The following is a 49810-nucleotide window of genomic DNA, read 5'->3' on the forward strand; positions in this document are numbered from 1 at the left end:
GTTCTTGCGTTTCCGACTCTATCAGACCGTTTTCCGATCCGATTTCCTCGGCGCTTTCCAGGTTCCCGCTCTCGCGTTTCCCTTTCCGGCGGTTCCGACTCTATCAGATGCTTTCGGCGTCTGATTCCCGGTCAGCGGGTGTTGCCTTCCCGGCTGTTGGGCCGTTCCGACGTCTCAAACCTTAGCGGATCCGCTCCGCGATGCCCAATCGGGCCTTAGTGGCTCGACCGGACAGCACAGAGACCCGAAATCGAATTGAATTCGGGCACGCCGAAATCAACCCGGTCGGGAGATCGTACTGATGGTTTGGGTGCCGCTAATGCGGCGGAGGTGCTGCCGCAGAACCGTTACGGCCCCGTGGCAACCCGAAGAACTCTACGGAGCGGGCAGGGGGGTGTCAAGTACCCCTGTCAAGATTTTTTTCCCGCCTCCGTGACCTGCGTCAGTCCAGGTCGGTGAGGCGACCGCCGGCGTCGGGCTGGGCGTGCTCCACCCGACGCAGCAGCCTGGTGAGGACCTCGCCGAGCACACCACGCTCCGCCGGGGAGAGGTCCTGGAGCAGTTCCTCCTCGAAGACGGAGGCGAGGCGCATGGCCTCCAGCCACTTCTCGCGGCCCTCGGGTGTCAGCTCGACGATCACCCGGACGCGGTTGGACTCGTCCCGCTCCCGGGTGACCAGACCCTCGGCGACCATCCGGTCGATGCGGTGGGTCATCGCGGCCGGGGTGAGACCGAGCCGCTTGGCCAGCTCGCTGGGGCCCATGCGGTAGGGGGCGCCGGAGAGGACGAGGGCTTTGAGGACCTCCCACTCGGCGTTGCTGATGCCGAGGGCCGAGGTCTGGCGGCCGTAGGCGACGTGCATCCGGCGGTTGAGCCGGGACAGCGCCGAGACGACCTTCTCGACCTGGGGGTCGAGGTCCTGGAACTCGCGCTGGTAGGCGGCGATCTGTTCGTCGAGTGTCGGCTCGCCGGCGCCGGTGGTGTCGGCCATGCCCGCAGTATGGCACGAGCGAGCTTGGCATTGAAGTCCTTCGCCATGTAGTCTTTAGCTTCGAACTTTAGCTTCAAAGTCTTCAGACTTCAGCAGTCTGCTGACTTGACGACCTGAGAGAGGTGAACGTGACCAGGGCGATGGGCGCAGCGATGCGCCGGATCCACGTGGGCAACGCACTCAGCGCGTTCGGGCTGGGCTTCACCGTCCCCTACCTGTACGTCTATGTGGCGCAGGTGCGGGGGCTGGGTGCCATGACGGCGGGGTTCGTGCTCGCCGTCTTCGCCGTGGCCGCGATGATCGTGCTGCCGTTCGCCGGCCGGGCGATCGTGCGGCGCGGCCCACTGCCGGTCCTTCTCACCGCCTTGGTCATGGCCGCGATAGGGGCGCTGAGCCTGGGCCTGGCGGGACAGGCGGCGACCGTGCTGGCCGCGGCCGCACTGCTCGGGGCCGGGCAGGCCGTGATGCAGCCGGCGCTGGCGACGATGATCGTGGACTCCTCGACGGCGGAGACCCGGTCCCGTGCGTTCGCGACGCAGTTCTTCCTGCAGAACCTGGGGCTGGGTGTCGGCGGCCTCATCGGCGGCCACCTCGTCGATACGGCCCGGGTCTCCTCCTTCACCCTGCTGTTCGCGATCGAGGCGGCGATGTTCCTGCTGCTGGTCGTGGTGATGTCGACGGTGCGGATACCGCACGCACCGCGGATCGCGGGCGTTCCGGCCTCGGGCGCCAGGGGCGCCTGGCAGCAGCTGCTCAGGAACCGCGCGATGGTGCAGCTGTGCGTGCTGGGCTTTGTGCTGTTCTTCGCGTGCTACGGACAGTTCGAGTCCGGGCTGAGCGCGTACGGCGTCGAGGCGGCGGGGATATCGACGTCCGCGCTGGGCACCGCGCTGGCCGCGAACACCCTGATGATCGTGGTCGCCCAGTTCGCCGTGCTCAAGTTCGTGGAGCGCCGGCGGCGGTCCCGGGTGATCGCGGGGGTCGGGCTGATCTGGGCCGTGGCGTGGGTCGCGGCGGGGTACGCGGGGCTGGGACACGGCAGCCAGGAGATGGCGACGGCCGCGTTCGTGTCGACGTACGCGCTGTTCGGGCTGGGTGAGGCGATGCTGTCGCCGACGGTCGCTCCGCTGGTCGCCGACCTTGCGCCGACGGGGCTGGCCGGACAGTACAACTCGGCGTTCGCGCTGGTGAAACAGTTGGCGTTGGCCGTGGGTCCGGCGGTGGGGGGCCCGATGGGAGCCTCGCTGCAGGCGCCGTATGTCGTGACGTTCCTGCTGTTCTCGCTGGGGATCAGTGTGCTGGCGGTGCGGCTCGGCAGGCGGCTGACTCTCGCCCAGGACCAGCCGTGGATCGCCTCGAAGACCGTGGTCGTGGCACGGGGCGGAGCTACGGCGGAGTCCGTGTCCGCCTAGGGTGCCGCCGCGCCCACCCGTGCCGCCTTGGGCACCTGCCAGGCCCCAAGGCACTGAGGGGGACGCGACTGCCCGCAGCTGTGCAGGCCACGGCTGGGGAAGCGCCCCTTCGGGGGCGCGGGGAACTGCGCGCCCGGCCCGCACCTGGCGACAGCCAGAACTGGGCCTCCCCCTATCCCTTATCCCCTATCCCTTATCCCCTCTCCCTTATCCCTTCGGCAGTACGAACTCGCACCACACCGCCTTTCCACCCCCCGGTGTCCTTCTCGACCCCCACCCCGAAGCGATCGTCGCCACGATCGCGATCCCCCGGCCCGACTCGTCGCCCGGTTCCGCGCGGCGTCTCCTCGGCAGGTGGTCGTCGCCGTCCGTCACCTCGATGATCAGGCGGCGGTCGGTGCGGCGGAGCCGCAGCCGCATGGGTGGGGTGCCGTGCTGGAGGGAGTTGGCGACCAGCTCGCTCGTGGCGAGGACGCCCAGGTCGTGGAGTTCGACCGGGAAGCGCCAGCTGGTCAGCACGCCGGAGGCGAACGCACGCGCGCGTGGTGCCGCTTCGACGCCGCCGAGGAGTTCCAGCGCAGCGTTGCGGAACAGCTCGCCGTCGGGACCCGTACGGGCCGGGTGCTGGAGGACCAGGACGGCGACATCGTCGTCGTGGTCGGCCGTGACGCCGGCCGAGCGGACCAGGCGGTCGCAGATGACCTGCGGGGTGCCGGTGGCTCCCGCCAGCGCGCGTTCGAGCGCGGCGATGCCCTCGTCCAGGTCCTCGTTACGGCGTTCCACCAGGCCGTCCGTGTAGAGGACGGCCGTGGAGCCGGGGCCCAGCGGTACCGAACCCGACGTGTGGATCCAGCCGCCCGTGCCCAGTGGCGGGCCGTTCGGCTCGTCGGTGCGGAGCACGCTTCCGTTCTCGTCGCGAACCAGGATCGGCAGGTGGCCGGCCGAGGCGTACACCAGCCGGCCCTCGTTCGGGTCGTGGACGGCGTAGGCGCAGGTGGCGATCTGATTGGCGTCGATCTCGGTGGCGAGGCCGTCGAGGAGCTGGAGGACCTCGTGCGGGGGGAGGTCCAGGCGGGCGTAGGCGCGGACCGCCGTACGGAGCTGGCCCATGACGGCCGCCGCGCGGACGCCCCGGCCCATCACGTCGCCGATGACGAGTGCGGTGCGGCCGCCGCCGAGGGTGATGACGTCGTACCAGTCGCCGCCGACCGCGGCCTCGGTGCCGCCGGGCTGGTAGGTCGCGGCGATGCGCAGGTCGTCCGGTTGTTCGAGTTCCTGCGGGAGGAGGCTGCGCTGGAGGGTCACGGCCGTCTCGCGCTGGCGGCGCTCGCTGGCGCGCAGCCGCTCGGCCGCCTCCGCGTGGTCGGTGACGTCGGTAGCGAAGAGGAGGACGCCGCCGTCCTGGTCGCCGTTCTCGGCGACGGGTGTGCAGGTGAACGTGTAGGTGCGGCCGTCGAGCGCCTTGCGTGACTTCAGGGTGCGGGGCTTGCCGCTGCGCAGGACCTGGTCGAGGAGGGGGAGCAGACCGAGTTCGGCGAGTTCGGGCAGGGCCTCGCGGGCGGGGGCGCCCGGGGGCCGTACGCCGAAGGCCGTCGTATAGGCGTCGTTGACGTACGCGATGTGGTGGTCGGGGCCTTGGACGAGGGCGACCAGGGCCGGCACGCGGTCCAGGACGTCTCGGGCGGGCAGCTCGTCGACGGCGGGCAGACACGGCGAGTCGTCGGTCAGCTGTTCGACGCGGGCAGCGGGCACGGAGCCTTCCCCCCGTCGGTCCGGGGGGACCGCGTGCTCGGTCCGCGCTGCGGCGCGGCGCTGCGTTCCGGGGAGCCGGGCGCTCCAGCGCGTGAAGTTCACGAATCCTTGCCTCGTGTCGTCGTCTCCGGCCGGCTAACGGGAGCGGCCGGGAGCCGGGGGAAGTCCCCCGGTGCAGTTCTGGGGAGAAGCCTTGTGCTCGGTCGGGGGGCATTCTGGCAGGGTGGCCGTCGGCGGCGACATCCGTCAGACGCCGGGGCGGGCCGTGGAGTTCCTGAGTTCCGTCAGGACGACCCGTTCGAGTCGTCGGAAGGACTGTGAGGAGGCTTTCCACCGGCCGCGAGTTCGAACTCCGCTCGGGGATGTTCGAGTGATCCGAGCGAGACGATCTCCCGTTTGAAGAGCCCGGAGAGGATCCATTCGGCGAGCACACGGGCCTTGCGGTTGAAGGTGGGCACCCTGCTCAGGTGGTAGACGCGGTGCATGAACCAGGCAGGGTAGCCCTTCAGCTTGCGCCCGTAGACCTGGGCGACGCCTTTGTGCAGTCCCAGAGAGGCGACCGAGCCGACGTAGGCGTGGGCGTAGGTGTCGAGGGGTTCACCGCGCAGCGCGTGGACGATGTTGTCGCCGAGGACCCTGGCCTGGCGGACCGCGTGCTGTGCGTTGGGGGCGGTCTCGGTGCCGGGTTCGGCGGCGGTGACGTCGGGAACGGCGGCGGCGTCGCCCGCGGCCCACGCGTGGTCGACGCCGTCGATCGTCAGCTCGGCGGTGCACTTCAGCCGCCCGCGCGCGGTGAGCGGAAGATCGGTGGCCGCGAGCACGGGGTGCGGTTTGACGCCGGCCGTCCACACGAGCGTGCGGGCCGGGAAGCGCTGGCCGTCACTGAGGACGGCGATGCGGTCGACGCAGGATTCCAGGCGGGTGCTCAGCAGCACCTGGATGTTGCGGCGGCGCAGCTCGGTGACGGTGTAGCGGCCCATCTCGGGGCCGACCTCCGGCAGGATCCGGTCGGTGGCCTCGACGAGGATCCACTTCATGTCCTCGGGCTGCACGTTGTGGTAGTACCGCGTGGCGTAGCGGGCCATGTCCTCCAGTTCGCCGAGGGCTTCCACGCCCGCGTAGCCGCCGCCGACGAAGACGAAGGTGAGGGCCGCGTCGCGGATCGCGGGGTCGCGGGTGGAGGAGGCGATGTCCATCTGCTCGATGACGTGGTTGCGCAGGCCGATGGCCTCCTCGACGGTCTTGAAGCCGATGCCGTGCTCGGCGAGACCGGGGATGGGCAGCGTGCGCGCGATCGAGCCGGGCGCGAGGACCAGTTCGTCGTATTCGAGGAACGTGGCGCCTTTTCGCTCCTCGGCGGTGGCGAGGGTGGTGACTTCGGCGGTGCGCTTGGCGTGCTCGACGGACGTCACCTCGCCGATGACGACATGGCACCGGTCCAGAACGCGCCGCAGGGGTACGACGACATGACGAGGGGAAATCGAACCCGCGGCCGCTTCGGGAAGGAACGGCTGATACGTCATGTAGGGATCGGGGGTGACGACAGTGATGTCGACCTCGTCCCGCCTGAGCTCCGCCTTCAGCTTCCGCTGGAGCCGCAGGGCCGTGTACATCCCGACGTAGCCGCCGCCGACAACGAGAATGCGCGCACGTTCCTTCACCATCCCATGACGCACCCGTGACTGTTGTTTGTCCACAGCCCCGGCAATTTGTGTGACCGGCGGGCTGCTGTGCGGGGTGCTGGGCGCGCGGCCGGAGCCGGACGAAAGGGGCCAGGTCAGCGGGGGCGGACGAGGGGGCGCGAAGGCAGCGAATCGGGATGTAAGCGACCCGTACTCCGATCGGGGGGCGCTCCGTGCGGAACGTCCCCCTTCTGAATTGACAGCCTCTCAACTATGTTCGTGTGTCGACGGGGTGTAGAGGGTGTGGCCGAACGGTCCGCGACGGGCGGGTTCGCCCGGCCGGCGGTCCATGGATCGGCGACAGTTCCACTCGCTCCGGCTTTCACAGTGCGGGGAGAGTCTCCGGGGGGAGACGTCATTAACCGGGGGAACACAGATGCATATTCAGGACACACATTGGTCATCGGCTTCCGCCCTCGCGACGGGCGGCACAACGGTGAGCGCGGCGACGGGCAACGGACGTGGCGACGGGCCGCGTACGACGCCGCTGCGGGTGGACGCACAGCGCAATCTGGAGCACGTGCTGCGTGCGGCACGTGAGGTCTTCGGCGAGCTGGGTTACGGCGCGCCGATGGAGGACGTGGCGCGGCGGGCGCGGGTCGGGGTCGGCACGGTGTACCGGCGCTTCCCCAGCAAGGACGTGCTGGTCCGGCGGATAGCCGAGGAGGAGACCTCCCGGCTGACCGACCAGGCGCGGACCGCGCTCGGGCAGGAGGACGAGCCGTGGTCGGCGCTGTCGCGCTTCCTGCGGACCTCGGTGGCGTCGGGGGCGGGGCGGTTGCTGCCGCCGCAGGTGCTGCGCGTCGGGGTGCCGGAGGAGGTCGGCGGTTCCGGGGCCGGGGCCGACGAGGCCCGGGTGCCGCAGCAGCGGACGCAGTCGGGCGCCGCCGAGTTGCGGCTGGTGCCGGAGGAACGGGAGCCGACGGCCGGCGCCGACGACGACTCGGGAGCGGCCGCGCTGCTCGAAGTCGTCGGGCGGCTGGTGGAACGGGCTCGCGCGGCGGGTGAGTTGCGGGCGGATGTCTCGGTGTCCGACGTGCTCCTGGTGATCGCCACGGCGGCACCCTCGCTGCCGGATCCGGCACAGCAGGCGGCGGCTTCGTCGCGGCTGCTGGACATCCTGCTGGAGGGGCTGCGGTCCCGGCCTTGACGGTGCCGTGACGGTGCCCTGTGCTTGGCCGGGCGGCGCAGCAGCATGTGCCCTCGATGGCCGTGGGCTGATGCGGATGGACTGTGGCCGGTCTCGCCCACGCGGCGGAGCCGGACATTGGCAGGGCCTCGCGCCCCTTGCAGGGGCGCGACTCCCGCCGGTCGGTGCTTCCCCTTCAGGGTGATCGTCAGTACACCGCGCTGGCAAGTGCGCTCGGACGAGTGGTAGGTCCGTCGCGCGGGGGCTGAACAAAAGCCAATGTGGCAGTCTGACCCGGTGATTCGGTCGGGTTGGGCAGGCATCGGGGGCGTTCCGCGATGAGCGTTGACGGGTGGGACGAGTCCGCCGGTGAGGAACTGACCTCGCCGCAGGTGCCCAGCCAGGGCGGGCGGCCCGGTGTTCCGCCCGTCGGCGAACCGCCGGAAGGGAACGTTCCGGCACAGCGGAGCGGGAGTCTGCTGCCGCCGCCCCGGGAGCTGCCGCCCGCCGACAGCCAGTTGATCGAGCGGATGCGGGGTGGCGACGACTCGGCGTACGAGGAGTTGTACCGGCGGCACGCGGACGCGGTACGGCGGTACGCGCGGACCTGCTGCCGGGACGGGCACACCGCGGACGACCTGACCGCCGAGGTGTTCGCCCGGATGCTGCAGGCGGTGCGCGGCGGGGCCGGGCCCGAGTACGCGGTGCGCGCCTATCTGCTCACCTCCGTACGGCGGGTCGCCGCGCAGTGGATCAAGTCGGCCCGGCGTGAGCAACTCGTCGACGACTTCGCGCTGTTCGCGGCGCAGTCCTCGCGCGGCTCCGAAGTCACCGACACCACTGGGTCCATTGGCTCCTCCGGAGCGGGGCTCGACCTCGGCGCCGATGTGCGGGCGATGCACGAGGCCGAGCAGTCGATGGCGATGCAGGCCTTCCGTTCGCTGCCCGAGCGCTGGCAGGCGGTGCTGTGGCACACCGAGGTCGAGGACGAGTCGCCGAGCGAGGTGGCCCCCCTGTTCGGGCTGGATGCCAACGGCACCCGCGTCCTCGCCAGCCGGGCCCGTGAGGGGCTGAAGCAGGCCTACCTCCAGGCCCATGTGAGCGCCTCTCTCATCGACGACGAGGAGTGCGCCCGCTACGCCGACCAGCTCGGCGGCTACGCCCGCCGCAAGCTGCGCATCCGCGCGGAGCGGGGGCTGCGCAAGCATCTGGAGGAGTGCGCCAAGTGCCGGCTGGCCGCCGCCCAGATCGAGGAGGTCGCCGCCGGTATCCCGGCCGTCGTACCGGTCGCGGTCATCGGCTGGTTCGGGGCCGCCGGGTACGCCAAGGCGCTCGGGATCATCGCGGGCGGGGCCGGAGTGGGGGCCGCGGGCGCGGCCGCCGCGGCGGGCGGTTCGTCCGGCGGGGCGGGCGGCGGGGCCGGTGGTGCCGCGGCCTCGGAGGGACTGGGGGCGCCGGTGAAGGCCGGTATCGCGGCCGGGGTGGTCGCGGTGGCCGCCGCCGCGCTGGCCCTCGCCCTGGTGAACGACAGCCACCCGACCAAGGCGGTGGCCCGCCCCACCCCCTCCGCGCCGGTCGTCGAGCCCGGGACACCGACCCCGAGCCCCGCCCCGCCGAAGCGGGCGCCACGACCCCAGCCGGTCGTCCTCGCCCCGGAGCCGACCCCCACACCCACCCCGAGCCCGACCCCGACTCCGAAGCCCACCCCGAGCCCCAGGCCGACCCCCACGCCCACGCCGACCCCGAAGCCGACCCCCACTCCCACCCCGACGCCCACGCCGCCGCCCGCCCCGGTCGTCTACCAGTGGAGCGAGCTGCGCTTCGACGTCACCGGCGACGGCACCCAGCCCGAGATGCGGCTCGGCGAGAGCAGCTGGGTGTGGCAGCGGTACGGGGTGACGGTCGCCGACGAGCGGTATGCGAACGGCGTCACCGTGCACGGCCGGTCCTCCGTCACCATCGACCTCAACCGCGAGTGCACCGCCTACGACGCGATGGCCGGCGTCGACGACATGACGCTCGGCCTCGGCAAGGTCGCCTTCGCCGTATACGCGGACGGGGAGCGGCTGTGGCAGTCCGGGACGGTCGAGGGCGGGCAGGCCGCCGTGCCCGTCCATGTGAACCTCGCCGGGCACCGGACCGTGCGTCTGGTGGTCGAACCGGGGACCGGCTTCGACTCGGTGGCGCTCGCCGACTGGGCCGACTCGAAGTTCACCTGCCGGTAGCGGTGCCCGTGGGCGTCCTGCTCAGCTCGCGCAGGACGTCCTCCTCGGTGAGGGACGCACCGCGCAAGCACTCGGCCGCGTAGCGCTCCGGGGTCAGCACCGCGCGGGCGGCCGCGTCGATCTCCACGGCACGGGTCGCCTCCGGCTCCGGTCGGACGCTGCCGACCCGCCAGTGGTCGGTGGCGGCGAACAGCCGTACCGCACCCGCCAGATCGCCGAGCCGGGCCAGCAGGTCGGCGCCGACGTCCACCAGCGCCGCCGTGATCGCCTCGGCGCACCGGGCCTCCATCGCCTCGCGCAGTCCCCCGGTCAGGATCGGCAGCCCCTGCCGTGGGCCGTGCTCCATCGCCGTGATCAGGGCATCGACCGCGTGGAACCCCGCCATGAACTGCGGTGGCGGGTTGCCGCCCAGCGTCGCGGCGCGGGCGGCCTCGCAGAACGCGCGCGCCTGGGCCAGATCCCCCTCATGCTGGGCCATGTGCGCCCGCAGCAGCGCCACGAACGCCTGCGACTCCGCCACCCCGTACCGGTCGGAGGCCTCGCTCGCCCGGTCCAGGGTGGCGCGGGCGGTCGCCCGGTCGCCGGAGCGGTAGGCGATCTCGGCTAGCCGAGCGATCAGGAACGGCGTCTCGGCGTACGCGCCGACCTCGTGGGCCAGCCGCAGCGCCTCCTCGTACTCGGTCTCGGCCTCCGTGAACAGGCCGCGCGCCATGGCCGCCTCACCGGCCGCGCTGCACACCTGTGCCCGCATCCAGCGGTCCCCGACGCGCCGGCTGAGGATCCGCAGCTCCGCCAGGTCCTCGTCGACGCCCCGCAGATTGCCCGGCGAGTCGACCATGACATGGGCGCGGTACATCAGGGTGACGCCGATCTCCCAGTCGCCGCCGTACACCCGGCAGTTGGCGACGACGGCGGCCATGTCGGGGCCGACGTCCACCGAGCTGCCCAGGAACCAGGCGGTCAGCGGCCAGATGATGCCCGGCAGCCGGGCGGCCCGAGGACCGCCCGCCTCGAAAGAGCCCCGGACCAGCGCGACATACTTCGGGGCCCGCTCGTCCGTCACCAGGCCGGCCGAGGGGGACTCGGACGCCAGGAGCAGGCCGAACAGCCGCAGGTCCATGCGCAGCTCGTACAGCGGGTGCCCGGTGCCGGCGTCCGGAGCGGCCAGCAGCGCGCCCACCGGGTCCGCCGCTTCGGCAAGCGCGCGCAGTTCCTCCGGGCCGGCGCCGTCCGGCAGGGCGTCCCGGGCGACGCCCAGGCGCAGCACCGCGCCCATCCAGTCCATGGCCTCCAGGCGGTAGTTCCGCAGCCACCAGAACCAGCTGACGGCGAGGACGATCCGGCCCGCCAGCGCCTCGTCGCCCGCGTACACCGCGCGGTCGAGGGCGGCGCGGATGTTGTCGAGGTCGGTCTCCAGGCGGCGGATCCACGGGAGCTGCTCCCCGGACCGGAGCTTCGGCGCCGCCTCCTCCACCAGCGCCCGCACCCAGGCGCCGTGCCGGCGCTCGGCCGCCGCGCGCAGCCCCGGGACCTCGGCGGCACGCTCGACGGCGTACTCGTGGATGGTCTCCAGCATGCGGTAGCGCATACCGCCGGTGCCGTCCGGGCCGTCCGGGGTGGCGACGACCAGGGACTTGTCGACGAGCGCACCGACGAGGTCGGCGACGGGGCCGGTGCACACGGCCTCCGCGGCCGCGAGGTCCCAGCCGCCGGCGAAGACGGACACCTCGCGCAGGACCGTACGCTCCCCCTCGTCGAGCAGGTCCCAGGACCAGTCGACGACCGCGCGCAGGGTCTGCTGGCGGGGCAGGAGCGTGCGGCTGCCGGAGGTGAGCAGGCGGAAGCGGTCGTCGAGCCGGTCGGCGATCTGCCGGGGCGTCAGCAGCCGCAGCCGGGCCGCCGCGAGCTCGATGGCGAGCGGCAGTCCGTCCAGGCGGCGGCAGATCTCGTCGACCGCCGGCCGGTCGCCCGGCGCGCCACGGGCGTCAGGACGGACGGTGGCGGCGCGCTCCTCGAAGAGCCGGTGCGCCTGCTCGAGGGCGAGCGGCTCGACCGGGCGGACCGACTCACCGGGGACACCGAGGGGTTCACGGCTGGTGGCGAGGATCGTGAGCCCCGGGCAGCGGGTGAGCAGGGTTTCCGCGAGGGCGGCCGCCGCTTCGATGACATGTTCGCAGTTGTCAAGGATCAGGAGTTGGCTGCGCCGCGCGCAGTACTCGACGAGCAGGGCAGTGGGGTCGGCCTGCGGGGCCGCCAGCTCGTTGGTCATGAGCACGGTCTCGCGCAGACCGAGCGCACTGACCACCGCGCCTGGCACCGCCTCCGGCCGCTCGAGCGGGGCGAGCTCGACGAGCCATGCCTGCGGGAGTCCGGCGGCGGCCTCCTCGGCGAGACGGGTCTTTCCGGAGCCGCCCGGTCCGGTGAGGGTGACGAGGCGGGCCCTGTGCAATTCGGAACGAACCGAGTCGAGTTCGGGTTCCCGGCCCACGAAAGAGGTAAGCCGTGGACGCCGGTTGCCGACGCGGGGCGGGTGTGCGCCCGGCGGGGTCGGCTCCTGTCTCAGCAACGACACGTGCAGGGACTTCAGTTCCGGGCCGGGGTCGGCGCCGAGGCCGTCGGCGAGGGTGCGGCGGGCGGTCTCGTACGCGGCGAGGGCGTCCGCCGGCCGGCCGGTGTCGCGCAGGGCGCGGATGAGGAGGGCGTGCAGCGGTTCGTCGTACGGGTGCGCCGTGGTCAGCTCGGTCAGCTCCGGTACGGCGTCGGAGGCGCGGCCGAGGCGGAGGGCGGCGTCGGCGCGGGCACGGACGGCCTCCAGCCGGAGCGCCTCGGGGCGGGCGGCGGCCGGCCCGCGGTCGGGGAGGTCGGCGAGGGCGGGACCGCGCCACAGGGCGAGGGCCTCGGTGAGGACGCGGTGGGCTGTCGCCGGGTCGCCGATGGTCAGAGCCTGGGTGCCTGTGCGTACCTGCCGCTCGAAGACGTGCAGATCGATGTCGTCCTCGGTCGCCGCCAGGCGGTAGCCGCCGGGGCCGGACGTGATGGTGTCCTTGCCGAGAGCACGGCGGAGCCGGCCGACAAGGGCCTGGAGGGCGGCCGGGGCGTCCTGTGGCGGGGCGTCGTCCGCCGCCCAGACCTCCTGGATGAGGGTCTCGGGGGTGAGGGTGCGGCGGGGGTGAAGGGCGAGGACGGTGAGCAGCGCGCGGAGGCGGGAGCCGCCGACGGGTATGGGGGTGCCCCGGTCGTCAGTCGCCTGGGTCACACCCAGAATTCGGTACCGCACCGGGTCATTGTCGCGGGGGCGAGATGGTGAGGCACGGGGTTTCCCGAGCGTGGCCCGGGGTGGAGGTGGGGAGTGCGCTCGCCGGCACCGGCAGGGTGCCCCGCCAGGGGGGCGGGGAACTGCGCGACCGGCCCCCACCGGCCCGCTGCCCGTCGAGACCGCGCTCGATGAGCAAGCCGAACCACAAAGGACGCCAGGGGATCCCAGGGGACCCCGACTCGTCACGCCCCCGACGCCAGCGCCCCCCGCATCGGCCGTATCCCCGCAGGGACCGCACGGGCGCGTGCCGGTGTCCCCGTCCAGCACGTGCCCCGGCGGGACAGCAGGCGGCGGAGCCACAGCTCCAGGGAGACCAGGTCGGCCAGGCCGTCCAGCGGCAACGGCTCGCCCGCGGCCGCCGCGCGGAGCGCCTTGCGGACCACCCTCGCCTCCACCAGGCCCGCCTGCGCCAGCAACGGCGTCGAGAAGAGGGCGATCAGATCGTCGGCCGCCACGCGCAGCCCCGTGCGGGTGGCGGCCGCGGAGGAGGCGTGGGAGGGGGCGCCCCAGCCCGGCGGGAGGTCGGCGACGCCGGCGCCCTCCAGGACCGTGCGGAGGATGGCGGCGCGGGCCCCCGGCTGCACGCGCAGCGCCTCGGGGAGGTCGCGGCAGGCGCGGACCACCTGGTTGTCGAGGAAGGGGGCGTGCAGGCGCTGGGAGCGGATCTCGGCGGCCTGCTCCAGGATGCGGATGTCGGCCGCGTGGCGGGCGAGGACGGCACGCGCGCGGTAGTCGCCGGGGCGCTGTCCGGGGCCGACGCCGGAGCGGTTCGCCGCCCCCTGGAGCAGAACCGATACTTCAGCCAGCGCCTCCCCCGTCAGCCAGCGCGCCGCCGGGCCGGGTCTCGCCCAGGTGAGTGCCGCGAGGGACGCGCCCACCGCGCCTCCCGGGTCGTCGAAGCGGCGCCGCAGCAGGCGCTCGGCGAGCGACTCGACGCCCGCGCGGTACGGCGTACGCGCCAGTCGGCGCGCCGCGCTGTACACGCGCGCGGGGACCATCACCGAGCCGTCGGCCTTGGCGAGCGCGGCGACCGGGCGGACCAGGTGCCGGCGCTTGCGGTCCATCAGCAGGTCGGCGAGGCGCGCGGGGTGCGCGTCCAGGACCTGGCGGGCGCCGTAGCCGGTGAAGTGGTCGGCGCTGCCGGCGGCGAGGCGGGCGCGGTGTCTGGCGGCGTACACGAGGGACGGGCCCGGTTCGTCGGTCAGAGGGCCCTCCAGGTCGGCGTACGGGAGCATGTCCTCGCCGCCGGTCACCACCACGTGGTGCAGCCGCGGGTTGGCCGCCAGGTTTCCCGCGCGTTCGAGCTCCGCCTCGCGGCCGCCGACGGCGAGGTCGTTGAAGGTGACCGCGAGGAGGCGCTCGCCGGCGCCCGTGCCGTGGCCCAGGACCGTGCCGGGCATGCCGGGCAGACCGGCGGCCAGCAGGGCGAGGGTGCCGGAGGCCGGGCCGCCGGACAGGTCGGCGCCGATGCCCGGCACCGGCATCCCGCGCGCCGCGCGCCGCTCGGCGGGGCCCATGCCCGGTACCGGGCCGGGGTCGATGTCCGGGACGTGCCGGGGCGCCGACAGCCGCGCGCGTACGGCTTCTACGAGCGCGTCCCGTACGGCGTCCACCGCACGGTCGGGATCGGCGGAGGGGGCCGCGACCGCGAGCGAGGCGACCTGCTCGTACCCGGCGACCTCGCGCGCCCCGGTGCGCAGGATCAGCGCATGCCCCGGCGGAATGCGCCGTACGCCCTCGTACGGGGTCGAGTCGTGCACCGCGGCCGGTACGTCGGGGGCGGCCAGGAGTGCGGCGAGGTGGCCGTAGTCGAGGTTGGCCTCGATCAGGTCGGCGAGCGGCAGCGCGGCCGTGGCGTAGGCCGTACCGCCTGACCAAGGCGTGTGGAAGACCGGGCGGGCGCCCGCGAGGTCGCCGCAGACGGTGATCCGGCGGCCGACCTGGACGACGGCGGTGTAGCTGCCGGGCCAGGCGGTCAGATGCCGGAGTGCGCCCCCACGCGCCGTGAAGAGGCCGAGGCGCAGCTCCTCGTCGGTGGCGCCGCAGGTGCCGAGGACGGCGATGCGGTTCTGGGCGTCCGCCTGGATGACGCGCACCTCGTCGGGGCGCCAGTCACCGACCGCCCAGAGCGGATCCGGGTCGCCCCACAGCAGTTGGGAGCCGACGGGGTGGACGGTCTCGCCGTCGTATCCCAGGGCGCCGGCGGAGCCGAGCGTGGCGGCACCGGAGGCGGTGCTGCTCCATCCCACCAACCACCGCATCGACGCCTCCACAGGCTGTGGACAACCATGCACGGTACGAACTGGATCCCCATGCTGCCATGAAGGACGCGCTCCGGAGGGGCGGTGGGGCCGCCTTTGATCCTCGGAAGATTTCCCGGAGTTGCCGCAGGACCGGCCACGCGCGCGTGCCGGGGAAGAGCCGCGGAGGAGTCGCGGAGGAGTCGCGGAAGAAGCGAACCGCCGTACGGCACAAGGCGACTGCGACGCGAATGCGCCCCCTGTACGCTCCCCCAGAACGCCCTTCGCGCCCTCAATTCCCGTGGTAGGAGCGTTGATCGCCCGCAGAAGGTGGGGTCGATTTTCGGCCAATTCGGCGAGGTCGACGCGGCGGTGCGCACGCTCCGTACATGCTTTGCGCACCGCACGCGCGCGTACTCGAACGCGCACAGTCCGGGAGGCGGGCATCGCCTCCCGGACCGGTCCGCCACCCGCGGGGATTGAGGTGGCGGTGTCCCCCAGCCCACTGGATCCAGTACAGCGGGCCGACCCACGCAGGGACCATGGAACCGCTCCCCCGATGGCCGGAGAAGAGCGCACGGACAGGCGCACGGCCACACGGCGGGGGCACGACGCGACATGCCGTGCACGGTGCGTATATGGGCCGCACTCGCGTACGGACCACAATCCCGCCATCCGGAACAATGCCCCTTAACGCTTGGGATGCGGCGAACTACGCTGGGTTTACGAATGCCGCGTGGTTATGCCAGCGCGGCAGCCGTCTGTGTCGAGGGGTGGCGCATGTCCAGGGAGCAACGCGGGCCGAACGAAAAACTCGGCACCGTTCTCGCCCTCGCGGGAATCAGCAACGCAGGACTCGCGCGTCGCGTCAACGATCTTGGCGCTCAACGCGGGTTGACTCTTCGCTACGACAAGACGTCGGTGGCGCGCTGGGTGTCGAAGGGCATGGTGCCGCAGGGCGCCGCGCCGCATCTCATCGCCGCCGCGATCGGCCAGAAGCTCGGCCGCCCGGTGCCGCTCCACGAGATCGGCCTGGCGGACGCGGATCCCGCGCCCGAAGTGGGCCTCGCCTTTCCCAGGGACGTAGGACAGGCGGTGCGCTCGGCCACCGAGCTGTACCGGCTCGACCTCGCCGGCCGCCGGGCCGGTTCCGGCGGCATCTGGCAGTCGCTGGCCGGATCGTTCGCAGTAAGCGCGTACGCAACGCCCGCCTCGCGCTGGCTGATAACCCCCGCCGACAGTTCGGTCGCGCGCGAGGCGAACACCGCCGAGGCCTCCGGCGCACCGCTCAAAGTCGGCCACAGCGATGTGCAGAAGCTGCGGGAGGCCGCCGAGGACGCCAGGCGCTGGGACTCCAAGTACGGGGGCGGCGACTGGCGTTCGTCGATGGTGCCGGAGTGTTTACGGGTGGAGGCGGCACCGCTGCTGCTCGGCGCGTACTCCGACGGGGTCGGGCGGGCGCTGTTCGGGGCGAGCGCCGAACTGACCCGGCTCGCCGGGTGGATGGCCTTCGACACGGGACAGCAGGAGGCCGCGCAGCGGTACTACATCCAGGCGCTGCGGCTCGCCCGGGCGGCGGCCGATGTCCCGCTCGGCGGGTATGTCCTGGCATCGATGTCGTTGCAGGCGACGTACCGCGGGTTCGGCGACGAGGGCGTCGACCTCGCGCAGGCGGCCGTCGAACGCAACCGGGGGCTGGCCACCGCGCGGACCATGAGCTTCTTCCGGCTGGTCGAGGCACGGGCACACGCGCGTGCGGGTGACGCGCAGGCGGCGGGGGCGGCGCTGAAGGCCGCGGAGGGGTGGCTGGAGCGGGCGCGGGAGGGGGACAACGATCCCTCCTGGCTCGGTTTCTACGGATACGACCGGTTCGCCGCCGATGCCGCCGAGTGCTACCGGGACCTGAAGGCGCCGCGGCAGGTGCGGCGGTTCACGGAGCAGGCGCTGTCGAAGCCGACCGAGGAGTTCGTGCGGTCGCACGGGCTGCGGCTGGTCGTCTCCGCTGTCGCCGAACTGGAGTCCGGAAACCTCGACGCGGCGTGCGAGCAGGGGGTGCGGGCCGTGGAGGTGGCGGGGCGGATCTCGTCGGCGCGGACGACCGAGTACGTGAAGGACCTGCTGCACCGGCTGGAGCCGTACGGGGACGAGCCGAGGGTGGTGGAGCTGCGGGAGCGGGCACGGCCGCTGCTGATGGCGCCGGCGTGAGGGTGGCCCAGGCGTCTGCCGGGTCGCCCGGGTTTTGCGAGTGCGGGTGCGTGGGGGCTGTTCGCGCAGTTCCCCGCGCCCCTGACGGGGCACCTGCCGGCCGTCGGCCGCGAGCAGTACGCGGTTGATCGCGCACGTGCGGCGACAGCCGCACACCGAACACAGCCCCGCGCCCCTGACGGGGTGCGTGTTCGTAGCCGCGTGTCGAAGGCGGTCCCGTGCCCTGCCGGAGCGCGCCGTGGCCTCGCGCGTTTGAAGTGGCTGTCAGTGGCGCAGTGCACTATCGAGCGTGGGAGGTGGTGCAGGTGTCTGCCGGGGTTGCTCATGACTGTGATGTGCTCGTCGTCGGGGGCGGGATCGTCGGGCTGTCCACGGCGTATGCGATCAGCCGGGCCGCGCCCGGTACCCGGGTCACCGTGCTGGAGAAGGAAGCCGGGGCCGCACGGCATCAGACCGGGCGGAACAGCGGGGTCATCCACAGCGGGATCTACTACCGGCCCGGGTCGCTGAAGGCGCGGTACGCCGTCAAGGGTGCCGCGGAGATGGTCAAGTTCTGTGCGGAGTACGGCGTCGCGCACGCCGTCACCGGCAAGCTGATCGTCGCCACCGAGCGGGCCGAGCTGCCCCGGCTGCACGCGCTCGTGCAGCGCGGCCGGGAGAACGGGATACCCGTGCGGGAGCTGGGCGCCGCCCAGATCGCGGAGTACGAGCCCGAGGTGCGGGGGCTCGCGGCCATACACGTCGGGACGACCGGCGTGTGCGACTTCGTGGGAGTCGCCCGGCAGCTCGGAGAGGCCTCGGGGGCGGAGATCCGCTACGGGGCCCGGGTCGAGCGCATCGACCGGCGGCCGGAGCGGGGCGTGGCCGTGCTCACCGCCCGCGGAGACGTCGTACGCGGGCGGGTGCTGGTGAACTGCGCCGGGCTGTACTGCGACGAGATCGCCCGGCTGGCCGGGGACGAGCCGGGGATGCGGATCGTGCCGTTCCGCGGGGAGTACTACGAGCTGGCGCGGCGGGAGCTGGTGCGGGGGCTGGTGTATCCGGTGCCGGATCCGGCGTTCCCGTTCCTCGGGGTGCACCTCACCCGCGGCATCGACGGAGGCGTGCACATCGGCCCCAACGCGGTGCCGGCGCTGGCCCGGGAGGGGTACGGGTGGGGGGTCGTACGGCCCCGGGAGGTCGCGGGGACGCTGGCCTGGCCGGGGGCGTGGGCGCTGGCGCGGCGGCACTGGCGGTACGGGGGCGGGGAATTGCGGCGGTCGGTGTCGAAGCGGGCGTTCACGGCGGCCGTACGGCGGCTGCTGCCTGCCGTGACGGAAGCGGACCTGGTGCCGGCGGCGGCCGGGGTGCGGGCGCAGGCCGTGCTGCGGGACGGCTCGCTGGTCGACGACTTCCTGATCAAGGAGGGCGCCAGGACCGTGCACGTGCTGAACGCGCCCTCGCCGGCGGCGACGGCCTCGCTGCCGATCGGGCGGGAGGTGGCACGCCGGGCACTGGACATGCTGGGCTCGGTGTGACCCGGGCGCGACCCACCCCGCCGCCCCGTCCCGCACGGGCCAAGCACGACCCCGCCGCCCCGTCCCGCACGGGCCGTAAAATCGACTCCACTGTGTCTGACTCGCTCAATGCCCCAGAGACCCCCAGGCCCGCCGAGACCGTCCCTGGCGTGGGCTCCCCGCATGCTCCCGGTGTGTCCGTGCGGCACAGCCGGGCCAAGGGAGAGCCACGGTTCCCGGACGGGCCCAGCGCCGATCCGGCCGGATCGCACTTCGAGCGGCGGATCCGCAGCTTCCAGCCACGGCGGAGCCGGGTCACCGCCGGGCAGGCCGACGCCCTGCAGCGGCTGTGGCCCAAGTGGGGGCTGGACATCGACGGGCAGCACGTCATCGATCTCGGTGAGCTGTTCGGCAACGGCAACCCCGTCGTCCTGGAGATCGGGTTCGGGATGGGGGAGGCGACCGCGCAGATGGCCGCCGGGGACCCGGACACCAACATCCTCGCCGTCGACGTGCACACGCCGGGACAGGGGAACCTGCTCAACCTCGCCGACCAGAACGGGCTGTCCCACATCCGGGTCGGCAACGGGGACGCGATCATCCTGCTCCGGGAGATGCTCACGCCCGACTCGCTGGACGGGCTGCGGGTGTACTTCCCGGACCCCTGGCCCAAGAAGCGGCACCACAAGCGGCGGCTGATCCAGCCCGAGTTCCTCGACCTCGCCGCGACCCGGCTCAAGCCGGGGGCGATCGTGCACTGTGCGACGGACTGGGAGCCGTACGCCGAGCAGATGCTCGAAGTGCTCGACGCGCACCCGACGTTCGAGAACACCCAGGCCGAGGGCGGTTTCGCGGCACGTCCCGGATACCGGCCGCTGACCCGTTTCGAGGGGCAGGGGCTGGACAAGGGACATGTGGTGAACGATCTGCTCTTCCGTCGCGTACAGCATCCGGTGCAGCAGGGCGATCAGCACCGACTGGAGTCACCTCGTTAGGGTCGATGCCGTGGCCACCTCCCCGCCGCAGTACCCGCCGTACCCGCCGTATCCCCCGGACCCCACCGGGGTCGGGCTGCGGCATCCCCGCTGGTGGCAGCGGCGCTGGGTGCGGTACGGGGCGCTGAGCACCCTGCTCGCCCTCTCCGGCCTGGTCATCCTCGCGCTGGTGCGGGAGCAGACGGGCACGGAGGGCTTTCTCGTCGGGCTAGGGCTCGCCGTGCTGCCCGTGCCCCTGCTCGTAGCCGCGTTCCGCTGGCTCGACCGGGTCCAGCCCGGGCCCTGGCGGAACCTGCTGTTCGCGTTCGCCTGGGGGGCGTGCGCGGCCGCGCTGATAGCGATCGTCGCCAACAGCTTCGCGACGCGGTGGATAGCGACGGCGACGGCGGATCCGAGCAGCGCGGACACGCTCGGGGCGACCGTGATAGCGCCGATCGTCGAGGAGTCCGCCAAGGCCGCGGCCGTGCTCCTGGTCTTCCTGTTCCGCAGACGGGACTTCACCGGGATCGTCGACGGGGTGGTGATAGCCGGGGTCACCGCCACCGGGTTCGCGTTCACCGAGAACATCCTCTACCTCGGTACGGCCTTCGGGACCGACCAGCTGACCGGCGGCAGCGGCATCGCCTCCGTCACCGCCGCCACGTTCTTCGTGCGCATCGTCATGTCCCCCTTCGCGCATCCCCTGTTCACCGTCCTCACCGGCATCGGGTTCGGCGTCGCCGCGTTCTCCGGGGAACGGCAGCGGGTGCGGCGCGTGCTCGTACCGCTCGCCGGACTGCTGCTCGCGATGAGCATGCACGCGTTCTGGAACGGGTCGTCGACGTTCGGGCAGTACGGGTTCTTCGCCGTGTACGGCATGTTCATGGTGCCGGTGTTCGGGCTGCTGACCTGGCTGGCGATCTGGACGCGGCAGCGGGAGCTGCGGACCGTGCGGGAGGAGTTGCCGGCGTATGTGTACGCCGGGTGGCTGGGGGCGGCCGAGCCGTTCGTCCTGGGGTCGATGCGGGCGCGGCAGATGGCCAGGGAGTACGCCGCGTACCACTTCGGCAAGCCGGCCGGGCGGGCGGTCGCCGAGTACGAGGCGTACGCGACGACGCTCGCCCTGCTGCGGCGCCGGGGGCAGCGTGGGCGGGCGGGCGCCGACTTCGTGGCGCGGGAACGGCACCTGCTGACGGAGCTGCGGAGCCGACGCGAGCTGGTCCGCCCCGCTCTCGACTACGCGGCCCGCACAGCCGCCCCGAACGGCTGGCCCGGCTACCCGCCGCCGGCCTACGGGGCACCGGGGTGGTACGGGGCGGCCGTGCCGTATCCGTCCTACAACCCGTACAGGGGTTAGTTTCCTACGACCCGTACAGGGGTTGGGGGGACAGCGAGCGTCAGGCGGAAGCCGCCGTGAGCCGTGTCAGTTCCTGCTCCGTCAGCTCCAGGTCCGCCACGCCCAGCAGGGCGGGGAGTTGGTCCAGGGTGCGGGCCGAGGCGATGGGGGCCGTGATGGTGGGCTGGGCGGCCAGCCAGGCCAGGGCGACCGTGGGGATCGGGGCGGAGTGGGCCTCGGCGATCTCGTCCAGGGCGGTCAGAACCTTCTGGCCCCGCTCGGTCTCCAGGTACTGGGCGGCGCGGCCCGCGCGGGGGCTGTCGACCGTCGTGCCGGGGCGGTACTTGCCGGTGAGGAAGCCGGCGGCCAGGGAGAAGTACGGAACCGCCGCGAGGCCGGTGCGGGAGGCCAGGTCCTGGAGGGGGCCCTCGTAGGTGTCGCGGGAGACCAGGTTGTAGTGGGGCTGGAGGGCGACGTACCGGGCGAGTCCCTCGCGGTCGGAGAGGTCCAGGGACTCCTGGAGCCGCTCGGCGGTGATGTTGGACGCGGCGATGTGCCGGACCTTGCCCGCCCGCACCAGTTCGTCCAGGGCGCCGATGATCTCCTCGACCGGGATCTCGGGCTTGTCGAAGTGGGTGTAGTACAGGTCGATGTAGTCGGTGTCCAGGCGGCGCAGGGACGCGTCGGCGGCGGCCTTGATGTTGGCGGCCGACAGCCCCAGGTACTCGGGGTGCTGGCTGACCTTCGTCGCGATCACGACGTCCTCGCGGTTGCCGCGCGCCTTGACCCACTTGCCGATGACGGTCTCGGACTCGCCGCCCTTGTGGCCCTCGATCCAGGCCGTGTACGAGTCGGCGGTGTCCACGAAGTTGCCGCCGGCGGCCGTGTACGCGTCGAGGACGGCGAAGGAGGCGGTCTCGTCGGCGGTCCAGCCGAAGACGTTGCCGCCCAGGCAGAGCGGAAAGACCTCCAGGTCGGAGGCGCCGAGCTTGCGGAGCGAGCGGGAAGCGGAAGAAGCAGTCATGCCTCAGTTCAACACCGGCTGCCGGTGCACCGATGCCGACGCAACGCGAAGTTCTCGTAAAAGCGGAATGCACCGGGGTGCCCTGGGTACACCGAACCGGCAGCCCTGACGTCGGGGGGTTGTCGTCAGGGCCGCCGGGGATCAGTGGGGTCCGTCAGGGGTTGAGGCCCTTGCCGCGCAGCCAGGTCATCGGGTCGATGCCGGTGGCCTGACCGCCGGGGTGGACCTCGAGGTGGAGGTGCGGGCCGGTGACGTTGCCGGTGGCGCCGATGCGGCCGATGACGTCACCGGTGGCGACCTTCTGGCCGACCTTGACGCCGATCGAGGACTGGTGGCAGAACCACAGCTCGGTGCCGTCGTCGAGGGTGAGGATGGTGCGGTAGCCGTACGAGCCGGCCCAGCCGGCCTCCGTGACGGTGCCGCTGTGGACGGCCTTGATCAGCGTGCCGGTGGGGGCGGCGAAGTCGAGGCCGGTGTGGTAGCCGGAGGCCCACATCGAGCCAGCCTGCCCGAAGGTGCCGGTGATCGTGTAGGAGACGACCGGCCGCGTGTACTGCTTGGCCAGCGCGGCGAGCCGCTTCTGCTCGGCCTGCCGCTTCTCGGCGGCCTGCGCCTGCTCCTTGGCGTCGGCGGCCTTGGCGGCCGCCGTCTGCTCCGCCTTGGTCTCCGCGTCGGAGACCGCCTTGTCGGCGGCGGCCACGGCCTTGGCGGTGGCCTTGACGTCGAGCTGGGTCTGCTGCTGCTCGGCCTGGGCGATGATCCGGCTGCGCAGCGCCTCCCCGGCGTCGGAGGAGGAGTCGTCCGCGTCCGTGGCGGTCGTCGTGGTGACGCTGCTGAGGGCGGTCTGGACGGCCTGGTGGCCGCCGTCCTCGCCGAGCAGGGAGTCGACGGAGGACGGCAGGTCGGGCAGCGAGATGGAGACCGGCGGCTTGCCGGTGTTGGCGCTGGCCATGCCGCCCGCGCCGACGGCGGCGATGACGCCGACGCCGAGGACCGTGGAGCTGCGGGCGAGTCCGCCGCCGCGCTGCTTGGCGACGCGGTGCCGGCCGCGTACCGGGGCGAGGGACTCCTCGGTGGGGTTCCACTCCTCCCAGGGGCCCTCGTCGGTGCGGTAGCCGCCGTAGCCGAAGGTCTCGGGTTGACGCTGGCTGGGCACGAACGGGGCTGTCGGAGCAGGCCGGTTGGACGCCACGCGGGCGCACTCCTTTCCTTCCGCTGCCTACCGGGTTAGCTGACGGGTTCGGAGCGGGAAGGTCTCCTACGCGCGTATACCGGCCGTTTCGTACCCGGCGGTAGCCTTGCGATTCACCCCAAGGTGGTGGTTCCCCGGTTCCCTTGCGGGATTCGGCGCGTGCGCACGGAGCCGTCGCGGGTGACGGCTGGGACGACCGCGCTGCGTTATCGAACGTTAATAGACCCGGCTGTCAGATTCCAAGCTGTTCGCCTTGATCATTAAGCTTTCAAAGCATGGACTTACCTGTCAAGAACGGTCAAAAACGGTCTACTTGACCCTGCGTTCTGTTCAGCTCAGGAGTCACACACGTTTTGATGGTGACTCAGGCGTTATGCGGAGGGCGGTCGTCCGCGCACCGAGGGTGACAGACCCCAGGGCGGCCGGGTGATCGCGCTCAGGGCCGTCGTACGGCGAGCAGCGCCATGTCGTCCGTCATGCCGCCGCCGGTGTGCCGGCGCACCTCGGCCGCGAGCCGGGCCAGCAGCGCGCCGGGGGCGGTGACGACACGGCCGGTCAGCCGCCGCTCCGGGTCGTAGAACCGGCCGTGCGCGTCCCGCGCCTCGGAGAGGCCGTCGGTGTGCAGCAGCAGCGTGGCCCCGCTCGGGAACGTGTGCTCGGCGGCCCGGTCCGGCCAGGCCCCCAACTCGGCCATCCCGAGCGGCAGCGCGGCCTCGGGCACCCAGACCGGGCACACCTTGCCGTCGCCGTGCAGCAGCAGGGGCGGCGGATGGCCGCGGTTGACGACCCGGACCGTGCCGTCGCCGTGCGGGAGTTCGACGAGTACGGCGGTGGTGAACCCCTCGAACGCGTCCAGGCCGCCGCGCCGGACGCCCTCGCGGGCCAGCGCCCGCTCCAGCCGCCCCGCCACCGCCTCCAGCGTGGCCTCCTGCTCGGCGGCCTCCCGGAACGCGCCGATGACCACGGCGACGGCGGCGACCGCGCCCATGCCCTTGCCGCGGACGTCGCCGACGACCAGTCGGACGCCGTACGGGGTGTCCTGGACGGCGTACAGGTCGCCGCCGATGAAGGTGCCCTCCTGGGCCGCCTCGTAGCGGGCCGCGATCTCGAAGCCGCCGATCCGCTCGGCGGGCTCGGGCAGGACCGCCCGCTGGGCGGCCTCGGCGATCTCGCGGGCTGAGGCCAGGCGCTGGTCACCGAGGCGCACGACCCGGTTGATGCCGGCGGCGAGGGCGGCGACGGTGACCACGGTGAGGACCTCGGTGACCGTGTCGACGTCCGGGCCGAAGCCGAAGCGGGCGTGCACGGCGTAGGCGGCGAGGAAGGACGCGAGGCCGGTCAGGACGGTGGTGCGCAGCGAGGAGAGGGGCGCGGCGATCAGCGGGGCGGCCGTGAAGAACGGGACGGCCGTTAAGGCACTCGGGGTGAGGACGTCGTAGCAGACGCCGACGACGATCAGCAGGGCGGGCAGGAAGCGGGCCAGGGTGCGGACGGCTGCGGACCCGTCCTCCTGCGCCTCTCCAGGGCCCACGGTACGACTCCCCATATGTCCCAGGTGTCCAATGCGTGTCCGTCCAGGTTTGCGGCTGCGAGCGGGCGGGGGCGAGTGGTGTGGGCCGGGCGGATGAGTGCGGACGGCTGTGACGCGGAACACGTGCCGGTATACGACTCAGGGCCGGAATCCTCGTTCTTGGATTCCGGCCCTGAGTCTTCAGTAGCGGGGACAGGATTTGAACCTGCGACCTCTGGGTTATGAGCCCAGCGAGCTACCGAGCTGCTCCACCCCGCGTCGTTGACACCAGCATACGCCATCCGAAGAGTGCGAGTCACACGGGTTAGGAGAGGTCAGCCCAGCAGGTGCGCGTTCGGGATCTTCGCCAGGTCCTCGTACCCGCCCAGCACCAGCACCGCCACCCCCGCCTCCCGCAGCATCCCCGTCCCGTCGGCCGCCTCGACGAAGGTGTCCGGCTCGCGCCACGCCGTCACCACCCGCCGCACCCCGGCCCGGAGGATCAGCTCGGCGCAGGGGTGCGGCCGGGAGGCGCGGTGGGTGCAGGGTTCGAGGCTGGTGTAGACGGTGGCCGTGGCCAGCCGGGGGTCGGCCGGGGAGATCTTGGCCAGGGCCGCCTCCTCCGCGTGGACGACGGGGTCGCCGGCCTCCCGGGAGTGGCCGCGGGCCAGTTCCGTGCCGTCGGCCGCGACCACCACCGCGCCGACGCTGAACGCGGTCCGGGAGGGCGGGCAGTCCGCCGCCAGCTCGCAGGCGAGCCGCAGCCAGTGCCGGTCCGCGGCGGACGCCGACGCACCCGCGCCGGGGGCGGTGGGCTCGTATCGCATCAGGACGACGTCCTCGATACGGCGGCTCTCCAGGAGCCGCAGCCGCCCGGCCTGGTACCCGCCCGGTCCGAACAGGCGCGGTGCCTTCGGGTCGCCGACGAAGAGCGGGGCCAGGACCAGCTGGAGTTCGTCGGCCAGGCCCTGCTGGAGGAGCTGGGTGTGGACGGTGCCGCCGCCCTCGACCATCAGCCGGCCGACCGCCCGCGCCTTGCGCAGGTCCGTCAGCAGCGCGGGCCAGTCGAGGTCGGCGCCGAGGGAGACGACGTCCGCGGCGACACCGAGGCCGCGGATCCGCGCCGCGCCCGTCTCCGTCGTGTACACGACCTTCTCGCCGCCGGTGTGCCAGAACTTGGCGTCCGGGTCGAGGTCGCCGGTCGCGGTGACCGTGACCTTGAGGGGGTACTCGGGCCTGCCCGCGGCGACCCGGGCCGCGCGCCGCCCGGGGTCGTTGACCAGGAGCCGCGGATTGTCCGCGCGGATGGTGCCGGCGCCGATCAGGATCGCGTCGACGGAGGCCCGCACCTCGTCGACGCGGTCGAAGTCGGCCGGGGACGAGAGCAGCAGCCGTTCGGGGCCGGTGTCGTCGAGGTAGCCGTCGAGGGAGACGGCGGCGGACAGCAGGACGTAGGGGTACGGCATCGGACGTGCTCACTCCCGAGGGCGACGGGCAGGCTTGGTTAAACTTTGAAACAAACCTACACTGGCTGCATGACGACTCGCTGGCTGACGCCGAAGGAGCAGAGCGCCTGGCGCGCCTACATCTCGGCGACGCACCTCCTGGACGACGCGATGGACCGGCAGCTCCAGCAGGACGCCGGCATGCCGCATCTGTACTACGGCATCCTCGTCAGTCTCTCCGAGGCACCGGAGCACAAGCTGCGCATGACCGACCTCGCCGAGAAGTCGAAGATCACCCGGAGCCGGCTGACGTACGCGGTGACCCGACTGGAGAAGGACGGGCTGATCCGGCGCGAGGACTGCCAGTGGGACAAGCGGAGCAGCTTCGCCGCCCTCACCGACGAGGGCAAGGCGGTGCTGGAGCGCGCGGCGCCGGGACATGTGGAGACGGTACGGGCGGCGGTGTTCGACCATCTCTCCGCCGAGCAGGTGACCCAGCTGGAGGAGATCAGCTCGGTGATCGCACGGGCGCTGGAGGGTGACGCGTCGACCCCGCGGCCGACCTCCGACGAGGTTCCCTGGCGGCGGCGGTCGTCGCCGTGTTCCGGTCCCTCGTAAGGCTTCCGCCCGCCGCGAGACCTCGTGGATATTCCCGCAAAATCCTGTTGCTTCAAATTTAAAACATGGATAGGGTTCCCTCCGTGGATCTGCTTCAAATCTGAAGCAGAGACCGCCACGGTCCTGCACCCGGACACAGGAGAACCCGATGCCCGACTTCCCCGCCGCCACCCAGCGCGCCCGCGTCCGGGTACCGCTGCGCTTCACCGACGGCTACAGCGTCAACGCCGAACTCGTCACTTTCCATGGCCTCACCGACGGTCAGGAACATGTGGCCGTCGTCCTCGGCGACCCCGCCCCCGGCACACTCCCGCTGGTCCGCCTGCACTCCGAGTGCCTGACCGGCGACGTCTTCGGCTCGGCCCGCTGCGACTGCGGACCCCAGCTGCGCGAGGCCGTCGAGCGCATCGCGGAGCGCGGTGGCGTCCTGCTCTACCTGCGCCAGGAGGGACGCGGCATCGGCCTCTACAACAAGCTCGACGCCTACGCCCTCCAGGACCAGGGCCTCGACACCTACGAGGCGAACGCCGCCCTCGGCCTCCCCGAGGACGGCCGCGACTACACCGCCGCCGCCCAGATGCTGGCCGCTCTCGGCATCACCGAGCTCGACCTGCTCTCCAACAACCCCGACAAGGCCGAGCAGTTGCGCGGCCTCGGCGTCACCGTCCGCGACCGCGTCCCGACCGGTGTCTTCCGCACCGCGCACAACGTCCGCTACCTGCGCGCGAAGGTCCTGCACACCCAGCACACGCTCCCGCTCGGCGAGCTGACGGAGCTCAACGCGGGCTGAGCGTATGCGTCCCGCTGTTGTCGGCGCCGTCACCGGTGTTCCGGTACTCGCCGAACCGGGCGCCGGCCCAGGTCCGGCTGTCGCTCCCGTTCTCGTACGGCGCACGGCCGACCTGCGCGGGCAGCGAGGCGTTCCGGATGATGTGCCGGCCGCTCGCGCATCGCTCCGCTCAGGAGAGCCAGTCGGTGTAGTGGGTCGGGGCGAGGTGGGCGTCCTTGTCGGTGAGGACATCGCCCTTGACCACGGCGTACATGCCGGCGGTGGGGTCGGTGACGACGGTGCGGTGGTCGCCCTGGTGGGACAGGGTGAGCCGGCCCAGCTCGTCCAGGGGGAAGATGTCGGGGCCGGCGATGTTGCGGATGCCGTTGAGCGGGGCGCCCGCGGCGACCTCCGCGACCGCTGCGGCCACGTCCGCGGCCGCGATGGGCTGGACGGGCGTGGCGGGCAGCCGGACGGTGTCGGCGTCGGAGGTCCAGGACATGACGGCGTCCATGAACTCCATGAACTGCGTCGACCGGACGATCGAGTAGGGGATCGGCCCGGCCGCGAGGAGGTGCTCCTGGAGCGTCTTGCCCCGGTAGTGGTCCAGCTCCGGCACCTGGTCCACGCCGACGATCGAGAGGATGACGAAGTGGCCGGCGCCGCCCTTGTGGGCCGCGGCCACGAGGTTGTCCATCGAGGTCTGGAAGAAGGCCGGGGAGGCCTCGTCGAAGGTCGGGGAGTTCGTCAGGTCGACGACGACGTCGGCTCCCGCCAGCGCCTCGTCCAGGCCCCGGCCGCCGATGACGTCGACGCCGGTGGACTTCGCGTGCGGTACGGCCTCGTGCCCGGCGGCGGTCAGGTTCTTGACGACCAGCGATCCGATCAGTCCGGTACCGCCGATGACTGCGATCTTCATGGCACGCCTCTCGCAGGGGTCATATATCGAAATATGACATCCGAACGGATACGTGGGCGGGGCAGGAAACGGTCCCCCGGCGCACAGCAGCACGACGGTCCCCAGGTGCATGCCGGCATGGACGATCGGGGGCGGCCCAGGCCGCGGTCGATGCAGCAGAACAGGGCGGCGGGCACGCCGAAGCACTGCCAGTTCGCGGAAGCGTGCGGGATCTTGCACGTGTTCCCGGAGGCTGCTTCGGCGTCCGGAAAACACCTGGTCAGGACAGGCTGCACGCCGCCCTCGTCCGCACCGCCGGCCCGCCGCCGCATGACAGGCGGTGGCCCCTGTGTTCAGGTGACGCCGTCGGGAGTCGTCGCCGTACGATCCTCGGCATCGTGATCGTAGGCGAAGGCCACGGGCATCCCCTGTCGCCAGTACGCGCACACCTCCTGGGCCTGGACCTGCTCCTGCGACCGTCCGGCGGGCAGCGGCAGGTGCAACGCTCGTAGCAGATCGAACCGGTGAAGATCGAAGGCGGTCTCCACGACCTCGCCGAACCGCAACGCCGCGCCCACCGCCTGGCGGTAGCAGATCCATGACAGCGTCAGGGGCCCGAGCGCCAGGAACAGCCACCAGCCGGAGCGGCTCAGCAAGGCCACCGCCGCGGCCCCCGCCACGAAGGCCGTCGCGGCGAGCCGAACCGTCACGTCCAGCGTGTTGCGCCGGTCGTCGACGACGGCCCGCAGCGTCGCGCCGAGCAGCGGGTACAGCCTCGGCCAGGCCACAGCCGCGTCCCAGCCGTAGCCGGCGCCCGCCCGGTGTTCCGTCGCGGCCAGGGCATTGCCCAGCGCGGTGGGCAGAAGCCGGTCCGTCGGCGGGAAGAGCTGACGCAGCCGGGTCCCCGCTGTGCCGGCCGCCTGGATCTCGGCGTCGGTCATCGACTCTTCCAGTCGGTTCGCCTCGGCATCCAGCCGGCCGCGCAGCCGCGTCTGCCGTCGGACACCGAGCGCGCCCACTCGCCGGAGGGCGGTCGGCCAGTACCCCTCCATCAGCCGGACCAGGGGCAGTTGCAGCGGATGGGAGACCAGCGCGGCCAGCGTCACCGCCAGCACGAGCAGAGTGAGCTCTCCGGCGTTCAGCCGGGCGGCGGCACGCCACGCCAGGCCGAAGTCGATGTGTTCCCCGGGCGCGCCTGCCCTGACAAGGACCAGGACGAAAAGGCTCAGCGCGAGCGTCGGGAGATAGCTGACCAGGAAGAAGCGCCCGGCGAACACATCGGCGGCGCCTTTCCCCAGCGTCTCCGGAGTCATCGCGTCAGTTCCATGGGGCCGTGGTCCGGGCAGGACGGAGGCTGCCAGTCGGCGTGCACCCGCAGGACGGCCAGGTCGCAGACGCGGCACTCGAACCGCAGCAGGGTGAACCGCCGTGCCGGGCCCGGAAGCGTCGAGTGGTCACCACCGCCGAACTCCCGGGAGTCAGGGTCGGGGCGCGTCCCGACCAACCGCTCGCGGCGCGCGACGCCGAGCGGCTTGCCGCCCACGGCCACCTCGACGCGCTCCAGGTCCGGATCCGCGTGGAACACCGCCGCGAGGGCCGCCGCGGCGGCGGCCGGCGAGGTGCCCGGCGTCAGCTCCAGCCGTACCGGCCCGGGCACGGCGTCCTCGGGATCGACCAACAGTGCGAAGAACATCCCCGGATCGGGCATGGCCCCCTCCTCACCTTCACAAGGCCCGGCTCGGCCCTTCCTCAAGGCCCGAAATGGACATAGCCCGCCCACACCGACGGCTCCAACGGATGGTCGAGGCGCAGAAGTTGCGCGGCGGAGGCGATGGCGGCCGCGGGGGAGCCGCACGCCCGCAGGACGTCGTAGAAGCGGTCCGCGGTGACCGCCGCCGAACGGTCGCCGACCGCCCAGAGAGTACCGACCACGTGCCCGAACCCGGCCAGTTGGAGCCCGGCCACCAGATGCTGGGCCTCGTCCAACAGCAGCGCGCTGCCGGCCGCCGTACGGCACGCCGACACATAGGCCAGCTCCGCCCCGGCCGGCCGGGTCCGGGCTATCTCGAGCACCGTCAACGCACCGTCGTGCAGCAGAATCGCGCTGTCGGACGCCTCGTTCGGAACCTGCCTGCCGTGGCAGGCGAAGTGCGCCCACGAGCAGCCGGCCAGCTCGCGCCGCACTCGGTCGCGGGTGGCCTGCGCGTTGACCAGCGCGGTGTGCGACAGCCCGGGGAAACGTCCCGCGATCCCGGCCGCCTCCGACACCACGTACCGCAGCGGCGGCTGGCCCGGCGAGTCCGACACCGCCACCGTCAGCAGCCGCCCTCCTTCCTGCCCGAAGACCGCAGGTGCCGGGTCTGTCCCGTCCTGGTAGGTGCGCGCCAGCGACTGGAGCGTGGGGGTGTACGAGGGGATGACGCGCCGCCAGGTGCCCTCGTCGCCGCCTACGATCCCGGCGGCGTGCAACGGCAGCAGGGTGAGCGGCCCGGTCGGGCACCACCAGATCCGCTTGCCGGGCACCCCGCTTCCGTCGATCAGGCCGAGCCGGTCGAACACCGGCTTGGCGACGGTCTCCCACAGCCATTCCAGCGTGCTCGCCATGGTCATCTGCAGGGCCACATGGCCCTGCGGCTGCGTGGCACCCCGGTCGTGGACCGCCGCCAGGAAGTCGGCCGCACGGCTCGCCGTCTCGGCCAGGTCCAGGCCGGGCAGCGGGATGACGAGCGGCGCCGCGGGCGGCGGGAACACGACGATCGCGTCGCTCCGCCGGGCCGTGACGTTGACCACCACCACCGGTCCCCCGGCCGCGGCCCGCGCGAGCGTCTCGTACGGGAGCGGGGCGAAGGGGCTGTCGTCACCCAACTCGGCCCCGACTCGTTCCACCAGGGCGTCCCAGCGCCGTGCCAGCGCGACGAGCCGGTCCGACGACGTCTCCGCGGACCCGGCGGCCTCCTCCAGCGCCGCGCCCACCTGACGCAGTTCGGCGGTGAGGTCGGAGGCCAACCGGGTCAGGACACCGCCCTCGGCACGCGACTGCAGCAACTGCATCCACAGCACCGAGCGGCCCTGTTCCAGGAACTCCACCGCCAGCTGTGGCCGGCCGGCGTCCAGGGCGCGCGCCGCGGCGGCCGACGCCGTGCCCGTCCCCTCGGAGAGCTGCGACTCCTGGTCCGATCGGCCGAGGCCGCGCCAGGCGGCCACGGGCAGCAGCCCGACCGCGAGGGAGCAGGCGGCCAGCGCGCCGTCCGGCCCGTCCACGTCCCCCTGCGCTTCGCTGAGAGCGGCCCAGTGGGAGGCCGCCTGGATCCGGCGGGCGGCGGGGACCAAGGAGGACCTGGCGTATTCGGCGTACAGCAGGGCGGCCTCCCGTGCCGTTCCGGCGTCCGAGGTCGCCTCGTGCAGACTGCTGAGCGCCCCTGCCAGGAGGAACATGCTGTCCGCCCGTCGGCGCCTCGCGGCGTCGCCCTCGTCGGCCGCCAGCCGGGCGCGCAGCAGAGCGACGGCCTCGTCCAGATCGGACCGGCTGTGGAGGCGGTACCAACGGATCAGCAGGGCGTTGGCGAGGTTGACGCTCCGGGAGTAGTGCTGGGGATGTCCGGACGGGGTCCTGGCCAGCGCGGTACGGATCAGGGTGATCCCCTCGTCGAGCCCCTCCCGCCCGGCGGAGTCGGCGATCAGCAGACACGAACCGAGGTTGCTCAGCGCCCGTACGTGTTCCGGTGCGCCCTTGGGGCTCAGCGCGAGCATGCGCCGCAAGGTGTCCAGCGCGGTGTCCAGATCCGCCTCGTCGCCCCGCATCTGGTAGCGGCGGCGGAGCCCACCGGCGAGATTGCTCAGCAGGCTGGGCAGCATCGTCTGGTCCGGGAAGACCCCGAAAAGAGCGACGGCCTCGGTCCCCACCGTGACCGCCTCGTTGACATCGGCCAGGGAACCGAGCAGCTCTGCGCGGACCATGAGCTTGCCCGTCAGGTTGCCCAGCCGCAGGGCCCGGACGGTCTCGGCACCGCTCGCCGGGGTCAGGGCGATGGATTCGCGCATGGCGGCGACCGAGTCGTCGAGATCCGCCTGGTCGCCGGCGTACTCGAAGCGGAAGACCAAGGCGCCGGCCAACTGCGAGAGCAACCGGGCGCGCTCCTCGCGGCCGGCTTCCGAGTCCGGAACCCCGGCCGACAGCAGTTGGCGATACAGACCGACACACTCTTCGAGATCCGTCCGGGAGCCGGTCGTGTCGTAGCCCGCCAGCAGAAGGTCGGCCAGGAAGGTGCGGGTCCGCACGACGCCCTCGCCCGTCGCCGACCGATCCGCCTCCCGGACGGCCGCCACAGCACGCCGGTGATCGGCCGCCGCCCCCGTCTGCCGGAAGCGGGCGGCGAGCTGCCGCGCCAGCCAGCCGGGCGTCTCGTCCTCCGGAGGCATGACCGCTTCCTCGCCGTCGGCCTCGGCGGTTGCGTCGACCATCCCGTGGACACGTCCCATCCGCCGCTCGGCGTCCGGTGCGGAAGGGTCCACACTCGCGGCGAACGCCGCCTCCGCCCTCGACCGCGCGGCCAGAACCCCGTCGATGTGACCACGGCCATCGGTGCCGGTCCGTGCGGCCGCCTGGAACGCCGAGTCGGCGGAGCGCCAGTCGTCCTCGGACAGGTCCTGCGCCGCCCGTTCGAACAACGCCTTCGCCAGGGAGGCCTGGAGGGCCGCCGTCTCCTCCGGCTCCTCGGCCGGATCGGCGGCCAGCCCGGACCGCAGCATCGCCACCGACCGGTCCAGGTCGGCGCGGTCCCGGAACCGGTCGTACCGGTGGTGGAGCATGTCGCCCAGGATCAGATACAGCGAGGCGATGGGCCGGGCTCGCGCCACGAGTCTGGTGTACGTGTCCACCGCCAGGTCGGCGTGCTCACGCAGGCCCGACCGGTTGAACCGCTTCATGTGCAGCGTGCCGAGCGCGGACAGCAGGGCCTGGGTGAGGGCGTCGTCGTCGGGTGGCAGCGGCAGCTCCAGGAGAGGTTCGACGACCGCGTCCAGCTCCGCCGACGTCACCTCGCCCGGCCGGCCGTTCCACGCGTGGATCACCAGGGCGACCTGGGCCAACAGCCCTTCCTGCTCGTCGGCCAGGTGCAGCCGCTCGCACACACGGACACCGTGCACCAGCAGGGGAACGAGCCCGGCCAGCTCCGTACGGCCCAGCCGGGTGTCGCGGAGCAGCGTGCCCGAGTGCCGGAGCCAGGCCAGGACGGCGGGAGAGACCCCGTCCCGCAGCAGGCCGTCCGTCGAGGCGACGGTCTCCCTGCTCAGGTCCACGGCCGCGACGAAGTCCTCCGGGTGGCCGGTCCGCTCGAACGTCCCGCTCAGCACGGCGTCCAGAAGCACCAGCAGCCTGCGCCGCTCGGCGGCGGACGGAGTCCTGTCGAGGGCACCACGCAGTGCCGCGGAGGTGGCGTGCAGCTGGTCGGCGCCACCGGGGCGGGCCAGAAGGGCGTCGGCGAACGCGTGGACCACCGAGGGATCCGGCTGCCTGCCGTCCAAGGGCTGTAACCTGCCCGCGAGTTCGGTGATCCTGGCGTACAGGCTGGTGCCGTTCCCCGTCATGGCGGCATTGTCCTACGACGCCCGACTTCCTCTCAGGTTTTCCCGGACCCAGAACACTCTCGTTCACGCAACGCGCACACAAGGGGCCGAAAACGACACAGCGCCCGAGCCGACCGAAGCCGACCCGAGCGCTGCCCAGCAGGTCAGAGGGGACACCCCCCGCCCACCACCGGTAGGCCCACTTGCTCGCCCGACGCGCCACCGCGCTGCACGGCGTCGTCACCGCCGGCGGCCACTACCTCCTGGTCGTCCAAGGCAACCAGGAGAAGCAGCGCAAACAGCTGCGGCTACCGCCCTGGCGTCAGACCCCGCTGAGCAGTTGACGCGTAAATAGCTGAATCACCAAATGACTCTGCATTTGCGCATCATCAAGAGCCTATTAAAATGGGCCATATGAGTGAGACAGCAACGAAATTCTATGTAGCGAAGAAAGGCGACAACCTGAACAAGATTGCCGCCCTGTACGGTCTGACGCTGAACCAAGTCCTGAAGTGGAATCCGGAGATCACCGATCCGAACGTGATTCAGATAGGGCAGCGGATCCGCGTCTCCGCACCGGAGTCCTCCGGCGAGTACCAGCCCTTCCCGGGTGCCGACTTCTTCGTGCCGGACACGGCCAGCCCGATCATCGAGGCCATGGGCAGCCGCCTCATCGAGGAGCATTGCTCGGCCTACCCCGGCGGGCCCGACTATCAGTGGAGCGACGCCGACCGGGCCTCCTACGTCAAGTGGCAGCAAAAGCTGGGATTCTCGGGCAAGGACGCGGACGGCATTCCGGGCAGGAATTCCTGGGACAGGCTCCACGTACCCGCCGTTCTGACCGAGTGATCATCCTTCGGCCTCCTCGTCGGCTGAGCGGGACCTTGCTGGTCCGGCACGGGGCGCAGGGCCTGCTGCGGGGACGACGGTCGTGCGGCCGGCGGCGGCCGGCGGATCCAGGGGACCACGCACCGACTCCAGGACCCTTTGGCCCTGCCGGTCGACCCATTTGGTGAAGAGTTCCTGGGAGTATCCGAAGATGACGGCCCAGGCAATGATCTGGGCCGAGGAATCCAGCGCGGTGAGCCCGGGCACGAAGCCGCCCCGCATGAGGAGAAGGCCGAGCACGGCTGTGAGGGCACCCGCGGGGATCTTCAAGGCCGCGAGGGCGACCGGCACCGGATAGCTGGTCGACGTCCCTCTGATCTTCCGCAGCGCTGACGCGGCCGCGACTCCGGCGGCGACCAGGCCGACGATTTCCACGACGAGGTAGTCACCCCATGACGTGACGGTGGCGAAGTTCTGGTCGAGTTCGGAGGACTCGAGAGAGCCCTGACTGCCCGTGGGACAGACGATCACATAAGGAACCTTCGAATTCGTGGCGGGCTCGGCACTCTGCCGTGAGGGGTTGAAGCACAACGGAACGGAGTCCGGGAAGAAAGCGGTCAGTACTGCCACCCCTGCCGCCAGGACGAACAGAAAGGCGGCCACCCCACAGACGATGCGCACGAAACTGCCCGCACGGAGCTTCTCACGCAAGGTCAGGCTGTACGCGACATCCACGGCTTCGAGGACGACGACCAGATCCGTCTCGTCGACAGATCGTCGGCGGGCGTACTTCTCCATCACGATTTCGGTGGCAACCCTGCGTGGGTCGTCGCGGGCCAGGTGTTCTCTGACCACGGCGAGGAGTCCCGGAAGATAGGGAGCCACCTCGTCGGGGGACGAGAGGAACGACTTCAACCAGAGCAGGCGTGCGGTGTTCAGGTGAACCTGTGCCGCGGTGACATGAGACCCGAGCGGTGCCCGGCGATGCTCGTCGAAGGTCAGGGTCTTCTCCGCGCAGTTGATCTCCTCGTCGGCCGCACCCAGAATCGCCTGGCCGTCCGGCCTGCCGGAAGCCTGCACCACGTGCCTACGCTCGCTGACCAGGGCCCGGAGTTTGCAGACCGTGGCACGGGCGTCCTCACCGAGTTCCCAGGAGCGCCGCTCGCGGTACCACTCCGGGTATCGCCCCGGCACCCTTCCGCGAATCCACCGACCAAGGCCCATGGGCCCATGGTCCGCATCCAGCCACGTGCCGGCGGCGATTGCCCCGAACGCGGGTGCGTCGCCCTCAACACGCCGCCGGCTTTCCCACCTTCCGCCTCGGCATCCTCGTACGCGCCCACGAAGGCCATGAGACCTGATGGATGGCGACTGGTATCCACGTGGCTCCAACGACATGCGCCGCCTCTGGGAGAGCCTCACGGCACACGCGGACCGGCTCCGGGAACTTGGCGATCGTCTCGACGGTCTCACCAACGACCTCGGCGCCGCACAGGGGGCGCGCCTGAGGCGGCGGACCCTGAGTCGGAGCGTGATGGCTGAACAAGCCACGCTGCTTGTCGGGACACCCGCTCACGCAGACGGCCTCCTCACACGGCGTAGCCTCGGCCAAGAGGCTGGCCGAGGCTACGAAACCGCTGGTCAGAACCGCCGAGCGGGTCTGACCTCGGTAGGCCGTGTGGGACTCGAACCCACAACCAATGGATTAAAAGTCCTGGCCAAAGCTTGCCTGATGGTTCCGGACGGTGCTTCGGGCTCCGGAACCACCAGGTCAGAACACATTCACAGCGAGGGCCGTGCTGCCTCGTGGCGGCTCGTGCCGCACCGTCCGCTCACGCATCGCTCACGCATCGCTCACGCAGAAAAGGCTGCTGACGGCTGGTCTTCGGGCAGGTGAACGGGCAGCAGCACTGCAGCCGTCCTACTGCGGACGGCTCTCCTCGCGCGGGCGAGAAGCACCCCGTTTGATGTCATACAGGCCGGAGACTCGTAATTATCCAGATTGCTGCGCAGATATCCACCGGGCGAAACCAAGGCCAACCGGCGGGCAGTCGAGAAACGAGAGGAGCCAGTGCCATGACGACTCCTGATCCTGAGCCGGGCCGAACACCGGGACTCGAACCAGGCGGCGGGGTGTCGCCCGGCGACACTCCACCCGCGGAGGGGAGCACCTCCGGCATCTCTCATCCGGAGCCGCCCGAGCTGCGAAAAGGATGGGGGCCTATGCCGCTCGTCCTGATCATGGCGGTGGTGCTGCTGGTAGTGATCGGCCTCATCGCGATGGTGGTGGCGCTGATCGGCTAGCGCGCGGACTACGCGGCGGCTTGAGGACGTGACGTATCCACTGTGCGTGATCACTGGTACTCGCCGGTTGGGCAGGGCGTCCTTCGCGGCCCGTCGGCAGCTGGTCAATGCCAGGGCGAAAGCGACAGCCTCTCGGGCGCCGAGCTCAGGGCAGGTCCGCGCTGTCGAGGGTGAGCAGTTCAATGAGCTGGGATCGGTGGAGGCCCGCGACGTTGCGAGCTGTGGTGCGGAGCCGCGCTGCCCCGCTCGTGACACACCAGCGTAGGCAGCCGGGCCGAAGAGGAAATGAGCCGCATCACAGGAGGCCGGCCCTGGTGCCCGCCCGGCAACACGGGCGGGCGCCACCCGGCGCGGAACCGGTCCCTGCGAGGGTCAGGACTTGCCGCGGCCGCTGATCAGGTCGCGAGCCCGGTCCACCAGGCCGGCGCCCGGCGCGAGGAGCTTGTTGGCCGGAGGAGTGTTCGGCGCGGAGGGGTGCGGGCGGGTGGGGGCCATGGACTTGGCCCGGCGGATCTTGTCCCCGAGGTCGTTGAGAGCCTCGGGAGAGCAGGACCGGCGCAGCATCGGGAAGAGGTTGTCCTCCTCGTCCTGGACGTGCGCGGAGACCTCGTCCATGAGCTCCTGCAGCAGCGGGCTCATCTTCGGGTCGTCGGCGTCGGTCTTCTCCAGCTGCTTGAGGAGCTTCTCGACCCGGCTGTGGTCCGCGATCTCCTTGTCCGCGATGCGGTCTCCGCCGTCGATGTGCTTGCGTACCGCCGGGTACAGGTACTCCTCCTCGGCAATCGAGTGCCGTACGAGTTCGATGGTGACCTCGTCCACGACGTCACGGAGTTCCTGTCCGCCGCCCGGCATCCCCTGGATCCGGGCGAACATCTCCTCGACCTCCCGGTGGTCGGTCGTCAGTTCAGCGATCGCGTCTCCGCCGTGCCCCATTGTCTGTCCGCCTTTCGCTGGCCATTTCTGGGCCGGGTCGGTCCCGCCCAGCTGACAGTGGTTCCCCATCCGGATAGGCACGGCGCCGCACCGGGCGATGTCCACCCGGTCGGGCGTGTCCGTCGTTCCGTAAGGGGCGGACGAACCGGCACGTGGCAGCGCGTATGGCGGGATGACAGAGCGCCGTGCGTATGGCGGGGTGGCAGAGCGCTGCCGACGTGAGCGATGCGGCGGTCAGTCCTCGCCCCTTACGACGTTCCGGTCGTCCCCCTGCCGCAGTTGCCCCGAGTTGTTGTCGAGCGTCGCGGGCAGGCAGGTCCGTTATGCCTTGCCCCCGCGCAGGCGACGCGCCCTCGCCCAACCGGTCTCGGCTCGGCCTACGACGACCGGAGTACTGGCTCCAGCAGTCACAGCTGCTCATCTTCCTTCTGGCTCGGGCCTGTTGCGGTCCGGTTCGTCCGTCCTGCCCCCGTTGTTCTTCTCATCCCGAGTGTCCAACGGGCCCAGCGTGAAACCTGGTTCGTGGCGGTTAGCTCGACGAGCGAAGCGCCCTGGCGGGGTGGGGCGTTGCGGCAGTCGGGGCGATCCCCAGCACGGTGCGAGTCACACCTGCGGTGTGCACGGCGACGTGATCGAGTACGGCTACTGACTCGTCGCAGGACCTGCCGGGCGCGCAGACGGCTCACGGACCGCGACCACGGTGATTTCCGCGCATGCTTTCGCGGCCCCGGACGATCAAGGAGCGGGCCTGACGACCAAGCCCTCAGAGCAGCGAGCGCTCGTCTGCCCCCGGCCACGCGGCCCTCTCGTTCTCCCCCGGCGCCAGCCCCTCGGCCACCGCGGACAGGACCTCCTGCGCCTTCGCGGCGGCGTCCTGAGGGGCGGCGCGGGTGTCACGCAGGTACACGGGGAGGGGCCGGATCACCGCGTTGACCGTGATGCCGAACACGCGCCGAAAATCGCCTCTTCGACGCGCGCGCCCGCGGTGGCGAGGGAGACCTGGCCGCTGGTGAGAACGAACAGCACGCCGGTGGGGGCGCAGATGCACTGGCACTTGTCCACAACACGTGGAGTCGTGCGTACCGGACCACACCGAAAAGGTTGCCGACCGGCTCCCGTGGTGCCTCGCGTCCTTCGGGGTACTCGGCCGGTCCGGACGACAAGGCCGGCGGGCCGAGCGCCCGCTTCGACACAACGGAACGGAGTGATGCGACGATGGCCAGTGCCACGGAGACCGGACACGTCACCGGAACCCCCGACAAGGACTACAACCTCCTCTGGTACGTCGAGAGCTGCCTGGAGAACGCCCTGCGGCTGGACACCTACATCAAGGACGCCGAGCGGGCGAAGGACGAGCAACTGGTCGAGCTGTTCAGCAAGGCGCAGGCTGACAGCCGTAAGGGCGCAGACCTGGGCAAGGAACTGCTGCGCAGCCGCTTGACCGGCTGATTCCAGGTGCGGGCGGGACTCCGCTCACGCGGCTCAACCGCCGACCGCCCTGCGGCAAGGCCCCCGAAGCCAGGGTCCCTGGGGCACCCAGGGGCCCGGGGCCCGTTCGCACTTCATTCGGACTGCCGATCCGGGTCGGGCATAGCCCAATAGCTCTACGTCCGCCCGGCGCCACAGCGCGGCTGCCCTCCACGACACCGTCAACCCCTCAGCATGTCCGGACAGCCCCGACCGCAGCGAGTGGAGGTCCTTTGTCGCGCCGGAGGAGTACGTACAGCCTGATGGCACTCGCCTGTGCTGTCTGCCTGAGCTCCTGCAGCACGCTCGGTGAGCGAGAGGCTGCCGCGTCCCGAGCCGCCGTGCGCTTCGAGGAGAGCGTCCGGCGCGCCGACGGGGCGCGCGCCTGTGCGGCGCTGGCCCCCCAGACACGACAGGAGCTTCAGCAGTCGGCGAAGACGTCCTGCCCCAAGGCTCTCTCCGAAGAGCAGCTGTCCCCCGCGGGGGCGGTGCGCACGGTCCAGGTCTACGGGCGGCAGGCACGGGTGGTCCTCGCCGCCGACACGCTGTTCCTGTCGGTCTTCCCGTCCGGCTGGAAGATCACCGCGGCAGGCTGTGAGCCGCGGCCCCACCAGCCGTACCAGTGCCAGATCAAAGGAGGGTGACCGGAGAATGCGAGCCCTGTTCACGTTGCTGCTGCTCACGGTCGGCACTGGACTCTCCTACTTCACCGCCGTGGGGCTGATGCACCGGTGAAGCGCCTGACACGGTTCGTGACCCACAACAGCCTGACCCTGGCCTTCGGCACCGGCTTTCTGCTCACCCTCGCGGGCCAGGCCGTGTCCGGCCACGCCGACTTCAACAACCAGCTGGTCACCGACGGGCTGCAGCCGATCGGCTTCCTCCCCTACCTGGCGACCTCCGACTTCGCGGTGGACGTCACCGAGAACTGGCAGTCGGAGTACCTGCAGTTCTTCCTCTACATCTTCGGCACCGTCTGGCTGCTCCAGCGCGGCTCGCCCGAGTCCAAGGAGCTGGACCAGGCCGGCGTGCAGAGCGACCGGGAACAGAAGGTCGGCGAGCATGCAGGCCCCTCCTCGCCCCGTTGGGCGGCCGGCACGGGATGGCGGCAGACGGTGTACTCACGCTCCCTGGGCCTCGTCATGGGCGCGATCTTCATCTGGTCATGGCTCGCCCAGTCCATCACCGGCGCGGCCGCCTACAACGAGCAGCACCTGCGCCAGCTCCAGGCGCCGGTCTCCTGGCCGCAGTACCTCGGCTCGGCCGACTTCTGGAACCGCACCCTGCAGAACTGGCAGTCCGAACTCCTCGCCGTCGCCTCGATGGCCATCCTCTCCGTCTACCTGCGCCAACGCGGATCCCCTGAATCCAAGCCCGTCGGCGCGGCCCACACCGCCACGGGAGTCGAGGGCTGAGGCCCACCGGTCACGCCGTGGCGTCCTCCATGTTCGCCTGCACCTTGAGGACCCGGTCGGCCCCGGTGAGCTCCAGCAAGCGCCGCAGTTGGGTCGGCGGCGCGACTATGCGCAGGTCGGTCGTGTGGTGGATGCCGAGCAGGAGATTCAGGAAGGCCGAATCCGCGAAGGTGACGCCACCGGTGTCGACCACCACCCTGGGGTGCTTCTCGGCAGCTGGCTGCAGCGCTTCCGCGAGCGGCGCGATCGAGGCCGGGTCGTAGGCGCCGTGGGCCACGAACACCTGGACCCCGTGCGACTCGTACTGGACTACCGCAGGCGGCCCCGGGCGGGAATGGTCGGCCTGGCTGGAACGATCGTCGTCACTCCCGGTTGGATGGCTCATGCCCCCAGTGTCCCCCCGCGGCCTTGGCGTCACCCCAGGGTCAGCAGAACGATCGCGAGGGCCGCACTCACCAGGCCGGTCACCTGTGCCCGGGTGAGCCTCTCGCGTAGTACCGCGACGCCGAGAACGGTGGGGATCGCCGGGTACAGGGACGCCAGCACGACGGCGACGGCCAGCATCTGCAGCTGGGCGGCCCGCATGTAAAGGATGAGCGCGAAGGCCGCGCCCGCTCCGATCACCACCGCTTCGGCCAGGAGGCCCGGTGGCCGCCGAAAGCGGGAAACATGCCGTAGGGCGCCCGGCAGCAGGAGGAGAACGGCGGCCAGACGGCCGGCGGCCACGGGCCACAGGCCGCTCGCCGGGCCCGCCTGGGCGAGCCCGATGTACTGCACGGCGATCCCCGAGCTGGCGAGCAGGCCGTCCGCCAGGGCCCTCCGGTCCCCGCCCGGACCGATGCCGCCGGAGACGAGCCACAGGGCGGGCACGGTGGCGCAGATACCCAGCCAGGCCGCCGGGGTGGGCCGGTCGCCCAGGAAGAACACCCCGCACAGTACGGACAGGGCGACTCCGGTGACGGCGCTGACCGGCACCACGACACTCATGGCTCCCCGCGTCAGGCCCCGGTTGAGGCAGTACATGGCGGTCCCACTGCCCGCCCCCGACAGCGCTCCCCAGCAGACGTCCGGAGAGCGGACCGCCGCTGCGGGCAGCAGGACCGCGGCCGCCAGCGCCAGCAGCAGCCCGCCGATCTGCCCGAGGAAGGTGACCACCGTGAAGTGCGCCCGGCGTGACAGCAGCCCGCCGGCGAAGTCGACGACGCCGTAACAGACGGCCGAGGCCAGCGAGAGCAGAGCACCCATCAACCCCCAGTGCCCGGCACGGGCGCTTCGACCCGCCTCGGTACCGACCCGTCGGCGCCGCTCCCCGAGGCTTCACGTCGCAAGTGCACTTGTTCACGCAAGTAAAGAACCGATGCCGGCCGCGTCCTTGATGACGGTGACGGAGGAGGGCGTGGTGGGCAGCGTGCGGGACCACTTCACTTTCACCGTGCCGATCTTCGGCAGGTTCAGGCGCCCTTTGTCGGTGATGGACCAGCGGGCGTTGGCGGTGAACCGGATCGCCTGACGGCTCTCCTTGCGGGACTTGAAACGGGGAGCACCGTCTTGGGCCCCTTGCGATCGCCGTTGAGGGAGGCGAAGAAGGTGCGGTACGCAGTCTCGACGTCCCGCAGGGACTGCTGGAGCACCACCGCGGACACCTCGCCCAGCCAGGACCGCTCCACCGTCTGCTTCGCCTCGGTAATCAGCCTCTTGGACAGCTGACCGGCCGTCGGGAACGGCTGCGGGCGGCCCGGACCCGCAGGACTGGCAGCTGCTGCCCAAGGAGCATCCGCTGCCCGCCGCGTACCTCGCGGGGCTCGCCGCGATCATCGCGGGTGGTGTCGCCCTGCCGTACGCCGAGGAACTCCGGCGCTGCCTGCGGACCGCGACCGCGTCGCGCGAAGTCCCGGCTCTCGGCTGATCGAGCGCCGCGGCCTGCCCGCGCGGGCAGTCAGGCCCTGTCACAGTTGTCGGCGGATCCCCGGCTCTTTGAGCACGCGGCGGCCGTTGTCCGTCACCGCCACGGCGTCGACATCCTGCTCGCGCATCAGCCGGAACGCGCTCAGTGAAGGCTGGAGCTCCCCAGTCACGAGGACACTCGCACGCAGGCGCGGGGCGCGCTTCCGCATGCGATTGTTCCCGAGGTGATCGGGTTGCCGCTCGTGTCCCGCACCGGCTCCCAGGGACCTGCCCCTGTCCCTTCGTTCGTCCCCGAACGGGCGCCTGCCGGGTACCGCGGGTGCCGGACCGCGCAACAGGCATGCGGTCAGTCGTCGTGGGAACTCCGCAACCATGGGTCTCAACCATGATGAAGCACCCCTCCTGGACGCCCTCGCCCGCTACCACGAGGCCGACGAGCTGGGGTTCTCCCCGCCGGGGCACAAACAGGCACGCGGCGCGGACCCCCGGGCCCGAGCGGTCCTCGGCGACGCCGTGTACCTCGGTGACGTGCTGGCCAACGGCGGCATGGACGACCGGCTGTCCCGGAGCCGGGTACTGGAGCGGGCCGAGGAGCTGATGGCCGACGCGGTGCACGCGGAACACACGTTCTTCTCGACCTGCGGCAGCTCCCTGTCGGTCAAGGCCGCCATGTTGAGCGTGACCTGCCACGGCCGGGGCCTGATCGTGGGCCGGGACGCCCACAAGTCGGTGATCGCCGGGCTCATCCTGTCCGGCGTGGAGCCGATCTGGGTCGAACCCCGGTGGGACCCGGAACGCCACCTCGCGCACCCCCCGTCGGCCGCCGCCTACGAGAAGGCGTTCGCGGAGCATCCCGAGGCGGACGGCGCCCTCGTCACCAGCCCCACCCCGTACGGCACCGCCGCCGAGCTGCGCGGCATCGCCGAGATCTGTCACCGCCGGGGCAAACCGCTGATCGTCGACGAGGCATGGGGCGCGCATCTGCCCTTCCACGACGAGTTGCCCACCTGGGCGATGGATGCGGGCGCCGACGTCTGCGTCACCAGCATCCACAAGATGGGCAGCGGCCTGGAACAGGGCTCGGTCTTCCACCTCCAGGGCGACCTCATCGACCCCGCCGAACTCTTCTCCCGCGCCGACCTGCTCGGCACCACCAGTCCCAACGTCCTGCTCTACGCGGGAATCGACGCCTGGCGCCGGCAGATGGCCCAGCACGGCCACGACCTCCTCGACCACGCCCTGCGGCTGACCGAGCGCACCCGGGCCGCGATCGAGGACATCGACGGCTTCCACGTCAACGACGCCGGCGACTTCTGCGGGCCGGACCGCGCCACCGAGTTCGACCCCCTCCCGGTCGTCATGGACATCGAGGCGCTGGCGACCACCGGCTACCGGGCCGCCGACTGGCTGCGCGAACACCACCACCTCGACATGCACCTCTTCGACCACCGGCGGATCAGCGCCCAGCTCACCCACGCCGACGACGAGCAGACGGCCGAGCGGCTGCTCACCGCCCTGCGCGACCTCGCCGACCACGCCGACGAGTTGCGGGACGCGCCGCGCGTCGCCGTGCCCTCCCCGGCCGAGCTGCGGATGGAACAGGCCCGGCTGCCCCGCGACGCCTACTTCGAGCCCCACGAGGACATCCCCACGCACCGCGCGGCAGGCCGGATCGCCGGCGAGATGATCACGCCGTACCCGCCCGGCATCCCCGCCGTACTCCCCGGCGAACGCCTCACCGACCCCGTCCTGCGCTACCTGACCAGCGGTGTGACGGCAGGCATGAACCTGCCCGACGCGGCCGACACACAGCTGGACACGATCCGGGTGGTCGCACAGGAGTGACCTCCGGGATGGTCGGCGTCCCAGAGAGACTTACCGGCCCAGATGCAGTCCATGACCAGCCGGGTAAAGACTCACAGCCGTTGTCAAGCGCCGTTGGCGGAGCCCGGCAGCCGATACCCGGTGGCGTCCAGAACAACCCATCGCGGCCAGGAGTCGATCCGTCGCATCCGTCACGACGAGTCCGCGAAGTCCGTCGGTACGAACGTTCGGAGGGGACCTCGAAAAGCTGGCTCGGCTGCGCTCCATGGTCACCCGATCGGAGCTCGAAGAAGCGGCTGGTCACATCAAAGGTGAGCCCGGCCCCGCACAGCCGGTCGGGCTCACCGGCGGAGGTCCGGGGCCCTTGACCGATACCTCGCGCCCGCGTTCCCCGTCGGCGAGGATCGCATAGCCGCGCAGCACCCCCGGCGGGCAGACACCGTCGCCCGTCTTCGCCTGCTTGCCCGACCTTTCCATGTCACCCACGGTTTCCCGGCGGGGGCAGCGAGAAGACGATCCACACGGCCCCTGCTTCTTGTGCGGGCGGATTCCGCTTGACGCACCGGCTCACAGGCTGGTGAGCAACTGCGGTGACAGCGTTTTGATCATGGTGTTGGTCCAGCGCAGCTGGCGCAGAGTCTGGGGGTGGCAGGCGGCGGCGAGGTCGAGCAGGTCGGTGTCCTTGGCGGCTTGTGCGGCCTGCGCGAGCATCTCCCAGCTCAGGGAGTTCTCGGTGGCGGCGAGGTGCAGGTCGCGGAGGTCGCGTAGCAGGAGCAGGCCGGGGGCGTGCTGTCGGCCGAGGGCACGGCTGACGGTCTCCCGCATCGTTGCCAGCGGACTCGGCTCCGGGTGGTCCGCGGGGCCGTACAGGTCCAGGCCCAGCGGTTCGGCGGCCCGGGCGATGCGCTCGGCGTGGTCATGCGACCAGCGGGCGACGTCCCTGGCGACGTGGTGGAACTCGTGCTCGATGCTGTGCCGGTCAGCAGCGGCGAGCAGATCCCTCTCCAGCTGTCGCTCGCCGTCGTGCAGGGCGCGCAGGACAAGGGTGGTGCCGTTCATGATGCGCTCTCGCTCTGCTTGGCGACGGCTGCCGGTCCGCCCACGGTCGGCGGAATCCCGCTTGGCTCGGCTGGGGCCGACGCGGTGGTGGTCGGCGCCGGGCTGCAGGCCCTGTCGCCGCGTTCGACGAGGGTCAGACGGGCGGCGGCGGTCTTGAACAACGGCTGCTTGGAGACCGGATCCCAGTCGGTGATCGTCGTCTCGTTCGCGGCCCGGCCGTCGTCGGCGCCGGGGCGGTGGCCTTCGGGGGTGTCCCAGTAGCCGTAGTGGAAGGGCAGGAACACCATGCCGTCGCGAATGCCGGTGATCCGCAGCCGGCCCCGCACCGAGCCGCGCGGGCTGGTGACCTCCACCAGGTCCCCCTCGGTCACGTCGTGCCGCAGCGCCTCGTCGGCGGAGACCTCCACCCACACCTCCGGGGCGGCCGAGTTCAGTTGCGGGGTGCGGCCGGTCTTGGTGCGGGTGTGGAAGTGGTAGAGGGTCCGGCCGGTGGTCAGCTGGAGGGGGTAGGTCTCGTCGGTCCTCTCGTGGGGCGGGACGTACTCGGCCCCCTTCAGTACTGCCTTGCCGTCGGGGTTGAGGGCGCGGTACTCGGTCTCGGAGACGGATGCACCGGTCACCAGGTCCCTGCCGTAGGTCTCGCAGTCGTCGGGGGCCGCCCAGGAGATGCCGTCGGTATAGAGGCGTTCGGTGCCGTCCGGGGTGTCCTCGGCGCAGGGCCACTGGATGCCGCCGGCGTCGCGCAGCCGGTCGTACGTGATCCCGGTGTAGTCGCAGGGTCTGCCGCGGCTGCACTTCTTCCACGCCTCGAACGCCGATTCGGCGTCGTGCCAGCCGACCAGCGGGCGGCCGTCCTTGTCGCGGAAGTCCATCCGGTGGGCGTAGTCGAGGAGGATGTCCAGATCCGGGCGGGCCTCGCCTGGCGGGTCCACGGCCTTCTCGCAGAGGTGGACAGTGCGGTCGGCGTTGGTGAGCGTGCCGGTCTTCTCCGCCCAGGTCGCCGCGGGCAGGACCACGTCCGCGAGCTGGGCGGTCTCGGTGAGGTACAGGTCCTGTACGACGGTGAAGAGCCGTTCCTGGCCGAGGATCTGCCGGATGCGGTGGAGTTCGGGGAGGGAGACCAGCGGGTTGGTGCCGGTGATCCACAGCATGTGGATGGAGCCCTGTTCGGCGTAGCGGAAGATCTGCATCGCGGGGGTGGGCGGGGCGTAGTGCGGGATGCGGGAGGGGTCGACGTTCCAGATCGCCGCGAGGTCCTCGACGTGTGCCTCGTTCTCCCAGTTGCGGAAGCCCGGCAGGTCGCCGTTGGCGCCGCACTCGCGGGTGTTCTCGGCGCTGGGCTGGCCGTTCATCTGGAGGACCCCGCAGCCGGGCAGGCCGAGCATGCCGCGGATCAGCTGGAGGTTGTTGACCTGACAGGCGGCGGCGGTGGCCTGGTGGGACTGGTACACGCCCTGGAGGACGGTGGACAGCAGCCGCTCGGCGCCACCGAGGACCTCGGCGGCATCGGTGATCTTCCCGGCCGGTACGTCGCAGATGCGCGCGGCCCAGGAGGGTGTGCAGTCGGCGACGCCCTCGGTGAGTTCCTCGAAGCCCACGGTGTGCGCGTCGACGAAGTCGTGGTCGACGCGGTCGGTGCGGATGATCTCGTGCAGGAGGGCGTTGAGCAGGGCCACGTTCGTACCGGCGCGTGGCGCGAGGTGGACGGCCGCGCGGCGGGCGACCAGGGTGGGCCGCGGGTCGACGCACACGAGACGGGGCGGATCGGGTCCTTCCAGGCGGTCCAGGACCCGCATCCACAGCACGGGCTGCGTCTCGGCCATGTTGTGCCCGAACAGGGCGATGACGTCGGCGTGGCCGACGTCCGTGTAGGAGGCGGGCTGGCCGTCGCAGCCGAAGGTCTCCTTCAGTGCCTCGGCGGCGGTGGCGGTGCACAGGCGGGTGTTGCCGTCGAGGTGGTTGGTGCCGATCCCGGCGCGGGCGATCACCGCCAGGGTGTAGTACTCCTCCAAGAGCAGCTGGCCTGTGGTGTAGAAGCCGAGGGAGCCGGGGCCGCTCTCACCCAGTAGCTCCCGGCTCCGGGCGACGATCCGGCCCATGGCCGTGTCCCAACCGCAGGGCACCAGACGCCCGCCTTGTCGGATCAGCGGAGTGGTCAGCCGGTCCTCGGCATGGTTGGCCTGCCAGCCGAACAGGTCCTTCGGCCCGAGCCGGCCCCGGTTCACCCGGTCGCCGGGCCGCCCGCGCACCCCGACGATCCGGCCGCGGGTGACGGCGACGTCCATCGCGTCACCGTTGGAGTGCAGCAGCGACGCGGCGGGGACCCAGCGCTCGACGGCGTCGGCCGTGACGCCGGGTTCGAGATATGAGTCGACGCGCACCGGCCAGGCTCCGCCGCGTCCGTAAGGGGTGCGGTCGCCCCAGGGCTGCGCGATCCGGTCCACCTCGGGCCGCATCCGCCTCACCCCCTCAACGACCGAGAGCGTTCTGCAACTGCTGCTTGGTCATCGAGGAACGGCCGTCGATGTTGCGCTTCTTGGCCTCCTCGTACAGCTGGTCCTTGGTCGGTCCCTGCGCGCCGCTGTGCGAGCGCTGCCCGCCGCGCTGGGACGCGGACTTGCGGTCACCGGTCGAGGACTTGCTCGCGGTCTTCGACTCGCCCGACCTCGCACGCTCCTTGTTGACCGTCCGCGAGGCGATCTCCTTGGCCCGCCCGGCGGACTCGCCCCGGTCCTGGGCGCTCTTCTTGATGTGCTCGTACTGTCGTTCCCGCTTGGAACTCGATCCGGCAGGCATCTCGTTTCCTCCTCGTTCCTTCTCTCGGATGGTCACGCGGCCCCGGCGGCTCAGGGGTGATCGAACTGCTGGTCCGGCGACACTCCGCCGCCTTCTCCGCCGCCCTTGTTCCCCTTGTCCGTGCCAGGGCGTGGCCCTCGCCCGTCTCCTCGATCTGGCGGGCCTTGAGCTCCCCGCTGTCCTGCGGTGTTACGCCACGCCCCCCTTACGGCTGCGCCGCTGCTGGGGCCGCTGAGGGTTGGACATGTTTGATCCTTTCCCTCTTCTCTTGGGATGAGGTCGACATTTCGAGTTCCCTGAAGTTGTCGTCCAACCCGTCGGCTTCCCGCTCGGCGTCAACCGGTGAGCAGGACATCCCGGACCGCCCTGACGCGCAGCTCCTCCAGCGTGCCCATCTGCCGCTCGGCCCGTTCGATCAGTCCGTCGAGTTCCTGCTCGTCGATGCGGCCGTCCGCCTCGGCCAGGGCGCGCAGCGTGCGCCAGCCGAGTTCCTTGCCCTTCACCCCCAGCCGGAGGAACTCCAGCTCGATCACCAGAGTGAGCGGTGAACGCCCGTAGAGGCGCCCGTTGCTCTTGAGTCGCCCCAGCCGCTCGGCCACGCCGGACGCCGCGACCTTGTAACGGCGCTTGGGCACGCCCAGGCTCCCCATGATGCGCAGCAGGCTCGCACGGTCCTCGGCGATCTCGCCCGCGAGGCGCCGCAACGGTTCCGCGAACGGCGGGTCGCGATGCGACCGGGCCGCGAACCCGGAGCGAGCGGCTCCGACCGTGGCACCTGCCAGATGGTCGTTGAGGTAGATCCCGAGCAGGTTCGTACGGACCCCACGGTTCTGGGTCCCCGGGCGGGTGCCCGGCATCGGTGTCGTCATGGCTCGTGCCCTCGCTCTCTCCGCCGCATGCGGCGGCGTTGCACGAGTACCCGGGCCGGGCGTGCCTGCCCCCGCCATGCTGGGCATCCTCGCCGGGTGTCTGCCCCGTATCGGTCTTCGGTCAGCTGCCGGGTACCGCGACGCAACCGCGCAACCGGCTCACCCGGCCCGGGGCCAGGCGCCCATTCGGGCACCTGCGCGTGTCACTTCGGCGGAGAGGGAACTCGGCGGCCATGAACGCCCATGAAGGACTCAGGGGGTCGTACTGGATCGAGACCGCGCCGGGTGGTGAGCCCGCTCCTCCGCCGGCCGGGGACATCTCCGTCGAGGTCGCGGTGGTCGGCGGCGGCATGGCGGGGCTCAGCACCGCCTGGGAGCTGTCCCAGCGCGGGCGGGAGGTGGCCGTGCTGGAGGCGGGCCGGATCGCCGGCGGGGTCACCGGCCACACGACGGCCAAGCTGACCGCGCTGCACACCCTGGTCTACGACCATCTGCGCCGCACCCGCGGCCGCGAGGGTGCGCGGCTGTACGCCGAGTCGCAGTCGGCGGCGATCCGCCGGGCCGCCGAGACCGTCGCCGACCTCGGCATCGACTGCGACTGGGAGGAAGCGGCGGCCTGCACCTACGCTGA

42 protein-coding genes, 1 tRNA gene, 1 pseudogene and 1 riboswitch are annotated in these 49810 nt (G+C 71.6%); of the genes and pseudogenes, 18 read left to right on the top strand and 26 right to left on the bottom strand.

Translation table 11 applies throughout. The features are described 5' to 3' along the window. Positions 1–442: 442 nt before the first annotated feature. Positions 443–991: a MarR family transcriptional regulator gene (locus AB0D59_RS47900; RefSeq protein ID WP_351744371.1), complete on the bottom strand. Its 549-nt coding sequence runs from the start codon at positions 989–991 to the stop codon at positions 443–445. Positions 992–1143: 152 nt separating this feature from the next. Between AB0D59_RS47900 and AB0D59_RS47905 the strand changes: the two genes are divergently transcribed. Next, positions 1144–2403, top strand: a complete 1260-nt coding sequence (locus AB0D59_RS47905; protein ID WP_362578557.1) for an MFS transporter — start codon at positions 1144–1146, stop codon at positions 2401–2403. A 207-nt stretch (positions 2404–2610) separates the two neighbouring features. Here AB0D59_RS47905 and AB0D59_RS47910 read toward each other — a convergent pair whose 3' ends face one another. Next, positions 2611–4257 carry a SpoIIE family protein phosphatase gene (locus AB0D59_RS47910; RefSeq protein WP_362578446.1) on the bottom strand — a complete coding sequence of 549 codons (1647 nt, stop codon included), beginning with the start codon at positions 4255–4257 and terminating at the stop codon, positions 2611–2613. Positions 4258–4439: 182 nt separating this feature from the next. Further along, the gene (locus tag AB0D59_RS47915; RefSeq protein WP_362578449.1) at positions 4440–5819 is read right to left on the bottom strand and encodes an NAD(P)/FAD-dependent oxidoreductase; all 1380 of its coding nucleotides are present in this window, start codon (positions 5817–5819) and stop codon (positions 4440–4442) included. A gap of 394 nt (positions 5820–6213) precedes the next feature. Between AB0D59_RS47915 and AB0D59_RS47920 the strand changes: the two genes are divergently transcribed. Further along, on the top strand, positions 6214–6987 hold the full coding sequence (locus AB0D59_RS47920) for a helix-turn-helix domain-containing protein (RefSeq protein WP_362578451.1): 774 nt from the start codon (positions 6214–6216) through the stop codon (positions 6985–6987). A 317-nt stretch (positions 6988–7304) separates the two neighbouring features. Next, on the top strand, positions 7305–9191 hold the full coding sequence (locus AB0D59_RS47925) for a sigma-70 family RNA polymerase sigma factor (protein ID WP_362578454.1): 1887 nt from the start codon (positions 7305–7307) through the stop codon (positions 9189–9191). Here the strand turns inward: AB0D59_RS47925 and AB0D59_RS47930 are convergent. Next, positions 9178–12468: a BTAD domain-containing putative transcriptional regulator gene (locus AB0D59_RS47930; RefSeq protein WP_362578457.1), complete on the bottom strand. Its 3291-nt coding sequence runs from the start codon at positions 12466–12468 to the stop codon at positions 9178–9180. The genes AB0D59_RS47925 and AB0D59_RS47930 overlap by 14 nt on opposite strands. Positions 12469–12689: 221 nt before the next feature. Continuing rightward, entirely contained in the window at positions 12690–14768 is a 2079-nt protein-coding gene (locus tag AB0D59_RS47935; RefSeq protein WP_362578460.1) for an asparagine synthase-related protein, read from the bottom strand. Positions 14769–15527: 759 nt separating this feature from the next. Here AB0D59_RS47935 and AB0D59_RS47940 point away from each other — a divergent pair. The 4 genes from AB0D59_RS47940 (at position 15528) to AB0D59_RS47955 (ending at position 20779) form a co-directional block, all read left to right on the top strand. After that, a complete protein-coding gene (locus AB0D59_RS47940) occupies positions 15528–16952 on the top strand; it encodes an MFS transporter (RefSeq protein WP_362578463.1) in 1425 nt (474 codons plus the stop codon). Between the two features lie 296 nt (positions 16953–17248). Beyond that, entirely contained in the window at positions 17249–18469 is a 1221-nt protein-coding gene (gene lhgO, locus AB0D59_RS47945) for an L-2-hydroxyglutarate oxidase (protein ID WP_362578465.1), read from the top strand. Positions 18470–18561: 92 nt separating this feature from the next. Then, on the top strand, positions 18562–19443 hold the full coding sequence (trmB, locus tag AB0D59_RS47950; protein ID WP_362578468.1) for a tRNA (guanosine(46)-N7)-methyltransferase TrmB: 882 nt from the start codon (positions 18562–18564) through the stop codon (positions 19441–19443). A 10-nt stretch (positions 19444–19453) separates the two neighbouring features. Further along, complete coding sequence (locus AB0D59_RS47955) at positions 19454–20779, top strand: PrsW family intramembrane metalloprotease (protein WP_362578471.1); 1326 nt, start codon at positions 19454–19456, stop codon at positions 20777–20779. A 40-nt stretch (positions 20780–20819) separates the two neighbouring features. Here the strand turns inward: AB0D59_RS47955 and AB0D59_RS47960 are convergent, their stop codons facing one another. From AB0D59_RS47960 to AB0D59_RS47980, 5 genes are all read right to left on the bottom strand, one after another. Next, on the bottom strand, positions 20820–21782 hold the full coding sequence (locus AB0D59_RS47960; protein WP_362578474.1) for an aldo/keto reductase: 963 nt from the start codon (positions 21780–21782) through the stop codon (positions 20820–20822). 154 nt (positions 21783–21936) lie between these two features. Further along, positions 21937–22974 (bottom strand): M23 family metallopeptidase, encoded by a 1038-nt coding sequence (locus tag AB0D59_RS47965; RefSeq protein ID WP_362578477.1) that lies wholly within the window; start codon positions 22972–22974, stop codon positions 21937–21939. 7 nt (positions 22975–22981) lie between these two features. Beyond that, positions 22982–23142, bottom strand: a riboswitch (cyclic di-AMP (ydaO/yuaA leader). A 268-nt stretch (positions 23143–23410) separates the two neighbouring features. Further along, positions 23411–24505 (bottom strand): PP2C family protein-serine/threonine phosphatase, encoded by a 1095-nt coding sequence (locus AB0D59_RS47970; RefSeq protein WP_362578479.1) that lies wholly within the window; start codon positions 24503–24505, stop codon positions 23411–23413. Positions 24506–24689: 184 nt separating this feature from the next. Further along, positions 24690–24763 (bottom strand) — tRNA-Met (locus tag AB0D59_RS47975). A gap of 56 nt (positions 24764–24819) precedes the next feature. Next, positions 24820–25950, bottom strand: coding sequence for a dihydrofolate reductase family protein (locus AB0D59_RS47980; protein ID WP_362578482.1), 1131 nt, complete (start codon positions 25948–25950; stop codon positions 24820–24822). A 69-nt stretch (positions 25951–26019) separates the two neighbouring features. Between AB0D59_RS47980 and AB0D59_RS47985 the strand changes: the two genes are divergently transcribed. Both AB0D59_RS47985 and ribA read left to right on the top strand, forming a co-directional pair. Then, a complete protein-coding gene (locus AB0D59_RS47985) occupies positions 26020–26547 on the top strand; it encodes a MarR family transcriptional regulator (protein ID WP_362578485.1) in 528 nt (175 codons plus the stop codon). Between the two features lie 148 nt (positions 26548–26695). Then, positions 26696–27337 (top strand): GTP cyclohydrolase II, encoded by a 642-nt coding sequence (ribA, locus tag AB0D59_RS47990; protein WP_362578488.1) that lies wholly within the window; start codon positions 26696–26698, stop codon positions 27335–27337. Between the two features lie 169 nt (positions 27338–27506). Here the strand turns inward: ribA and AB0D59_RS47995 are convergent, their stop codons facing one another. The 4 genes from AB0D59_RS47995 to AB0D59_RS48010 form a co-directional block, all read right to left on the bottom strand. Continuing rightward, positions 27507–28235: an NmrA family NAD(P)-binding protein gene (locus AB0D59_RS47995; protein WP_362578490.1), complete on the bottom strand. Its 729-nt coding sequence runs from the start codon at positions 28233–28235 to the stop codon at positions 27507–27509. 332 nt (positions 28236–28567) lie between these two features. Next, positions 28568–29527: a hypothetical protein gene (locus AB0D59_RS48000; protein WP_362578493.1), complete on the bottom strand. Its 960-nt coding sequence runs from the start codon at positions 29525–29527 to the stop codon at positions 28568–28570. After that, positions 29524–29922 carry a hypothetical protein gene (locus AB0D59_RS48005; protein WP_362578496.1) on the bottom strand — a complete coding sequence of 133 codons (399 nt, stop codon included), beginning with the start codon at positions 29920–29922 and terminating at the stop codon, positions 29524–29526. Before AB0D59_RS48005 ends, AB0D59_RS48000 begins: the two co-directional genes overlap by 4 nt. A 41-nt stretch (positions 29923–29963) precedes the next feature. After that, positions 29964–33800: a CHAT domain-containing protein gene (locus AB0D59_RS48010; protein ID WP_362578499.1), complete on the bottom strand. Its 3837-nt coding sequence runs from the start codon at positions 33798–33800 to the stop codon at positions 29964–29966. A gap of 182 nt (positions 33801–33982) precedes the next feature. Between AB0D59_RS48010 and AB0D59_RS48015 the strand changes: the two genes are divergently transcribed. Together AB0D59_RS48015 and AB0D59_RS48020 are read left to right on the top strand one after the other, a co-directional pair. After that, entirely contained in the window at positions 33983–34123 is a 141-nt protein-coding gene (locus AB0D59_RS48015) for a hypothetical protein (protein WP_362578501.1), read from the top strand. 70 nt (positions 34124–34193) lie between these two features. Continuing rightward, positions 34194–34628, top strand: coding sequence for a peptidoglycan-binding protein (locus AB0D59_RS48020; protein WP_362578504.1), 435 nt, complete (start codon positions 34194–34196; stop codon positions 34626–34628). Here AB0D59_RS48020 and AB0D59_RS48025 read toward each other — a convergent pair whose 3' ends face one another. Next, complete coding sequence (locus AB0D59_RS48025; protein ID WP_362578506.1) at positions 34629–35801, bottom strand: hypothetical protein; 1173 nt, start codon at positions 35799–35801, stop codon at positions 34629–34631. An 882-nt stretch (positions 35802–36683) separates the two neighbouring features. On the opposite strand from AB0D59_RS48025, the gene AB0D59_RS48030 reads away from it, so the two are divergent. Both AB0D59_RS48030 and AB0D59_RS48035 read left to right on the top strand, forming a co-directional pair. Continuing rightward, on the top strand, positions 36684–36911 hold the full coding sequence (locus AB0D59_RS48030) for a DUF6480 family protein (protein ID WP_362578509.1): 228 nt from the start codon (positions 36684–36686) through the stop codon (positions 36909–36911). A 46-nt stretch (positions 36912–36957) separates the two neighbouring features. After that, on the top strand, positions 36958–37176 hold the full coding sequence (locus AB0D59_RS48035) for a hypothetical protein (RefSeq protein WP_362578512.1): 219 nt from the start codon (positions 36958–36960) through the stop codon (positions 37174–37176). A 107-nt stretch (positions 37177–37283) separates the two neighbouring features. On the opposite strand, the gene AB0D59_RS48040 is transcribed toward AB0D59_RS48035, so the two are convergent. After that, positions 37284–37844, bottom strand: a complete 561-nt coding sequence (locus AB0D59_RS48040; protein WP_362578514.1) for a hemerythrin domain-containing protein — start codon at positions 37842–37844, stop codon at positions 37284–37286. Between the two features lie 763 nt (positions 37845–38607). Continuing rightward, positions 38608–38793 carry a hypothetical protein gene (locus AB0D59_RS48045; protein WP_362578517.1) on the bottom strand — a complete coding sequence of 62 codons (186 nt, stop codon included), beginning with the start codon at positions 38791–38793 and terminating at the stop codon, positions 38608–38610. A gap of 266 nt (positions 38794–39059) precedes the next feature. Between AB0D59_RS48045 and AB0D59_RS48050 the strand changes: the two genes are divergently transcribed. The 3 genes from AB0D59_RS48050 to AB0D59_RS48060 all read left to right on the top strand — a co-directional run bounded on the left by AB0D59_RS48050 (position 39060) and on the right by AB0D59_RS48060 (position 40726). Beyond that, positions 39060–39293 carry a hypothetical protein gene (locus AB0D59_RS48050; RefSeq protein ID WP_362578519.1) on the top strand — a complete coding sequence of 78 codons (234 nt, stop codon included), beginning with the start codon at positions 39060–39062 and terminating at the stop codon, positions 39291–39293. 281 nt (positions 39294–39574) lie between these two features. After that, a complete protein-coding gene (locus AB0D59_RS48055) occupies positions 39575–39955 on the top strand; it encodes a hypothetical protein (protein ID WP_362578522.1) in 381 nt (126 codons plus the stop codon). An 87-nt stretch (positions 39956–40042) separates the two neighbouring features. Continuing rightward, positions 40043–40726: a DUF6766 family protein gene (locus AB0D59_RS48060; RefSeq protein ID WP_362578525.1), complete on the top strand. Its 684-nt coding sequence runs from the start codon at positions 40043–40045 to the stop codon at positions 40724–40726. Positions 40727–40736: 10 nt separating this feature from the next. On the opposite strand, the gene AB0D59_RS48065 is transcribed toward AB0D59_RS48060, so the two are convergent. The 4 genes and pseudogenes from AB0D59_RS48065 to AB0D59_RS48080 form a co-directional block, all read right to left on the bottom strand. Further along, positions 40737–41111 (bottom strand): STAS domain-containing protein, encoded by a 375-nt coding sequence (locus tag AB0D59_RS48065; RefSeq protein ID WP_362578528.1) that lies wholly within the window; start codon positions 41109–41111, stop codon positions 40737–40739. A 29-nt stretch (positions 41112–41140) separates the two neighbouring features. Further along, a complete protein-coding gene (locus AB0D59_RS48070) occupies positions 41141–41971 on the bottom strand; it encodes a DMT family transporter (protein ID WP_362578530.1) in 831 nt (276 codons plus the stop codon). 114 nt (positions 41972–42085) lie between these two features. Continuing rightward, positions 42086–42453, bottom strand: a pseudogene (locus tag AB0D59_RS48075) (transposase); the annotation flags it as partial. A 219-nt stretch (positions 42454–42672) separates the two neighbouring features. Then, positions 42673–42840, bottom strand: a complete 168-nt coding sequence (locus tag AB0D59_RS48080; protein ID WP_362578533.1) for a hypothetical protein — start codon at positions 42838–42840, stop codon at positions 42673–42675. A 163-nt stretch (positions 42841–43003) separates the two neighbouring features. On the opposite strand from AB0D59_RS48080, the gene AB0D59_RS48085 reads away from it, so the two are divergent. Beyond that, positions 43004–44476 (top strand): aminotransferase class I/II-fold pyridoxal phosphate-dependent enzyme, encoded by a 1473-nt coding sequence (locus tag AB0D59_RS48085; RefSeq protein WP_362578536.1) that lies wholly within the window; start codon positions 43004–43006, stop codon positions 44474–44476. A 279-nt stretch (positions 44477–44755) separates the two neighbouring features. Here AB0D59_RS48085 and AB0D59_RS48090 read toward each other — a convergent pair whose 3' ends face one another. The 5 genes from AB0D59_RS48090 to AB0D59_RS48110 form a co-directional block, all read right to left on the bottom strand. Next, a complete protein-coding gene (locus tag AB0D59_RS48090; protein WP_362578539.1) occupies positions 44756–44932 on the bottom strand; it encodes a hypothetical protein in 177 nt (58 codons plus the stop codon). 90 nt (positions 44933–45022) lie between these two features. Next, the gene (locus tag AB0D59_RS48095; RefSeq protein WP_362578542.1) at positions 45023–45514 is read right to left on the bottom strand and encodes a hypothetical protein; all 492 of its coding nucleotides are present in this window, start codon (positions 45512–45514) and stop codon (positions 45023–45025) included. Beyond that, complete coding sequence (locus tag AB0D59_RS48100) at positions 45511–47970, bottom strand: nitrate reductase (protein WP_362578545.1); 2460 nt, start codon at positions 47968–47970, stop codon at positions 45511–45513. The genes AB0D59_RS48095 and AB0D59_RS48100 overlap by 4 nt, the downstream gene beginning before the upstream one ends. A 13-nt stretch (positions 47971–47983) precedes the next feature. Continuing rightward, complete coding sequence (locus AB0D59_RS48105; protein WP_362578548.1) at positions 47984–48310, bottom strand: plasmid stabilization protein; 327 nt, start codon at positions 48308–48310, stop codon at positions 47984–47986. A 335-nt stretch (positions 48311–48645) separates the two neighbouring features. Continuing rightward, complete coding sequence (locus AB0D59_RS48110) at positions 48646–49179, bottom strand: hypothetical protein (RefSeq protein ID WP_362578551.1); 534 nt, start codon at positions 49177–49179, stop codon at positions 48646–48648. A 233-nt stretch (positions 49180–49412) separates the two neighbouring features. Between AB0D59_RS48110 and AB0D59_RS48115 the strand changes: the two genes are divergently transcribed. After that, positions 49413–49810: FAD-binding oxidoreductase (locus AB0D59_RS48115; RefSeq protein WP_362578554.1), on the top strand; the 398-nt coding region annotated here is incomplete at its 3' end.

Source organism: Streptomyces sp. NPDC048417, assembly GCF_040651615.1.
Lineage (GTDB): Bacteria > Actinomycetota > Actinomycetes > Streptomycetales > Streptomycetaceae > Streptomyces.

Coding starts and splice junctions, on each gene's coding strand:
- AB0D59_RS47900 (WP_351744371.1), bottom strand. CDS start 991: ATGGCCGACACCACCGGCGCCGGCGAGCCGACACTCGACGAACAGATC.
- AB0D59_RS47905 (WP_362578557.1), top strand. CDS start 1,144: ATGCGCCGGATCCACGTGGGCAACGCACTCAGCGCGTTCGGGCTGGGC.
- AB0D59_RS47915 (WP_362578449.1), bottom strand. CDS start 5,819: ATGGTGAAGGAACGTGCGCGCATTCTCGTTGTCGGCGGCGGCTACGTC.
- AB0D59_RS47920 (WP_362578451.1), top strand. CDS start 6,214: ATGCATATTCAGGACACACATTGGTCATCGGCTTCCGCCCTCGCGACG.
- AB0D59_RS47925 (WP_362578454.1), top strand. CDS start 7,305: ATGAGCGTTGACGGGTGGGACGAGTCCGCCGGTGAGGAACTGACCTCG.
- AB0D59_RS47935 (WP_362578460.1), bottom strand. CDS start 14,768: ATGCGGTGGTTGGTGGGATGGAGCAGCACCGCCTCCGGTGCCGCCACG.
- AB0D59_RS47940 (WP_362578463.1), top strand. CDS start 15,528: ATGTCCAGGGAGCAACGCGGGCCGAACGAAAAACTCGGCACCGTTCTC.
- AB0D59_RS47960 (WP_362578474.1), bottom strand. CDS start 21,782: ATGACTGCTTCTTCCGCTTCCCGCTCGCTCCGCAAGCTCGGCGCCTCC.
- AB0D59_RS47980 (WP_362578482.1), bottom strand. CDS start 25,950: ATGCCGTACCCCTACGTCCTGCTGTCCGCCGCCGTCTCCCTCGACGGC.
- AB0D59_RS47985 (WP_362578485.1), top strand. CDS start 26,020: ATGACGACTCGCTGGCTGACGCCGAAGGAGCAGAGCGCCTGGCGCGCC.
- ribA (WP_362578488.1), top strand. CDS start 26,696: ATGCCCGACTTCCCCGCCGCCACCCAGCGCGCCCGCGTCCGGGTACCG.
- AB0D59_RS47995 (WP_362578490.1), bottom strand. CDS start 28,235: ATGAAGATCGCAGTCATCGGCGGTACCGGACTGATCGGATCGCTGGTC.
- AB0D59_RS48000 (WP_362578493.1), bottom strand. CDS start 29,527: ATGACTCCGGAGACGCTGGGGAAAGGCGCCGCCGATGTGTTCGCCGGG.
- AB0D59_RS48005 (WP_362578496.1), bottom strand. CDS start 29,922: ATGCCCGATCCGGGGATGTTCTTCGCACTGTTGGTCGATCCCGAGGAC.
- AB0D59_RS48010 (WP_362578499.1), bottom strand. CDS start 33,800: ATGACGGGGAACGGCACCAGCCTGTACGCCAGGATCACCGAACTCGCG.
- AB0D59_RS48020 (WP_362578504.1), top strand. CDS start 34,194: ATGAGTGAGACAGCAACGAAATTCTATGTAGCGAAGAAAGGCGACAAC.
- AB0D59_RS48030 (WP_362578509.1), top strand. CDS start 36,684: ATGACGACTCCTGATCCTGAGCCGGGCCGAACACCGGGACTCGAACCA.
- AB0D59_RS48040 (WP_362578514.1), bottom strand. CDS start 37,844: ATGGGGCACGGCGGAGACGCGATCGCTGAACTGACGACCGACCACCGG.
- AB0D59_RS48050 (WP_362578519.1), top strand. CDS start 39,060: ATGGCCAGTGCCACGGAGACCGGACACGTCACCGGAACCCCCGACAAG.
- AB0D59_RS48055 (WP_362578522.1), top strand. CDS start 39,575: ATGGCACTCGCCTGTGCTGTCTGCCTGAGCTCCTGCAGCACGCTCGGT.
- AB0D59_RS48065 (WP_362578528.1), bottom strand. CDS start 41,111: ATGAGCCATCCAACCGGGAGTGACGACGATCGTTCCAGCCAGGCCGAC.
- AB0D59_RS48070 (WP_362578530.1), bottom strand. CDS start 41,971: ATGGGTGCTCTGCTCTCGCTGGCCTCGGCCGTCTGTTACGGCGTCGTC.
- AB0D59_RS48080 (WP_362578533.1), bottom strand. CDS start 42,840: ATGCGGAAGCGCGCCCCGCGCCTGCGTGCGAGTGTCCTCGTGACTGGG.
- AB0D59_RS48085 (WP_362578536.1), top strand. CDS start 43,004: ATGGGTCTCAACCATGATGAAGCACCCCTCCTGGACGCCCTCGCCCGC.
- AB0D59_RS48090 (WP_362578539.1), bottom strand. CDS start 44,932: ATGGAAAGGTCGGGCAAGCAGGCGAAGACGGGCGACGGTGTCTGCCCG.
- AB0D59_RS48095 (WP_362578542.1), bottom strand. CDS start 45,514: ATGAACGGCACCACCCTTGTCCTGCGCGCCCTGCACGACGGCGAGCGA.
- AB0D59_RS48100 (WP_362578545.1), bottom strand. CDS start 47,970: ATGCGGCCCGAGGTGGACCGGATCGCGCAGCCCTGGGGCGACCGCACC.
- AB0D59_RS48105 (WP_362578548.1), bottom strand. CDS start 48,310: ATGCCTGCCGGATCGAGTTCCAAGCGGGAACGACAGTACGAGCACATC.
- AB0D59_RS48110 (WP_362578551.1), bottom strand. CDS start 49,179: ATGACGACACCGATGCCGGGCACCCGCCCGGGGACCCAGAACCGTGGG.